This is a genomic window from Clostridium sp. MSJ-8 (assembly GCF_018918325.1).
Classification (GTDB): domain Bacteria; phylum Bacillota; class Clostridia; order Clostridiales; family Clostridiaceae; genus Clostridium.
The window spans coordinates 1-57,671 of the sequence record NZ_JAHLQH010000050.1 but is presented as its reverse complement, the minus strand read 5'-3'; the positions used below and the strand labels follow the sequence as shown (position 1 = coordinate 57,671).

48 protein-coding genes (1 of these 48 running past the window's edge) are annotated in these 57,671 nt (G+C 30.4%); 36 read left to right on the top strand and 12 right to left on the bottom strand.

What is annotated here, in order from left to right:
* From KQI77_RS12000 to KQI77_RS11950, 11 genes are all read left to right on the top strand, one after another.
* Nucleotides 1-1,200: the 3' portion of a lipopolysaccharide assembly protein LapB gene (locus KQI77_RS12000; protein WP_216390678.1), read on the top strand. 315 nt of this gene lie to the left of the window's left edge; 1,200 of the gene's 1,515 nt are visible here — the last part of the coding sequence; its start codon lies beyond the left edge, outside the window; the stop codon is at nucleotides 1,198-1,200.
* The gene (locus tag KQI77_RS11995; RefSeq protein WP_216390677.1) at nucleotides 1,200-2,900 is read left to right on the top strand and encodes a molecular chaperone HscC; all 1,701 of its coding nucleotides are present in this window, start codon (nucleotides 1,200-1,202) and stop codon (nucleotides 2,898-2,900) included. The genes KQI77_RS12000 and KQI77_RS11995 overlap by 1 nt, the downstream gene beginning before the upstream one ends.
* Nucleotide 2,901: 1 nt before the next feature.
* Nucleotides 2,902-6,246, top strand: a complete 3,345-nt coding sequence (locus tag KQI77_RS11990; RefSeq protein ID WP_216390676.1) for a tetratricopeptide repeat protein — start codon at nucleotides 2,902-2,904, stop codon at nucleotides 6,244-6,246.
* A 17-nt stretch (nucleotides 6,247-6,263) separates the two neighbouring features.
* Complete coding sequence (gene cls, locus KQI77_RS11985) at nucleotides 6,264-7,694, top strand: cardiolipin synthase (protein WP_216390675.1); 1,431 nt, start codon at nucleotides 6,264-6,266, stop codon at nucleotides 7,692-7,694.
* Nucleotides 7,695-7,786: 92 nt separating this feature from the next.
* Nucleotides 7,787-9,085, top strand: a complete 1,299-nt coding sequence (aroA, locus tag KQI77_RS11980; RefSeq protein ID WP_216390674.1) for a 3-phosphoshikimate 1-carboxyvinyltransferase — start codon at nucleotides 7,787-7,789, stop codon at nucleotides 9,083-9,085.
* Nucleotides 9,063-10,142 carry a chorismate synthase gene (aroC, locus tag KQI77_RS11975; RefSeq protein ID WP_216390673.1) on the top strand — a complete coding sequence of 360 codons (1,080 nt, stop codon included), beginning with the start codon at nucleotides 9,063-9,065 and terminating at the stop codon, nucleotides 10,140-10,142. Before aroA ends, aroC begins: the two co-directional genes overlap by 23 nt.
* A gap of 7 nt (nucleotides 10,143-10,149) precedes the next feature.
* Entirely contained in the window at nucleotides 10,150-11,289 is a 1,140-nt protein-coding gene (pheA, locus tag KQI77_RS11970) for a prephenate dehydratase (protein WP_216390672.1), read from the top strand.
* A gap of 43 nt (nucleotides 11,290-11,332) precedes the next feature.
* Nucleotides 11,333-12,142, top strand: coding sequence for a shikimate dehydrogenase (gene aroE / locus KQI77_RS11965; protein WP_216390671.1), 810 nt, complete (start codon nucleotides 11,333-11,335; stop codon nucleotides 12,140-12,142).
* A 15-nt stretch (nucleotides 12,143-12,157) separates the two neighbouring features.
* A complete protein-coding gene (locus KQI77_RS11960) occupies nucleotides 12,158-12,673 on the top strand; it encodes a shikimate kinase (RefSeq protein ID WP_216390670.1) in 516 nt (171 codons plus the stop codon).
* A gap of 59 nt (nucleotides 12,674-12,732) precedes the next feature.
* Nucleotides 12,733-13,572, top strand: coding sequence for a prephenate dehydrogenase (locus KQI77_RS11955; RefSeq protein ID WP_216390669.1), 840 nt, complete (start codon nucleotides 12,733-12,735; stop codon nucleotides 13,570-13,572).
* A gap of 668 nt (nucleotides 13,573-14,240) precedes the next feature.
* On the top strand, nucleotides 14,241-15,620 hold the full coding sequence (locus tag KQI77_RS11950; protein WP_216390668.1) for an MATE family efflux transporter: 1,380 nt from the start codon (nucleotides 14,241-14,243) through the stop codon (nucleotides 15,618-15,620).
* Nucleotides 15,621-15,681: 61 nt separating this feature from the next.
* On the opposite strand, the gene KQI77_RS11945 is transcribed toward KQI77_RS11950, so the two are convergent.
* Entirely contained in the window at nucleotides 15,682-16,233 is a 552-nt protein-coding gene (locus tag KQI77_RS11945) for a class IV adenylate cyclase (protein WP_216390667.1), read from the bottom strand.
* A 168-nt stretch (nucleotides 16,234-16,401) separates the two neighbouring features.
* Between KQI77_RS11945 and deoD the strand changes: the two genes are divergently transcribed.
* Together deoD and srtB are read left to right on the top strand one after the other, a co-directional pair.
* Nucleotides 16,402-17,109, top strand: coding sequence for a purine-nucleoside phosphorylase (gene deoD / locus KQI77_RS11940; RefSeq protein WP_216390666.1), 708 nt, complete (start codon nucleotides 16,402-16,404; stop codon nucleotides 17,107-17,109).
* A 12-nt stretch (nucleotides 17,110-17,121) separates the two neighbouring features.
* Entirely contained in the window at nucleotides 17,122-17,904 is a 783-nt protein-coding gene (gene srtB, locus KQI77_RS11935) for a class B sortase (RefSeq protein ID WP_216390665.1), read from the top strand.
* Between the two features lie 34 nt (nucleotides 17,905-17,938).
* Here the strand turns inward: srtB and KQI77_RS11930 are convergent, their stop codons facing one another.
* Nucleotides 17,939-18,421: a hypothetical protein gene (locus tag KQI77_RS11930; RefSeq protein ID WP_216390664.1), complete on the bottom strand. Its 483-nt coding sequence runs from the start codon at nucleotides 18,419-18,421 to the stop codon at nucleotides 17,939-17,941.
* A 232-nt stretch (nucleotides 18,422-18,653) separates the two neighbouring features.
* Here KQI77_RS11930 and KQI77_RS11925 point away from each other — a divergent pair, with 232 nt between their 5' ends.
* The gene (locus KQI77_RS11925; protein WP_216390663.1) at nucleotides 18,654-22,283 is read left to right on the top strand and encodes an AMP-binding protein; all 3,630 of its coding nucleotides are present in this window, start codon (nucleotides 18,654-18,656) and stop codon (nucleotides 22,281-22,283) included.
* Between the two features lie 19 nt (nucleotides 22,284-22,302).
* Nucleotides 22,303-22,734 (top strand): MarR family winged helix-turn-helix transcriptional regulator, encoded by a 432-nt coding sequence (locus tag KQI77_RS11920; RefSeq protein WP_216390662.1) that lies wholly within the window; start codon nucleotides 22,303-22,305, stop codon nucleotides 22,732-22,734.
* A 71-nt stretch (nucleotides 22,735-22,805) separates the two neighbouring features.
* On the opposite strand, the gene fba is transcribed toward KQI77_RS11920, so the two are convergent.
* The 7 genes from fba to KQI77_RS11885 form a co-directional block, all read right to left on the bottom strand.
* Nucleotides 22,806-23,669, bottom strand: coding sequence for a class II fructose-1,6-bisphosphate aldolase (fba, locus tag KQI77_RS11915; protein ID WP_216390661.1), 864 nt, complete (start codon nucleotides 23,667-23,669; stop codon nucleotides 22,806-22,808).
* A 167-nt stretch (nucleotides 23,670-23,836) separates the two neighbouring features.
* Nucleotides 23,837-24,763: an ornithine carbamoyltransferase gene (gene argF / locus KQI77_RS11910; protein WP_216390660.1), complete on the bottom strand. Its 927-nt coding sequence runs from the start codon at nucleotides 24,761-24,763 to the stop codon at nucleotides 23,837-23,839.
* 13 nt (nucleotides 24,764-24,776) lie between these two features.
* Nucleotides 24,777-25,931: an aspartate aminotransferase family protein gene (locus KQI77_RS11905; protein ID WP_216390659.1), complete on the bottom strand. Its 1,155-nt coding sequence runs from the start codon at nucleotides 25,929-25,931 to the stop codon at nucleotides 24,777-24,779.
* Nucleotides 25,932-25,943: 12 nt separating this feature from the next.
* The gene (gene argB / locus KQI77_RS11900; protein ID WP_216390658.1) at nucleotides 25,944-26,798 is read right to left on the bottom strand and encodes an acetylglutamate kinase; all 855 of its coding nucleotides are present in this window, start codon (nucleotides 26,796-26,798) and stop codon (nucleotides 25,944-25,946) included.
* 20 nt (nucleotides 26,799-26,818) lie between these two features.
* Nucleotides 26,819-28,039 carry a bifunctional glutamate N-acetyltransferase/amino-acid acetyltransferase ArgJ gene (gene argJ, locus KQI77_RS11895; protein ID WP_216390657.1) on the bottom strand — a complete coding sequence of 407 codons (1,221 nt, stop codon included), beginning with the start codon at nucleotides 28,037-28,039 and terminating at the stop codon, nucleotides 26,819-26,821.
* Between the two features lie 140 nt (nucleotides 28,040-28,179).
* Nucleotides 28,180-29,568, bottom strand: a complete 1,389-nt coding sequence (gene argH, locus KQI77_RS11890) for an argininosuccinate lyase (protein ID WP_216390656.1) — start codon at nucleotides 29,566-29,568, stop codon at nucleotides 28,180-28,182.
* 1 nt (nucleotide 29,569) lies between these two features.
* Nucleotides 29,570-30,787 carry an argininosuccinate synthase gene (locus tag KQI77_RS11885; protein WP_216390655.1) on the bottom strand — a complete coding sequence of 406 codons (1,218 nt, stop codon included), beginning with the start codon at nucleotides 30,785-30,787 and terminating at the stop codon, nucleotides 29,570-29,572.
* Between the two features lie 310 nt (nucleotides 30,788-31,097).
* Here KQI77_RS11885 and KQI77_RS11880 point away from each other — a divergent pair, with 310 nt between their 5' ends.
* Nucleotides 31,098-31,418 (top strand): DUF1540 domain-containing protein, encoded by a 321-nt coding sequence (locus KQI77_RS11880; protein WP_216390654.1) that lies wholly within the window; start codon nucleotides 31,098-31,100, stop codon nucleotides 31,416-31,418.
* Between the two features lie 61 nt (nucleotides 31,419-31,479).
* On the opposite strand, the gene KQI77_RS11875 is transcribed toward KQI77_RS11880, so the two are convergent.
* Both KQI77_RS11875 and KQI77_RS11870 read right to left on the bottom strand, forming a co-directional pair.
* A complete protein-coding gene (locus KQI77_RS11875) occupies nucleotides 31,480-31,860 on the bottom strand; it encodes a DUF4363 family protein (protein WP_216390653.1) in 381 nt (126 codons plus the stop codon).
* A gap of 44 nt (nucleotides 31,861-31,904) precedes the next feature.
* A complete protein-coding gene (locus KQI77_RS11870; RefSeq protein WP_216390652.1) occupies nucleotides 31,905-32,552 on the bottom strand; it encodes a DUF421 domain-containing protein in 648 nt (215 codons plus the stop codon).
* Nucleotides 32,553-32,697: 145 nt separating this feature from the next.
* Here KQI77_RS11870 and KQI77_RS11865 point away from each other — a divergent pair, with 145 nt between their 5' ends.
* The 20 genes from KQI77_RS11865 (at nucleotide 32,698) to KQI77_RS11770 (ending at nucleotide 56,359) form a co-directional block, all read left to right on the top strand.
* Nucleotides 32,698-34,347 carry a nucleoside kinase gene (locus tag KQI77_RS11865; RefSeq protein ID WP_216390651.1) on the top strand — a complete coding sequence of 550 codons (1,650 nt, stop codon included), beginning with the start codon at nucleotides 32,698-32,700 and terminating at the stop codon, nucleotides 34,345-34,347.
* Between the two features lie 163 nt (nucleotides 34,348-34,510).
* Complete coding sequence (locus KQI77_RS11860) at nucleotides 34,511-35,365, top strand: hypothetical protein (protein WP_216390650.1); 855 nt, start codon at nucleotides 34,511-34,513, stop codon at nucleotides 35,363-35,365.
* A 237-nt stretch (nucleotides 35,366-35,602) separates the two neighbouring features.
* The gene (locus KQI77_RS11855; RefSeq protein ID WP_216390649.1) at nucleotides 35,603-36,958 is read left to right on the top strand and encodes a triacylglycerol lipase; all 1,356 of its coding nucleotides are present in this window, start codon (nucleotides 35,603-35,605) and stop codon (nucleotides 36,956-36,958) included.
* Between the two features lie 34 nt (nucleotides 36,959-36,992).
* On the top strand, nucleotides 36,993-37,589 hold the full coding sequence (locus KQI77_RS11850) for an HAD family phosphatase (protein WP_216390648.1): 597 nt from the start codon (nucleotides 36,993-36,995) through the stop codon (nucleotides 37,587-37,589).
* A gap of 464 nt (nucleotides 37,590-38,053) precedes the next feature.
* Nucleotides 38,054-38,689, top strand: a complete 636-nt coding sequence (locus KQI77_RS11845) for a redox-sensing transcriptional repressor Rex (protein ID WP_216390647.1) — start codon at nucleotides 38,054-38,056, stop codon at nucleotides 38,687-38,689.
* A 188-nt stretch (nucleotides 38,690-38,877) separates the two neighbouring features.
* Entirely contained in the window at nucleotides 38,878-39,663 is a 786-nt protein-coding gene (locus KQI77_RS11840) for a short-chain-enoyl-CoA hydratase (protein ID WP_216390646.1), read from the top strand.
* Nucleotides 39,664-39,698: 35 nt separating this feature from the next.
* Nucleotides 39,699-40,844 (top strand): acyl-CoA dehydrogenase, encoded by a 1,146-nt coding sequence (locus KQI77_RS11835; RefSeq protein ID WP_216390645.1) that lies wholly within the window; start codon nucleotides 39,699-39,701, stop codon nucleotides 40,842-40,844.
* A gap of 13 nt (nucleotides 40,845-40,857) precedes the next feature.
* Nucleotides 40,858-41,637, top strand: coding sequence for an electron transfer flavoprotein subunit beta/FixA family protein (locus KQI77_RS11830; RefSeq protein WP_216390644.1), 780 nt, complete (start codon nucleotides 40,858-40,860; stop codon nucleotides 41,635-41,637).
* 21 nt (nucleotides 41,638-41,658) lie between these two features.
* Nucleotides 41,659-42,666: an electron transfer flavoprotein subunit alpha/FixB family protein gene (locus tag KQI77_RS11825; protein WP_216390643.1), complete on the top strand. Its 1,008-nt coding sequence runs from the start codon at nucleotides 41,659-41,661 to the stop codon at nucleotides 42,664-42,666.
* Nucleotides 42,667-42,777: 111 nt separating this feature from the next.
* Nucleotides 42,778-43,626 carry a 3-hydroxybutyryl-CoA dehydrogenase gene (locus tag KQI77_RS11820; protein WP_216390642.1) on the top strand — a complete coding sequence of 283 codons (849 nt, stop codon included), beginning with the start codon at nucleotides 42,778-42,780 and terminating at the stop codon, nucleotides 43,624-43,626.
* Nucleotides 43,627-43,799: 173 nt separating this feature from the next.
* Nucleotides 43,800-44,690: a sulfide/dihydroorotate dehydrogenase-like FAD/NAD-binding protein gene (locus KQI77_RS11815; RefSeq protein ID WP_216390641.1), complete on the top strand. Its 891-nt coding sequence runs from the start codon at nucleotides 43,800-43,802 to the stop codon at nucleotides 44,688-44,690.
* Nucleotides 44,690-46,075, top strand: coding sequence for an NADPH-dependent glutamate synthase (gene gltA / locus KQI77_RS11810; protein ID WP_216390640.1), 1,386 nt, complete (start codon nucleotides 44,690-44,692; stop codon nucleotides 46,073-46,075). Before KQI77_RS11815 ends, gltA begins: the two co-directional genes overlap by 1 nt.
* Before the next feature lie 177 nt (nucleotides 46,076-46,252).
* On the top strand, nucleotides 46,253-47,131 hold the full coding sequence (locus tag KQI77_RS11805; protein WP_216390639.1) for a DNA-3-methyladenine glycosylase: 879 nt from the start codon (nucleotides 46,253-46,255) through the stop codon (nucleotides 47,129-47,131).
* 153 nt (nucleotides 47,132-47,284) lie between these two features.
* Nucleotides 47,285-48,772, top strand: a complete 1,488-nt coding sequence (locus KQI77_RS11800; protein WP_216390638.1) for a 4Fe-4S dicluster domain-containing protein — start codon at nucleotides 47,285-47,287, stop codon at nucleotides 48,770-48,772.
* 457 nt (nucleotides 48,773-49,229) lie between these two features.
* Nucleotides 49,230-49,514, top strand: a complete 285-nt coding sequence (gene groES / locus KQI77_RS11795; RefSeq protein ID WP_216390637.1) for a co-chaperone GroES — start codon at nucleotides 49,230-49,232, stop codon at nucleotides 49,512-49,514.
* A 17-nt stretch (nucleotides 49,515-49,531) separates the two neighbouring features.
* Nucleotides 49,532-51,154 carry a chaperonin GroEL gene (gene groL / locus KQI77_RS11790; RefSeq protein WP_216390636.1) on the top strand — a complete coding sequence of 541 codons (1,623 nt, stop codon included), beginning with the start codon at nucleotides 49,532-49,534 and terminating at the stop codon, nucleotides 51,152-51,154.
* A gap of 153 nt (nucleotides 51,155-51,307) precedes the next feature.
* Nucleotides 51,308-51,691 (top strand): type II secretion system protein, encoded by a 384-nt coding sequence (locus tag KQI77_RS11785; RefSeq protein ID WP_216390635.1) that lies wholly within the window; start codon nucleotides 51,308-51,310, stop codon nucleotides 51,689-51,691.
* Between the two features lie 318 nt (nucleotides 51,692-52,009).
* Nucleotides 52,010-53,464 (top strand): IMP dehydrogenase, encoded by a 1,455-nt coding sequence (guaB, locus tag KQI77_RS11780; protein ID WP_216390634.1) that lies wholly within the window; start codon nucleotides 52,010-52,012, stop codon nucleotides 53,462-53,464.
* A gap of 175 nt (nucleotides 53,465-53,639) precedes the next feature.
* On the top strand, nucleotides 53,640-55,181 hold the full coding sequence (guaA, locus tag KQI77_RS11775; protein ID WP_216390633.1) for a glutamine-hydrolyzing GMP synthase: 1,542 nt from the start codon (nucleotides 53,640-53,642) through the stop codon (nucleotides 55,179-55,181).
* 131 nt (nucleotides 55,182-55,312) lie between these two features.
* Nucleotides 55,313-56,359 carry an HAD-IA family hydrolase gene (locus KQI77_RS11770; RefSeq protein WP_216390632.1) on the top strand — a complete coding sequence of 349 codons (1,047 nt, stop codon included), beginning with the start codon at nucleotides 55,313-55,315 and terminating at the stop codon, nucleotides 56,357-56,359.
* Nucleotides 56,360-56,884: 525 nt separating this feature from the next.
* On the opposite strand, the gene KQI77_RS11765 is transcribed toward KQI77_RS11770, so the two are convergent.
* Complete coding sequence (locus KQI77_RS11765; RefSeq protein WP_253289452.1) at nucleotides 56,885-57,241, bottom strand: hypothetical protein; 357 nt, start codon at nucleotides 57,239-57,241, stop codon at nucleotides 56,885-56,887.
* Nucleotides 57,242-57,671: the final 430 nt, after the last annotated feature.

Below are 57,671 nucleotides of genomic sequence, written 5' to 3'. Positions count from 1 at the left end.
AGTTATGCACGTGCAGCTATAAGCAATGAGAAATATGAAGAAGCAGGTAAATTATATAGAGAAATATATAGATATGATAGATCGAATGAAGTTGTAGGATATATGAATTCGTGTAATAAGTATATTGTTGACATGTATGAGAAGAAGCTTGATCAATTAACTATAGATGATAAAGTTCAATTAGCTTTAGCAAAACTAAACTTAAATGAATCAGAAGCTGCAAAGGAAATATTAGAAGAAATAAATACAGATGCGAATAATGTAGAAGGACTTAGATTATATTCTAGTATATTAAGAGACGAGGGAAAAGAATTTGAAGCAGAACAATATATAGATAAGGCTCTAAAATTAGATTCTAACAATGCAAAGCTATATATAGCAAAAGGTATGTTAAGGGAAGCTGATGATGATATTGAAACAGCACTAAATATGTATAATAAGGCTTATGAAATTGATGACAATAATCTTAGTATACCAATACATTTAGCTATAACTTATCTTAAGTTAGGGGATATTGATAAAGCAAGTGAATATATAGAAGAACCTATAGAAAAGAATTATGATATAGAAGAATCGCTTAAGGTAAAAGCTAGAATTCTTATTAAAAAGGAAAAATATGAAGAAGCAATAAAGGTTATAAATGTAGCATTAGAGAAGGCTCCATGGTATGTGGATTTATATATAGTCAAGATATATATATATAAGAAGATGAAGAATTATAGAGAAGCCTTTGCAGTTGCAGAGGAAGCACTAGAAAGTGGTAATTATGATGAGAGAATAGGTATAGAGAAGGCTATTATATTAAGAGAGTCTGGAGAATTACAAGGTGCGACTGATTGGATAGAGTGGGCATTAGGATCTGATAATAATCATGATTTATCTAATTATGTTAAGTGTACTATTGAAGCTGATAAGGAATTATTTGATTCAGCAATAGATACGTATAATAAAATATCTAAAGATACAAAAGGATTAGTTAAGTATTGTGCATTGATGTATGTATATATGAAACAAGGAAACGATAAATCAATAATTAATTTAATTAATGAAGTAATAACTAGTAATTCTACAATAAATGATAAAGCAGATGTTTTTATAGATAAAGTTAATAAACAAAGTTCTATATTAAAAAATGATAATATTCATGAAAAGGTAGAAGCATATTTAATGGATATGAAGAAGAGGGGGATAATGCAGTAATGGCGATTGTTGGAATAGATTTAGGAACAACTAATAGTTTGATTTCATGCTATACAGATAATGGAGTAGTTGTTATAGATAATTCATTTGGAGAAAAGTTAACACCATCAGTAGTTAGTGTAGATGAAAATGGACAGATATTTGTAGGAAAAATAGCAAAGGAGAGACAAATAACTCATCCAAATGATTCAGTATCTTTATTTAAGAGAAATATGGGAAGTAAAAAAGAGTATAAATTAGGTGATAAGAATTATCTTCCAGAAGAATTGTCATCATTCATTATAAGAAGTTTAAAAGAAGATGCAGAGAAATTCTTAGGAGAAGAGGTAGAAGAAGCTGTAATAAGTGTACCGGCTTATTTTAACGATACTCAAAGAAGAGCAACTAAGAGAGCAGGGGAACTTGCAGGACTTAAAGTAGAGAGGCTTATTAATGAACCTACAGCAGCAGCTATTGCTTATGGACTTCATGAGAAGAATTCAAATACAAAATTCCTTGTATTTGACTTAGGTGGAGGAACATTTGATGTGTCTGTACTTGAAATATATAGAAATATAATGGAAGTAAGAGCTGTTGGAGGAGATAATTATTTAGGTGGAGAAGATTTTACTAAGGTATTGATTGAAATATTTGCTAGAGAAAATAATATAGAATTACCTGATGAGAGAAGTAAAGAATATAACATTATAAGAAAACAAGCAGAAATTGCAAAAAGAGCTTTTAGTACAGAGAGAGTAGTTCAGATGAAAGCTATCGTAGAGGAAAAGGAATATAGTCTTGAGATATCTATAAATGATTATGAGAAACAATGCGAGTTATTACTATCAAGGCTTAGAAAACCTATAGAGAGAGCATTAAGTGATGCTGCAATTAAGTTATCTGAAATAGATACTATAGTATTAGTAGGGGGAGGAACTAAATTACCTATAATAAGAACATTTGTTAGTAAGCTTTTTGGAAGATTACCAGCTACTAATATAGACCCTGATGAAGTTGTAGCAATGGGAGCAGGTATACAAGCTGCAATGAAAAAAAGAGATAAAACACTAAAAGAAATAGTTTTAACAGATGTGTGCCCATTTACATTAGGAACAAATACTTCTGTAGAAAAGCCAGGAGGATATTATGAAAGTGGACACTTCTTTCCTATAATTGAGAGAAATACAATAATTCCAGTAAGTAGAGTTGAGAGATTATATACAGTTAGAGATAATCAGAAGAAAATAACAGTAGAGATTCTTCAAGGTGAAAGTAGATTAGCTAAGGATAATATACTTTTAGGGGAATTATCAGTTGTTATACCACCTTCACCAAAAGGGGAACAAGCTATAGATGTTAGATATACTTATGATATAAATGGAATATTAGAAGTAGAGGTAACAGTTGTAGCAACAGGTGTTAAGAAGTCAGTGATAATAGAGAAGAATCCAGGATATATGTCAAAAGAAGAAGTAAAAGAAAGACTAGAAGAACTTCAATCAATTAAGATACATCCAAAAGATGAAGATGCTAACAGACACTTAATTGAAAGAGGAGAAAGATTGTATGAGGAAACTATAGGAGACTATAGAAGACTTATAGATGAAGGAATAAGAAAATTCGAAGAGGCACTAGATAAACAAGATAAGAGAATTATAGAGACTGAATATGAGAATCTTAAGAATCTATTGAATGATATAGAAGGGGAGATAGAATATTAATATGAATTGTTTTGATATATTAGGAATTAACCCTACTACAGATAAAAGTGTTATAAAAGATGCATATATGGATAAACTAAACGTATATCATCCAGAAGATGATCCTGAAGGATTTCAGAAATTAAGGGAAGCTTATGAGGAAGCTCTTAGATACGAGGAAGACACAGATAATGATGTAGAAGTAGAGAAGACAGAAGCTGATTTGTTTATTGATAAAGTTAGAGAATTATATGATAACTTTTTTTTGAGAATACAACCAGATAACTGGAGAGAACTATTACAAGAAGATATATGTTTTAGAATAGATACATCACAAGAGATAAGTAATAAATTATTAGAGTTTTTTATGGATAGATATTATATTCCAAATGAAGTATGGAATATGTTAGATGTTTTTTTTGATTGGAAGAGTAAGTATAATGAGTTATGTGAGAAGTTCCCTAAGGATTATATCAACTTCTTAATGGCTAACCTTAATGGTAAGTTTAATATAAGATATGATTTGTTTATACCAGAAGAAGGTGTAGATTATGATGAGTGTATAAGATGTTATTATGATGCAGATTATTATATATATACTACAGACTTCTATAATGTACAGACTAATATAGATAAAGCTCTATCTATAGCTCCGTATCATGAAGATCTAAGAATACTAAAAGCTAAATATCTATTGGTAGTGGATAAGGTTCAAGAGTCTAAAGAGCTTTTAGAAGAATTACTTAAAGAAAATTCAAGCAGTTCTGTTATTAATTCATTGTTAGGTCAGGTTAATTTTAGAGAAGGCAATATAGAGCACTCTTATGATTACTATAAAAGAGCAAGAGAATTAGATGAAGCTAATTTAGCTGCTATAAAAGGCATAGGAGATACAGCATTTGCATTAGAATATTATGAAGAAGCGAAGGAATGTTATGAGAGCATATGTTGTATGTATTCATATAATGAAGAGTATAAGCAAAAATTAATAACTATAAATAATTATTATATAGATGAGTTAGAACAAGGTGGAGCTTCATTAGCATTAGCTAAATGCTATACTGAAAATAATGAATTTGATAAAGCATTAGAAGTTGCTAGAGAACTAGAGAAGACAGATCCTAATAATGTTGAAGTGAATATATATATTGCTAATACATCATATAATTTAGGCAATCAAGAAGAAGCATTGAAATATTTACTTAAGGCGCTAGAATTAGATCCTGAGAATGCTGAGGTATTTAGTTGCTTAGCTAGTTTGTATCATGATATGGATAATTCGCAAGAAGCACTTAAATATTATGATAAGGCTATCGAAAAAGATTATGCAAAAGATATTATGTATAACAATAAAGGTAGTTTATTATGCAAGTTAGGTAGATTAGATGAAGCACTAGAGAATTGTGATAAAGCTATAGAGATAAATCCTAATATGGCTCATGCATATAAGAACAAGGGAAGAGTATTATGTGAAATGGGTAGATTCGAAGATGGATTAAAATCTTTAGATATAGCCATAAGAATAGATGAGAAGTTTTCAGATGCTTATGCAGTAAAGGCTATGATATATAATAAGATCAAGAGATATCAAAAGGTTTTAGATCTTATGGATAAAGTAGAAGATCTAGGAATAGTTAATGGAAATATCTTATGTGAAAAAGGTACAGCATTATATGAAATGAATAGATATGATGAAGCATTAGAAACTTATAAAGCAGCATTAGAATTAGAAAAGAAAAATAGTGAAATATATATAGGAATAGGACATATATATTATGTAAAGAAGGAATATGATACATCTTTAGAATATTATGATAAAGCTATAGAGTTAAAGGACAATGATCCGTCTTATTTCTTATATAGAGGAGATGTATATAAGCATTTAAGAGATGATAGGGAAATTTCTCAATATGATAAGTGTGTAAGTATGAGACCAGAGAATGGATATTATTACTTCGTTAGAGGAAAAGCTTACGCAAGTAAAAGAAAATTTGAGAATGCCTTGTCAGACTTTAATAAAGCTATAGAGTATTCACCAGAACAATCTCAAACCTACAATGAAATAGGAAGAGTATATATGGATCAAAAGGACTATAATAAGGCTTATGAATATTTCAATAAGGCAATAGAAATAGAACCTAATGAATATGAGTATTATTATGCAGATAGAGGAATTGCTCTTAGAAACTTGAACAAAATAGACGAAGCTATAGAGGAATATAAAAAGGCACTAGAGATGAATGATAGCTATCCTTTTGTGTTAGATGAATTAGGTGAAATTGCTTATGAGAGAGATGAACTTGATAAAGCAATACAATATTACAATAAAGCATTAGCAATAGATGATGAATATGCTTATTGTTATGTTAATAGAGGACTTGTATACAAGTTACAAGATAAATATAATGAAGCGTTATCAGACTTTAAAAAAGCAATAAGTATAACTCCTAATTATTATTTTGCGCTTAATCAGATAGGTTTAACATATATGTGTATTCAACAACCTAATGAAGCAATAGAATATTTTAATAAAGCCATAAACCTACAAGATACTATACCAGAGGCTTATGATAACTTAGGAGAAGTATATATAGACCTTAAAAATTATGATGAAGCTATGAAGGTATTTAATAAACAGATAGAAAATATACCAGACAGTAAATATGGATACTTTAATGTAGCAAGATTATCATCAATTATGGGTAATAGAGATGAAGCTATTAAATATTATAATAAAGTTTTAGAATTTGATTCTAATGATGCTATTGCACTTAATAATTTAGGTAGAATATATAGTGAATTAAAACAACGCGAAAATGCTATAGATTGTTATACAAAGGCTATAAATGCTTCAGATACTCCTAAGAGTATGTACTATAATAATAGAGGAATAGAATATGAAGAATTAAATAAGCTAGATGATGCACTAGAGGATTATAAAAACGCTATAGAAATTGATAACAATAACTTTTATGCATATGCAAATATTGGAGATGTTTATTTTAAGCAAGCTAAATATAAAGATGCAATTAAGTATTATAAAATGTCTATCAATATAAATGATGAACATGAATATAGCTATTATAGACTTGGATTAGCTTTCATGGAAATAAGAGATTATAATAATGCTATTTCAATATTTAGTGCAGTTATTAAATTAGATAGTGAAGTATATAATTATTATTATAGTAGAGGATTAGCATATAAAGAGATTGGAGATACTAAAAAAGCTAGAATAGATTTTCTTAAAGTATTAGAACTAAATGAGAACTATGAAAATGCAAAGATACAATTAGAAGCATTAGGAGAAAAAACAACAAAAACAGAAAAGAAAAAAGGATTTTTTTCAAGGTTATTCAAGAGATAAAAAATACGAGGTGAAAGATGTATTTTGCAATTTTAACATTTGTAATAATATTAATAATTAATAGTATATTGAGTTTTTCACTTATTTTTATTGAGAGAAAAGAACCACAGACTACTTGGGCATGGCTTTTGATAATGATTATATTACCTGGTTTAGGTTTTATAATATACTTATTATTAGGTCAGAATTTTAGTAGAGAGAGGTTGTTTAAAGAGAAAAAGAAGATAGATAAACGTAAACGACAAGAGATAATTAAAACTTGGGAAAATCACCAAAGTGAACATAGTGCCAATGAGTTTATAGATCTTATTAGAATGAACTTTAATACTAGTGATTCAAAATATACTATAGATAATGAAGTGAAATTATTTTTTAGTGGTAAAGATAAATTTGACCAACTAATTAAGGATTTAAATAACGCTAAAAAATATATTCATATGGAATATTATATAATGAGACGTGATAAACTAGGTAAAACTATCTTGGATATATTAAAGAAGAAGGCTGAAGAGGGTGTAGAGGTAAGACTATTAGTTGATAGTATGGGATCTTATACCTTAACTAAAAGATATCTTAGGGAGTTTACTAATAAGGGAGGAAAATTTGAAATATTCTTTCCAGGAATATTACCTCATATAAATACTCGTATAAACTACAGAAATCATAGAAAGATAGTAGTTATAGATGGTGAATATGGTTATACTGGTGGATTCAATGTTGGTAATGAATATATTGGTATGGATAAAAAAGTAGGTAATTGGAGAGATACCCATGTAAGAATAAAAGGAGAAGCTGTTAGAGACTTATCTGATAGATTTCTTTTAGATTGGTGCTATGCATCAGGTGAAGAGATAGAACATTTCTCTGATTATTACAATAAAGAAAAAAATCCAAATGGTGATATAGGAATACAAATATTAACTAGTGGGCCAGACCATAATGAAGAGTATATCAAGAATTCTTATGTTAAGATGATTAATAATGCTAAGAAGACTGTATATTTACAAACACCATATTTTGTACCAGATTTATCTATGCAAGAAGCTCTTAGATTATCAGCATTATCAGGGGTAGATGTTAGAATAATAATTCCTTATAAGCCTGATCATATATTTATGAAGTGGGCAGCAAGTGCTTATTGTGGGGAATTATTAGAAGCAGGAGTTAAGATATACAGATATACTAATGGATTTATACATTCAAAAACAATAGTGGTAGATGGAATGGTATCATCTGTTGGAAGTGCAAACTTCGATATGAGAAGTTTTTGCTTGAATTTTGAAGTTAATGCATTTATATATGATGATAGAATAGCAGAAGAGATGGAGAAACAATACTATAAAGACATACAAGAATCAAAGGAATTATTACTAGAAGAGTATAATAAAAGAAGTAGAAGACTTAGAATAAAGGAGTCGTTAATGAGATTAATTTCCCCTATTTTGTAATGTTACGTAAAATCATACTTGATAAAAATCTCCATAATAGTTATGATTAACATAATAAAGATGTTAAAAAAATTGAGGCGGTGAAAGTTAAGATGGGAAACTACAAAGTTACTCCAACAAAACTAAAAGGAGAAGTTAAAATTCCACCTTCAAAAAGTATGGCACATAGAGCGGTTATCTGTGCTGCACTTGGAGATGGAATAAGTAAGATAAGAAACATAGACTTTTCAGATGATATAATTGCAACAGTTAGTGCTATGAGAGCACTAGGAGCTGTTATAACTGAAATGGATGATTATCTAGAAGTAAAAGGAATTAATTATAAAGGAATAGATGTTGTAAGAGATTATGAAAGAGTAGTAGATTGTAATGAATCAGGTTCAACTTTAAGATTTTTAGTTCCAATAGCCCTAGTATTTGAAGGAGTTACTAGATTTGTTGGAAGAGGTAATCTAGGTAAGAGACCTTTAACTACTTATTATGATATATTTGATGTGCAAGGTATAAAATATACATACAAAAAAGACGTTTTAGACCTTGTAGTTGATGGAGTGTTAAAACCAGGAGAATTTAAAGTTAAAGGAAATATAAGTTCACAATTTATTACAGGACTTTTATTCTCATTACCATTATTAGATGGAGATTCTAAGATTATAATAACAACAGAGTTAGAATCTAAGGGATATTTAGACTTAACATTATCAGCATTAAAGGATTTTGGTATAGAAATAATAAATAATGATTATAAAGAATTTATTATAAAAGGTAATCAGATGTATCATAGCAAAGATTATACTGTAGAGGGAGATTATTCACAAGGTGCATTTTTCTTATGTGCAGATGCATTAGGATCTGAAGTTAATGTGCTAGATTTAAAACAAGATTCATTACAAGGCGATAGTGAAGTAATAGATATTTTGAGAAGAATGGGAGTTATCTTCAAAAGAGAAGGAAATGCTATTAGTGGAAAGGTTAGAAAGATTAATCCTACTATAATAGATGCATCACAATGCCCAGATATAATACCAGTAGTATCAGTGGTAGCAGCACTAGCAAAAGGAATAGTAGAAGTTAGAAATGCAGGAAGACTAAGAATAAAAGAGTGTGATAGACTACATGCAATTGCAGAAGAACTTAATAAGTTAGGTGCCAATATAGAAGAATTCGAAGATTCTCTAGTAATACGTGGAGTAGATTCATTTAAAGGTGGAGTAGAAGTATGGAGTCATAAAGATCATAGAATTGCTATGATGTTAGCTATAGCAGCTACTGCATGCAAAGAACCAATTGTAATTAAAGACTATGAATGTGTATCTAAGTCATACCCAGGGTTCTTTGAAGATTATAAGATGTTAGGAGGAAATATTAATGAGTGGCATATGGGGAAATAATCTTAAAGTAGCTATATTCGGAGAATCTCATGGAAATGCTATTGGAATAACAATAGATGGACTTCCATCTGGAGTAGAGATAGATATGGATAAAGTATTAGAAGAAATGGCTAGAAGAGCTCCAGGAAAGAGTAAATTATCAACAGCCAGAAATGAGAAAGATGCTCCAGAAATTTTAAGTGGTTTCTTTGAAGGAAGAACTACAGGAACTCCTTTATGTGGAATAATAAGAAATGGAGATACTAGATCAAAGGATTATGGTAAATTAAAAGATCTTATGAGACCAGGTCATGCGGATTACAGTGGAAACATAAGATATTCAGGTTTCAATGATTATAGAGGAGGAGGTCATTTCTCTGGTAGAATAACAGCACCATTAGTATTTGCAGGAGCTATATGCAAACAAGTTTTAGCAAAGCAAGGTATAACTATAGGAGCTCATGTTAAGAAAATTAAAGATATATCAGATGATTCATTTGATTATACTAATATATCAAGTGACTTATTATTAAGTTTAAACAAAGAAGAATTACCGCTTCTAGATAAATCAAAAGAAGAAACTATGAGAAATGTAATAATAGATGCTAAGTCACAAGGTGATTCAGTTGGAGGAGTAATAGAGTGTGCCATAACTGGGGTAAAAGCTGGATATGGAGATCCATTTTTTGATTCAGTAGAATCAAGATTATCCCATCTATTATTCTCAGTACCAGCAGTAAAGGGTGTAGAATTTGGATTAGGTTTTGATATAACTGAATTATATGGTTCAGAAGCAAATGATAGTTACTATTATGATGGAGATGTAGTTAAGACTAGAACTAATAATAATGGTGGAATATTAGGAGGAATTACTAATGGAATGCCAGTAGTGTTTAAAGTAGGAATTAAACCAACACCATCTATAAGTAAGAAACAGCATACTATAAATATACAAACAAAAACCAATGAAGATTTAGTTATAGAAGGAAGACACGATCCGTGTATAGTTCAGAGAGCTGTACCTGTTATAGAAGCTGTAGCAGCAATAGGAATTCTTGATTTATTAAAGGAGAGATAGAGAATATATGTCCAAGTTAGATGAATATAGAGCAGAAATAGACCAGATAGATAAAGAGCTAGTAACTTTATTTGAGAAAAGAATGAATGTTGTATTAAATGTAGCAAGATACAAAAAAGAGAATAAGCTTAATGTATTGCAAAATGGAAGAGAAGAAGAAGTATTAAATAAGGCAGTAAATAATTTAGTTAATAAAGACTACAGTAATGAAGTTAGAGATTTTCTTAATGATATTATGGAAATAAGTAGAGGACTTCAAAATAGAAGAATAAATGAAGCAAATAATAAAGCTAAAGAAAGTGTACAAACAGTAGGCTTAGATTATAATGCTAAAGTTGGTTTCCAAGGGGTAAAAGGTGCTTTTTCTGAAGCTGCAACATTAGCAATATTCCAAGATAAATCTACTAATTCTTCTTATAAGACATTTGAGGATGTATTTAAGGCAATAGATAAAGGTGAGATAAAGTATGGTGTATTACCAATAGAAAATTCATCAACAGGATCTATAGCTGAGGTATTAGATTTACTTAATAAATATAACTTTTATATAGTTGGAGAACAATGTATAAGAGTTAAACAAAATCTGGTAGGAATAAAAGGAACTAAGATAGAAGAAATAAAAGAAGTATATTCTCATCCACAAGGATTAAGTCAGAGTAAAGAATTCTTAAATGAACATGATTGGAGTCTTATTCCTTATTCTAATACTGCTGCAAGTGCTAAGTTAATAAGTGAAACACATGATAAAACAAAAGTAGCTATAGCTAGTGAGAGAGCAGCAGAAATATATGGATTAGACATATTAGAAGAAGGAATTAATACTGCAGAAGACAACTATACTAGATTCGTTGTTATAAGTAAGGATATGACAGTAAGTGATGATGCAGATAAAGTTAGTCTTGTATTCTCATTAGAAGATAAAGCGGGAACTTTATATAAGTTATTAAGTTATTTCGCAGAAAATAATATAAATATGGTTAAGATAGAATCAAGACCTATGAAAAATAGTTCTTGGAAGTATTTCTTGTATGTTGATTTCCAAGGTAAAATAAATAGTGAAGATTCTAAAAAAGCATTAGAATATATAGAAAAAGAATCTTCATATTTTAAGATATTAGGTGCTTATAAGAATAAACTTAATTGTTAGGCAAGTATTGAATTAAATATATTAAAATAAAGAGGTGTTAAATATGGAGTTTTATGGGTTGATAGGGGAGAAATTAGGCCATAGTATATCACCTCAAATACATAATATGGCTTTTAATATGCTAGGCATAGAAGGTGCATATAAGTTATTTGAGATACCTAAGGATAGAATATCAAGCTTAGGAGAATCTATTAAGACATTGAGCATAAAAGGTGTTAATGTAACTATTCCCTACAAGCAAGAAGTTCAAGGACAGCTAGATTTTATATCAGATGAAGCTAAGAGCATAGGAGCAGTAAATACTATTGCATTAAAAGATGGAAAGTTATATGGATATAATACTGATTATTATGGTTTTGGAATGATGCTAGAACATAATAATATAGAAACTAAAGATAAAGTTGCAGTTGTTTTAGGTAATGGTGGAGCAGCTAAGGCTGTTAATGCGTATCTTTTAGATTCTGGAGTAAAGAATTTATATTTAGTATCTAGAAATAAGAATGTTAACAATGATAATTCTAAGATTAATTTAATAGATTATGATGACTTAAATAAATTAGATGGTGGAGACATATTGGTAAATACTACTCCTTTAGGAATGTATCCTAAGGTTGGTGTCTCAGCAGTTTCAGAAGACATTATAAACAAGTTTGATAGCATTGTAGATATAATATACAATCCAGAAGAAACAGAATTCATAAGATTAGGAAGAAAGCTAGATAAAGTAACATGTAGTGGTTTATATATGTTAGTTGGACAAGCTATAAAGTCAGAAGAAATATGGCAAGATAAAAAAATAGACAAGGATATCATAGATAAGATATTTGTGGAAATGTCAAAGTTATTTAAATAGGTAGGTAGAAGAAATATGGATGAAGTAAAAGATAAGGTAGTATTAATAGGTATGCCTGGGTGTGGAAAAACTACATTTGGAAAGCTTCTAGCAAAGGAATTGAATTATAAGTTCTATGATATGGATGATTATGTAGAAGAGATTTCAGGTAAAACTGTAAGTGAGCTATTTGAAGAAGGTGAAGATGTCTTTAGAGAATGGGAAACTAGAGCTTGTAGGGAATTAGTTACTAAGAAAAGAGCACTTATTTCTTCAGGTGGTGGAGTAATTAAAAAAGATATAAATGTTCAGATATTGAGAGAAAAAGCTATAATAGTGTTTATAGATAGACCAGTAGAGAACATAGCAGAAGATGTTGAAGTATCTACAAGGCCTTTATTAAAAGATGGAAAAGATAGATTATATACTTTATATAATGAGAGATGTGATAAATATAAAAGTGCTGCAGATATAACTATAGTAAATGATGGATTTATCAAAGATGCTATAGATATGTGCAAGAAAAAACTTAAAAATGTAATAACTAATTAAAGTTAAGAAGGGGGGAAGTTGATCAAGGTATAGAAATATATCGTGATAAACGACTTTTCATGAAAATAGTAATTGTTGGGCTAGGTGTTGTAGGTGGTTCTTTTGCAATGTGTTTAAAAGAAGCAGGCTATGATGATGTATATGGAATAGATACTAATGAAGATACTTTAGCTAAAGCTAAAAAACAAGGATTAATAAAAGAAGGATATAAAGATGGTAGTGTTATATTAAAATCTGCAGATTTAACTATAATGTCTATATATCCAAAGTTTGTAAAAGGATTTATTAAAGAAAATAAGGATTACTTTAAGAAAGGTTCTATTGTAACTGATGCAACTGGAATAAAAGAAATGATAATGAAGGATGTTATAGACATTATGCCAGATGATGTTGATTTTGTATTTGGACATCCTATGGCTGGAAGAGAGAAAAAAGGAATAGATTATGCAAGTGCTAAGGTATTCCATGGAGCTAATTATATAATAACTCCGATTTCGCGAAATAAACCTGAAAATGTTGATAAGATAGAAGAATTAGCTTATAATTTAGGATTCGGTAGAGTTAAGAGAATAACACCAGAGTATCATGATGAAATGATAGGATATACTTCTCAATTACCACATGCTATGGCTGTAGCACTTATAAATAGTGATGACGAAAATAGAGATACAGGAAGCTTTATAGGTGATAGTTATAGAGATTTAACAAGAATAGCTAACATAAATGAAGAGTTATGGAGCGATTTATTCTTAGGTAATAAAGACAACCTATTAAAATCTATAAGTAACTTTGAGAAGCAATTAGATATAATAAAAAATGCTATAAAAAATGATGATAAGGATACTTTAGTAGAGTGCTTTATTAAATCAACTAGTAGAAGAGAAAAACTAGATAATTAAAAATGTCTAACAAAAAATTATTGAAATATTTATTAGATAAACTATATATTTCAATGATTAATATCAAAATTATGTGTTCTAAGTAAATAATATAATGTGGATAAAATCCAATGTTATTTGGTTTGATTAATATTATGTTTATTATTAGTATCAATATTATATGTTTTCATAAATAGCATAATTTCATTAAGTATTTCTAACTATAAAAAAATTAAGGTAGCTAAATGTTGTAAACTCACTAAAGTTCAAACAGTACAACATTTTAAACGCTACCTTAATTTTTTTATAATAAGAAATTCTAAAATTCATTATGAAGATTTATTCAAAGCAATAATATTGATACAAAAAAGAAAATCATAATATTAACATTATCAAATAACATTGGATTTTTCATTATTAATATTTACTTAAATCAATAATTTGATATTAATTAACTGAAAAGATAAGTGATCAAAAATAAATATATTCAATAATTTTTTAAGTAAGAATTGCTGAAACTAATGCTAGTATATTTTAATTATGGACTTTAAGTATCATGCTTATAAATTATGATAAATAATTCATTATAAGTATTTGTAATAAAATAATGTCAAATATATAATTAAAATGGGAAAAATAATATAATAAGTGTTAAAACTATAATGATAAGGGATTTAGGTGATTAAGTTTTGAAGGAAAAAGCTAAAACAAAGAAGATGGATATGTTACATGGACCTATTTGGAGTAAACTACCTAGATACGCTATTCCAGTAGCAGCTACAGGAATTTTAGAACAGTTATTTAATGCAACAGATATAGCGGTGGTTGGTAACTTTACAGGCAAAAACAGTACAGTTTCAGTTGCAGCAGTAGGAGCCAATAGTCCTATTATAGGGCTTATTTTAAACCTTTTTATAGGTATTGCTTTGGGGGCTAATGTTGTAATAGCCAATACAGTAGGACGTAATGATAAGAAAACAATTCATAAAGCAGTTCAGACATCTATTATGATGGCTCTTATAGGTGGAATATTGGTTACTATAATAGGAGAATTAGGAATTGCTCAATTACTTAGAATGCTACATGTACCACAAGATGTATTTCCATATGCATTAAGTTACATTAGAATTTATTTAATTGGAATGCCAGCAATACTTTTATATAATTTTGAATCAGCAATTTTTAGAAGTATTGGAGATACAAAAGTACCTCTAGAAGCTCTTGCAATTTCAGGTGTATTAAATGTAGTACTTAACTTATTTTTTGTTATTGTCTTAAAAATGAATGTAAATGGTGTAGCAATAGCAACAGTTATTGCAAATGTAGTAAGTTCAATATTACTATTTATAAAATTACTTAAAACAGATAAGGTAATTCATATAGAGATGAATAATCTAAAAATAGACAAAGAGAGTTTTAAGAAAATTATTAAGATTGGTTTGCCAGCTGGAATTCAAAGTGCAGTTTTTGCTGCAGCTAATATAGTTATTCAATCTGCTATTAATAGTTTGGGAACTAATGTTATTGCAGCATCAAGTGCAGCTTTTAATATCGAAATACTTGCTTATTATGTATTGAATTCTTTTAGTCAAGCTTGTGCTACATTTGTTGGACAAAACTATGGTGCAGGATATATGAAGAGATGTAGAAAAACTTTAATTTTATGTTTAGTTGAAGATGCAATTGCATCTGCATCAGCTATAATTATTGTTCTTCTTGTAGGAAAGTCATTGTTGGCTCTTTTTAATAATAATCCTCAAGTTATTGAAATTGGATATACTAGATTAATAATGATATTTTCAGCATATACTTTTAGTATGCTATATGAACTTATGTCTGGATATTTAAGAGGATTTGGAATATCACTTGTGCCAGCAATTTTAACAATTATAGGAGTGTGTGGTGTTAGAATTGTATGGATATATACTGTATTTCCAATGAAAAGGACATTTAAGACAATTATGATGGCATATCCTATTAGTCTTTCTATAACTGCAGTGCTTATTTTTATAGCATTGCTTATATATAGGCCATCTCATAAACTTTCAGTTGATTTAGCAGAAAAATAAATATAGAATAAAATAAAGGCGTTAAGTGAAATAAATCACTATGACGCCTTTATTTTAATATTTATTCTTGTTGTTGACGTGAATTATATTCATCGATTAATTCGTATATGGTTTTTGAGGTAGTATCTTTCATGTTGTAGTGTAGTAAAGACACTATTCGTTCAAGATGTTCTGTTGAATCTGTTTCTATTTCAATGTATGGAAAAGGACAGAAGTTTTTATCATTTATATCTATTTCAACAAGCCCTATATCTAGCTTGTAGCTTTCTCTATATTTAGAGATAGATTGATATTGAATAAGTCCTAGAGAATTAAATATTCCTTCACCAGCTTTTTTGTCTAATATAATTGTTTCATTTTCTTCCATTACCTTGAAAGTGTCTTGTGATAATAGCTTTTTGGTTGTCATATAATAAGTTGTTGAATTATCCATAAGATTATGAACTGTTCTTATTCTTGCATAACCTTTCTGAGCTAAAAGACTCCTATCTTCAAAATCATAAATATCATTAACTTGATTCTCTTCTTTTATCTTCTCAGCTCCATTATCAATAAGAATTTTTCTAATAGATGCAACATCTATATCGATAATTCTTGTTTCTAGTTCTTTCAAAAGAAAAACCTCCTTCAAAATACAAAAATATCTACTATTATATAGTAGTATAAATGTAACTTTAATACAATGATAAAAATAAAATAACTCTTTCTTAATAACAATGTAGACAAAAATATTATATAATATATAATAACGTAAAAAAGATATTTATAGGAGGATTTTAATATGAAGCATTTACATATTATGGCTAATCAAAAAGAAGATATTGCAGATACAGTATTATTACCAGGGGATCCCCTAAGAGCTAAATTTATAGCAGATAATTATTTAAAAGATGTTATATGCTATAATGAAGTTAGAGGAATGTATGGTTTTACTGGTACTTACAAGGACAAGAGAGTATCAGTACAAGGTACAGGAATGGGTATGCCATCACATTCCATATATGTAAATGAATTAATTAATGAATATGATGCTAAGAGATTAATAAGAGTAGGTTCAGCTGGCTCAATAAGTGATAAAGTTAACGTAAGAGATATTGTTTTAGCACAGAGTGCTTGTACTAATTCGGCTATAAATAAAAGAAGATTTAAGGGCATGGATTATGCTCCTACAAGTGATTTTAATCTATTATATAATGCATATAATATAGCAACTGAGAGAGGTGCTATTGTGAAGGTCGGCAGTGTCTTGTCTTCAGATCTATTTTATGATGATACAGGTGTATCAGCACAGCTATGGGCTGATTATGGTGTTCTTGCTATAGATATGGAAACAGCAGAGTTATATACATTAGCAGCTAAAAATAATATACAAGCAATATCTATATTAACTATTTCAGATCATGTGTTTAAAGGAATAGAAACATCACCTAAAGAAAGAGAGCAGAGCTTTACAGATATGATGGAGATAGCATTAGAATTAGCATTATAATATGGGGGAAATATGAATAGAAGCGAAGAAAATAATAAGATAAAAAAAGAATCTAAAAATAAAAAAATAACTACAAGTAGAATAATTTTTATTATTGCATTAGTTGTATTTTTGATATCTGGATATAAGTTATATACAATATGGAAGGAATATCATGATAATAAACAAGTATATGATGAAGTAAAGGAATATAGACCTAAGAAGGTAGAGAATAAAGAAGATGAATATACATTCAGTAAAGAAGATTATGATAAATTAAAATCGATTAATAGTGATTTTATTGGATGGATATACATACCTAATACAAATGTGGATTATCCAATAGTACAAACAAAAGATAATGATTATTATTTAAACCATAATTTCTACAAGGAATATAATGGTGGAGGATGTATTTTTGTAGCATCTGAAATAGAAGAACCCTTTAAGAGTGCAAGAAATACTATAATTCATGGACATAATATGAAGGATGGAAGTATGTTTGGATCACTTGTGAACTTTAAAGATAAAGAATTCTTTGATAATAATAAAATTATATATATAGTAACTGAGGATGGAGTTCATAAATATGAGATATTTTCTGCATATTGGCAGAAGGTTAATAATGATCCGTATCAATATGGGTTTGAGTCAGATGAGAAGTATATAGAATATCTAAATGGATTAAAACAAAAATCAGCATATACTAGAGATACTGCTGAATTTACAGCTAATGATAAGATAATAACATTATCAACATGTTCTTATGAGGTTAATGATGGTAGATATCTAATTCATGCTAGATTGATAAATTAAAAAAACTCGGCTAACCTGTGTAAGCCGAGTTTTTTTAAAATAATTTTGCAGAAAAAGCAAGGAAGAATACAAGCAATATTAAATATAGGAATAAAGGATAATAGAATGTTATTCCACCTTTTTTAGTAATTGCAGTTAATGTATCTTCTTCAGAAGACATCATGTGATAATGTTTTATCTTTTTAATATCTTTTTCTGCTAAGATAAGGTATAAATTAACACCAAATAATCCTATAGCAACAAATATGACTAATAATATAGGAATTAAAAATTGAATTGGTACTACAGTAGCTAGTACAAAATAAATAAAAGCTAGCAATATAGAAGGTAATAAGGTTTTTCTATATGCAAACCAAAATATACTAAAGATACATGAAGACCAACACCAATTAGGTTTACTTGGATTCTTTAGATAATTATCTAAAGCTTTTTGATAAAAAGGTTTCTTGGAAGTTGGACCAATAAAAGCTTCTAACTCTTCTCTAGTTATTAAATCTTCATCTTCAAATGATGACATCGTATCTCCCCCTCAAACAGAAAATGTATAACAAAATTATAAATTATAGTATTATTTCAGTCAAATTAAGAACAATTTAATAATAAAAAGTAAATAAAAATAATATTTCGCATTGCGAACTAAAATGCTTTAATATATAATATATATGTAATTTTAAGGAAATAAGAAAAGTAATGTTTCGTATTGCGAAATAAAATTCTTAAAATTAGTGGTTATAAAAGGGGGAACAATTATGATTTTAGAAACAATGAAACAAGAGATGACATTAGAGAATACTAGAACAATTAATGATTTAATAGAAAATGCAGGAAGGTTATATGGTGACAATCCATTTTTACGTTACGAAAAAAATGAGATAATTTATGAAAAGTCATATGAAGATTTATTAATTGATAGTAGTGCTATAGCATCGTGGGTTAATAATAAGAACAAAGAGAAAAAGGATAAAGTTCATGTTGCAATACTAGGTAAATGTAGTTATGAATTTTTAGTATCATTTTTTGGAATAATTAGAACTGGTGCTGTTGCAATTCCATTAGATGTTAATCTTCCAAAGGAGACACTTGTAGATTATATTAATCGTTCAGATGTTGATGTAATATTTTATGATTGGGAACATAATTCTCATATAGACATTATAAAAGAGAGATGTCCTAGAATAGATGAATATATATGTATGCAAGATGTTAATCATATAGAGTGCGTAGAAAATATTTTAGATAGATATAGAGGATATGAATATGTATCAGATGTTCAGGAAGAAGAATGTGCAATAATCATATTTACTTCAGGAACTACAGGAAGAGGAAAAGGAGTTATGTTATCTCATAGGAATCTTATAGATAATGCTTTTTGTAGTAATGAAAAAGAGAAGCCAGGAACTCAAGTATTTCTTAATGTATTACCTATTCATCATATTTTCTGTATAAATGGCGATGTTCTTATGGTTGTAAGATATGGAAATATATTGTGCATAAATAATGAATTATCTAAGATGCTATATTCTATCAAGCTATTTGCACCAACAGCAATTCGAGTAGTTCCTATGATGGCAAAGGTTTTATACAATAAGATAGCAATTACATTAGAACAAAATCCCTTTATGACAAAAGAAGAAGCTAAAGAAGAGGTTCTGGGAGCTAATTTGCACAAAATAATAAGTGGTGGTGGATATCTATCAGAAGAACTAGCAAGGAATTATGCAGATTTAGGAATAGTTATAGGTCAGGGATATGGAATGTCAGAGTGTTCTCCTAAGATTTCAGTACCTGATTATAGTAGATTAGATAAGCTTTCATCAGTTGGGAGAATAGTAGATAGGTGTAGTGTTAGAGTAGTTGATGGAGAAATTCAAGTTAAAAGTCCATCTGTAATGATGGGGTATTATAAAGAGCCTGATAAAACAGCAGAGGTTATAACAGAAGATGGATATTTGAGAACTGGGGATTTAGGATTTGTTGATGAGGAAAATTTCTTGCATTTGACAGGACGTAAGAAGAATTTGATTATTCTTAGTAATGGAGAGAATGTTTCTCCAGAAGCTATTGAGAATATATTTGATGGAGAATTACTTATATCAGAAATCTTAGTATATGGAGCTGAAGATGTTATTGCAGCAGAAATATATCCTAATTATAAATATGCATCAGTATCTAATGTTGATGATATAGAGGATGAATTAAGGCAAATAATCAATAAACATAATAAGGAATTACCTTCATATCAAAAGATATCACAATTCACTATTAGAACAGAGCCATTTGAAAAAACTTCATCTAAGAAAATAATTCGTCAGAAATTTTTTGATAAAAAGATATCAGATAAAAAGAAATTACAAAGCATTCGTAAGCCTGAAACAGAATTACAACAAAAGTTATATGACATAATAAGAGGGCTAGTTGGTAATAAATTATTTGGAATAGATGAGAATATATATGATTTTGGATTGGACTCATTAGGCAGTGTATTATTAATAGAAGAAATTCATAATAAACTTAATAAAGTTATAACCTTCAATGATTTACTAGAAAATAATACTATATTAAAGATAGAAAATTATTTAAATAGTCAAAGAGAAAAATATGATTTAGATTTGAGTAAAAGAGAAGTATATCCTCTTACTGGTATGCAAAAATACTTTGCCTATATAATAAAAGGAAATACTACTGGCAACCTTCCTTTTACCTTTAAATTAAGTAATAGTGTTGACTTGAAGAGATTAAAAAGATCTATAGAGAAGACCATAGATATTCATCCAGGATTAAAGGCTATAATCAAGTTAGGTGAAAAAGGATATAGTGTATATAGAGATGATTCTAGGGTTATAGATATTCCTATAATTAATTTAACAGAAGCTGAATGGAAAGATAGATTAAAAGAGATATTAGTTCCTTATGCATATACAGAAGATGATAATTTATTTCATATATATTTGTTTAAAACAGAAGAAGCTAAGTATTTATTTTTTGATGTTGCTCATATTATGGGAGATGGTATAACTATGAATATCTTATTAGAAGATGTTAATAAGATATATTGTGGTGAGGCTGTAGAAAAGGAAAGCTATACCTTCTATGAATATATATTAGAAGAGCAGAATAGAGAAAAGATGGGTATTAGACCTAAGAATCTAGAGTACTTTGATAATTTACTAAAGGGTATAAAGTTAAATAGAAGTATCCTAAATAAGAAAAACAATGGAGAGTATTTAAAAGAAATAAATTCTGTAATTAATAAAAGATTTAATAATATTGTAAGAGAAGAGGTAATTAATTTCTGTAAGAAGAATGGAATATCTGAGAATGTAATATTCCTTACAGCTTTTAATTATTGTATAAGTTTATTTAGTGATGAAAAGGATGTGTTTAGCAACAGTATTCATAGTGGAAGAACTGATAGTAGATGGACTAGACTTGCAGGACCATTATTCCTTACTTATTATTGTCGTTATACACAAGTACCTCATGAGAGAGTAATAGAATTACTAAAGAAAACAAGTAAGCAAATAATGAACACTATGCAATGTTTTGTAGCAGCACCACGTGAAGGAGAAATGTTCTTTCAATTCCAAGGAGATATATTAAACATCAATAAAATAGGTGATGCAGAAGTAGAAAAAATTAAACTACAGTTAGATTCTCTACCATTTCATATGCAGGTTATGTATGATGATAAAGGATATTATACAGAATTGAGATATTATGAAAATAGGTTTGATAGAGAGCAGTTAGAGATATTTTTACAATGTTATGAAAATATATTAATTGGAATTATGCAAGAGAGATCTGTAAGGAGATTAAAGAATTATTTACCTCAAGAAGTATTTCCTAAACATTTCTATACAACTGTTTCAATTTTAAATAGGGAGTTAGGAGATAATCTAGTAGATAACAATTTAGATGAAGATTTACCTATAAAGGTATATGTTTTAGATGATGAATACAATAAGAAACCATATGGTGCTTATGGTAGATTATTTATAATGGATTATAAACCATTTTATTATGATGAAGAGATTCAGAATCCGTATGGAATTGGTACGCTATATAGAACTAATAAGATTGCAAGAATATTAAAGGATGGATCAGTTGACTTTTTAGAAAATAGTGGTAAAGTTGTATTAACAGATGGAATTCATGGACGTAAATATTATGATTTGAAGAGTTTAAATGATACATTACTAGAATATAATGGTATCGAATATGCAGATAGTTATTTATGTTATGATAAGAATATTAATGAAATGAGCTTAATAGCTGATATAAAGCTTATTCATGATATAGATATAGAAGCATTGAAGAACTATATAGAAGAGAAATGTTCAAAGATGTTAGTACCTTCAGTTATAAATAAAATTAATTAATATATTTATGGAGGAAGTTATGACAGAGGAAAACTTAGGAGAAGAATTATATAATTTATTAGCAGAGCTTTTAAATAGAAAGATAAACAGAACAGTTCAAGATAGTATAAGGGGAGAGTATGGAGTTCTTAGATATCTTGCATATGTTAAGAATAATGAAAGTGCAGGAGCATTAACAGAACAATTACATGTAGTTCCTGGAAGAATGACTGATATACTTAAGAGCTTAGAGGCTAAAGGTATGATAAGACGTTTTAGAGATGAGAATGATTTAAGAAGGGTTATTGTATCTATTACTGATAATGGACGAATAGAAGCAGAAGAGAAAAGAAAATATATAAGAAATGAATATCAAGGATTATTTAAGATTTTAGGTCAAGATGATACTAAAGAATTAATAAGATTATTAAAAGTAGTACTTTCTTATTCTGGAGATATTTCTCTACAATAAACAATATTATTTTCTATAAAGTAAAAAAAGAGGACTTGTTATGTTAACAAGTCCTCTTAAGTTTGCGGAAATTAAGCTCTGTTAATTGAACCGAATAATTCCATTTTTTCTTTAACTGTTTCTTTTATAGCTTCGAAACCAGGAGCAAGAAGTTTTCTAGGGTCGAATCCTTTTCCTTCTAAGTCCTTACCAGCTTCTATATATTTTCTTGTAGCAGCAGCGAAAGCTAATTGACATTCAGTGTTAACGTTGATCTTAGCAACTCCTAATGATATTGCTTTCTTGATCATATCTGCAGGGATACCAGTACCACCGTGAAGAACTAATGGCATATCTCCAACTTCTTTCTTGATGTTTTCAAGAGCTTCGAAGTCTAATCCCTTCCAGTTTGCAGGATATTTTCCGTGGATATTTCCGATTCCAGCAGCAAGCATAGTTACTCCTAAATCAGCTATTAATTTACATTCTTTAGGATCAGCAACTTCTCCAGCACCGATAACTCCATCTTCTTCTCCACCGATTGATCCAACTTCACATTCTACAGAGATTCCCTTTGCAGATGCATCAGCGATAATCTTAGTACTCTTTTCGATGTTTTCGTTTATTGGATAGTGAGAACCATCGAACATTACTGAAGAGAATCCAGCTTCGATACATTTGTAAGCTCCTTCATATGAGCCGTGATCTAAGTGTAGAGCAACTGGTACAGTGATGTTTAAGTCTTGCATTAATCCTTTAACCATACCAACTACAGCATGGTATCCACCCATGTACTTTCCAGCTCCTTCAGATACTCCTAAGATAACTGGTGAATTATTTTCTTGTGCTGTTAATAAAATAGCTTTTGTCCATTCTAAGTTGTTGATGTTAAATTGACCTACAGCGTATTTTCCTTCTCTAGCTTTGTTTAACATTTCTTTAGCTGAAACTAACATAAACTAAACCTCCAATTTATAATATATTTAGATACAAAATGTATCTGAGTTTATACAAAAGTATAAAAGTTTTATAGTGGGACATATATAGTCCACAAGGGATAATATAAGTTCCACTACTATTATAACTTTTATTTCTTAAATTGCAAAGAACTAATTAAAAAAACTTAATTGTTTTTCATAAGTTTTACAAGTACTGCTTTTTGAGCATGTAATCTATTTTCTGATTCGTCAAATATCTCATCAGCATGTTCTTCTAGAACTTCTGCAGATATTTCTTGGCCTCTATGAGCTGGAAGACAATGAAGTACCATTGCGTTAGATTTTGCATAAGATAATAATTTCTCATTAACTTGATATCCTTCAAAGGCTTTTATTTTATTATCTGCTTCATCTTCATGTCCCATACTAATCCAAGCATCTGTAATTACAACATCAGCGTCTTTTACAGCATCTATAGGAGAATCACATATAGCAAAAGTTGTATTCTCAATAGCTGCAAGCTCTTTTCCTCTAGTTATATATTCTTCTTTAGGTAGGTATGCCTTTGGACATGCTATAGATAAATTCATTCCTACTTTTAAGCATCCAATTATAAGAGAGTGGGCCATGTTATTACCATCACCTACATAAGCTACCTTTAATCCTTCAATTATGTTTTTGTATTCTCTTATAGTCATTAAATCAGCTAGAACTTGGCAAGGATGTTCCATGTCTGTCAAGCCATTAATAACTGGAACTGTAGCATATTTTGCTAATTTTTCAACTTCTTCTTGTGAATAAGTTCTTATCATAATTCCTTGAACGAATCTAGATAGAACTCTAGAAGTATCTTCAATAGGTTCTCCACGACCTATTTGAAGATCATGTATACTTAAGAAAGGTGCATTACCACCTAATTGATACATACCTGTTTCAAATGATACCCTAGTTCTAGTGGATCTTTTCTCAAATATCATTCCTAATGTTTTGCCTTTTAGTATCTCATGAGAAATTCCGTGTTTTAGTTCGTATTTTAGTTGGTCTGCTAGATTAAGAATCTCTGAAATCTCTTCCTTTGAGAGATCATCCATCTTTAATAAATCTCGTTTCATGAAAACCTCCTGATTACTTCAATAATTCAATAAGTGTTTCTATACCGAATTTAATTTCTTCTTCAGAAATTGTAAGAGGTGGTAATAGTCTAATTACATCTTTTCCGGCAGTTAATACTAAAACACCTTTTTCTACGGATTTTTTCTGAATATCTGAAGGGTTACATTTTACTTGGATACCTATCATTAATCCACGACCACGAACTTCAACAACTTGATCTAAGTTTGCATCTGTTATAAGTTTCTTGATAAGGTTACCTTTTTCTTCAACGCTCTTATAGAAGTTCTCGTTTCCGATAGTATCTAGAACTGCAATAGCAGCAGCACAAGAAACAGGATTACCCCCAAATGTAGAGCCATGATCTCCAGGCTTAAATGTATTAGATAATTTTTCATTACATAATACAGCACCTATTGGTAAACCACCTGCTAATCCCTTCGCAAGAGAGATTATATCAGCTTCTACATCATAATAATTATATCCATATAGTTTACCACTTCTAGCTAAACCACATTGTACTTCATCAAATATAAGTAATATATCTTTTTCTTTTGCTATAGAATAAGCAGCATTTACAAAATCATCTGATAATGGAGTAACTCCACTTTCTCCTTGAATTGCTTCCATCATAATAGCACATACATCATCTGTTATATTGTCCTTAAGATCTTGAACATTGTTAGCTTCAACATACTTAAAACCTTCAGTAAAAGGGAAGAAGTAGTTGTGGAACTTCTCTGGTTGACCTGTTGCCTTAAGAGTAGTAATAGTTCTACCATGGAAAGATTCCTTAAGAGTTATTATAGTGCTTCTTCCTTTGCCGTATTTGTCAAAACTATATTTTCTAGCTAGTTTAATAGCACCTTCGTTAGCTTCAGCACCTGAGTTCGCAAAGAATACCTTAGACATGTTAGATAGTTTAGTTATCTTGTTAGATAATTCTACAGTAGTTGGATTAAGAAATATGTTAGAGCAGTGTTGAACTTTATGTATTTGCTTCTCAACTGCATCAGTCCATTTTTTATTATTATAACCTAAACAATTAACTCCTATTCCACTAGTTAAATCTAAATATTTATTTCCTTCTGTATCGAATAAATATGTTCCTTCACCTTTTTCTATAATTGGTGCAAGTGGAGCATAAGTATTCATAAGAGAATTTTCCATTATATTTACCTCCTAATATATCATTGTACCTATACCTTCATTTGAGAATAATTCAAGTAGTAATGAATGTGGGACACGTCCATCTATTATATGAGCTCTTTCAACACCCATACGTATAGATTCAACACAACAATCAATCTTTGGAATCATACCACCTTTTATTACGCCTTCATAAGTTAGTTTTGGTACTTGATGTAATCTTAATACTGAAATAAGTGAATCAGGATCGTTAGGATCTCTCATAACACCTGAAACATCAGTAAGAAGAATTAATTTTTCAGCTTTTAGGGCAGAAGCAATCTTGGCAGCACATGTATCTGCGTTTATATTGTATAGATTATTATCATCTTCCCCTAGAGCAACACTACCGATAACTGGGATATAGTCTGAATTTAATGCCATATTTATTACATCAGTATTTACTTCAGTAACTTCACCAACATATCCTAAGTCAACAGGACCTTGTAATTTTTTTGCTTTTAATAGTGATCCATCCATTCCGCATAAACCAATAGATTTTCCACCAGCTTTTTCTATAAGAGCAACTAGGTCTTTATTAACTTTTCCACCAAGAACCATTTGGACAGTTTCTATTGTTTTCTCATCAGTGTATCTTAAACCATTTATGAATTTGCTTTCCTCACCTAATCTTTTTAAGAAAGAAGAGATATAAGGACCACCTCCATGTACAACTACTGGTTTAAAACCTACACATTTCATTAAAACTATATCGTTTATAACAGTTTCTCTAAGTTCCTCGCTTATCATTGCGTTTCCACCATATTTTACAACTATTATTTTACCGTTATACTTTTGTATATATGGTAATGATTGAACGAGTATATTAGCACGATCGGTAAGATTCATTTTACTTTCCCCCTAAAAAATTAACTTCTATAATCTCCGTTTATCTTTACATAATCATATGTTAAGTCGCAGCCCCAAGCTGTTACAGAACAATTTCCTGAATTCATTTCTATTCTTATTGTTATTTCTGATTTTAATAATATTTTTTTCGCAAAGTCTTCATCAAAATCTACAGAAGCACCATTTTTACATACAATAATAGATCCTTCTTCGTTCTCAAAGTAAACATCAACAGCTTCTTGATCAAAATCAATACCAGAATATCCTAAAGCACATAATATACGTCCCCAGTTAGCATCTGCACCGAACATTGCTGTTTTTACTAAGCTTGATGTTATAACACTTTTAGCAAGTACAACACCTTCTTGGTCATTTCTACATCCGTTTACTGTACATTCAATTAATTTTGTAGCACCTTCACCATCTTTTGCAAGCATCTTAGATATAGTAATAGTTACATATTTTAATGCTTCAACAAAAGAATTGTAGTCATTATTTTTTTCTGAAATTGTAGTGTTTTCAGCAAGACCATTAGCTAATATTAATACTGTATCATTAGTACTAGTGTCTCCATCTACACTTATTCTATTGTAGCTTACATTAACAACTTCCTTTAGAGCTTCTTTAAGCATATCAGCACTTATACTAGCATCTGTTGAAATAAATGAAAGCATTGTCCCCATATTTGGTTCGATCATTCCAGAACCTTTTGCAATAGCTCCTATAGTTACTGTTTTACCATCTAAAGTTAATGTGACTGCACATTCTTTTTTTACAGTATCAGTAGTCATAATAGCTTCTGCAGCATCAGAACCTACTTTAGATAATTTTTCCTTTAGTGTAGGGACACCTTTTTTTATGATTTCAGCATCTAGAGGAACTCCTATAACGCCAGTAGATGCAATTAGTACATCATTAACATCTAATTTTAAGTTTTCTGCTACACATTTAGCTATATCTTTTGCAGCATCTATACCTTGTTGTCCTGTACAACAATTAGCATTTCCGCTATTAACTATGATTGCCTGAGCCTTACTATTTTGTAAATGTTCCTTTGTAACATATATAGGAGCACATTTTACTTTATTATTTGTATACATACCAGCTCCAACGCAAGGAACTTCTGAATATATTAACGCTACATCTTTTTTAGTAGAGCCTTCTTTAACACCACAATTCATACCAGATGCTAAGAAGCCTTTAGCAGAAGCAACGTTTCCGTCTATAACTTTGTAGTTCATATATTTACCTCCTTATTTAAACAACAATTTGCTGAAAGAAAGTTTACTCTTTTTTTCATTGAAGCCAAAGATAATATTCAAAAAATGAATTATCACCTTTGGCTTGTACTAGAGTAGCACTTTATATAGATTTAAATATTTTATAGATTACCTTTAGTTTCTGTTATAAACTTATCTAGAGCATCTATTTGAATCTTTATGGAATCAGATGAAGGACCACCTAAAACTTTACGTTCTTCTACGCATGTTACTAGATCAATAGCCTTAAATACATCTTCTTCTATAATATCTGAGAAGTTCTTTAATTCTTCAATAGTTAAATCTTCTAGTGCTTTATTTTCTTTTATACAATATAGGACAGCTTCGCCTACAACACCATGAGCTGTTCTAAATGGCATTCCTTTTTTAACAAGATAATCTGCAAGGTCAGTTGCATTAGTGAATCCACCAGCAGCTCCCTTTCTCATATTGCTAACATTTACTCTCATTGTGTTTATCATTCCTGTAAATGTCTTAGTTGCTAATTCAACAGTATCTAGAGCATCAAATAATGCTTCTTTATCTTCTTGCATATCTTTGTTATATGCAAGTGGAATTCCTTTCATTACAGTAAGTAATGTCATAAGATCTCCATATACACGACCAGTCTTACCTCTTATTAATTCAGCAACATCTGGATTTTTCTTTTGTGGCATAATTGAGCTACCTGTACTATATTCATCATCTAATTCTATGAATTGGAATTCATTTGTACACCATAGAATTATTTCTTCTGAGAATCTTGATAAGTGCATCATAATCATAGATAGAGCAGATAGAGTTTCTATTACATAATCTCTATCAGATACTGAATCTAAGCTATTCATAGTAACTTTTGAGAAACCTAATTCTTTTGCTACAAATTCTCTATCTATAGGATATGTAGAAGTAGCAAGTGCTCCTGAACCTAAAGGCATTTCATCAGTTCTCTTATATGCATCTTGTAATCTTCCTATATCTCTTTTAAACATTTCAGCATATGCTAATAAATGATGAGCTAGAGTGATAGGTTGAGCTTTTTGCATATGAGTATAACCAGGCATTATTGTATCAACATTTTCTTTTGCCTTAGCAAGTAAAACTTCTTGAAGGGCAAGGATATTTTTTTGCATATCCTTGTTTGCCTTCTTTAAGTATAGTCTTAAATCTAAAGTTACTTGGTCATTTCTACTTCTTCCTGTATGAAGCATCTTACCACATTCACCAATATAATAAGTAAGAGTTCCTTCAGTAAAACTATGAATATCTTCAGAAGTAGGATCAATATCTATAACTCCATTTTCCATACGAGTTAATATTTCATTTAAACCATCTTCTATTTTTTTTGCTGCATCAGCAGGAATTATATTTTGTTTACCTAACATTTTTACATGAGCTAGGCTTCCTTCAATATCTTCTATGAACATTCTTGAATCAACATTTATAGAAGAATTGAAGTCATTAACTAATTCGTTTGTTCCTTTTTTAAAACGTCCGCCCCATAATTTCATATTATTTATCACCTTTTGCTGCTTTCATTTTTGCTTGTACAACTGTTGGAAGACCAAATAAGTTTATGAAACCAGCAGCATCCTTTTGGTCATAAACAGCATCTTCACCAAATGTAGCATATTCTTCACTATATAATGAATATGGAGAAGTAGTACCTGCGTTAACCATGTTTCCTTTGTATAATTTAAGTTTAACATCACCAGTTACAGTCTTTTGAGTTTCATCAACAAATGCTGATAATGCTTCTCTTAATGGAGAATACCATAAACCGTTGTATACTATATCAGCAAATTTTAATGCAACTTGTTGTTTGTAGTGGAAAGTTTCTTTGTCTAAACATAATTCTTCTAATGATCTATGTGCATAGTAAAGAATTGTTCCACCTGGAGTTTCATACACACCTCTTGACTTCATACCAACAAGTCTGTTTTCTACCATATCTATAATACCTATAGCATTTTCTCCACCTATTTTATTTAATTCTTCGATTAATTTAACTCCGTCCATTTTAACACCATTTAATGCTACTGGAATTCCTTTATCAAATGATAGAGTGATGTAAGTAGCTTTGTCTGGAGCAGCTTCTAATGTTTTAGATAATTCTAATATCTTTGCATAATCTGGTTCATTAGCTGGGTCTTCAAGATCTAAACCTTCATGACTTAAATGCCATAAATTCATATCTTTACTATAGTTTGTTTCATAGCTAATTTTTATTGGAACTTTTCTATCTAAAGCATATTTGATTTCTTCTTCTCTAGATTTAATTTCCCATTCTCTCCATGGTGCTATTATTTTCATTTCAGGTGCAAATGCTTTTATAGCTAATTCAAATCTTACTTGGTCATTTCCTTTTCCAGTACAACCATGACATATAGCATTAGCTCCTTCTTTTCTTGCTATTTCTACCATTCTCTTAGCAATAATTGGTCTAGCAAATGAAGTTCCTAATAAATATTTTCCTTCATATACTGCATCTGCTTTTAGTGTTGGGAATATATAATCATTAACGAATTCTTCAGTTAAATCTTCTATATATATTTTAGAAGCACCAGATTTTAAAGCTCTTTCTTCAAGACCTGCAAGTTCTGATTTTTGTCCAACGTTACCAGCAACTGCAATAACTTCACATCCATAATTTTCTTTTAACCAAGGGATTATAACTGAAGTATCTAATCCTCCTGAGTATGCTAAAACAACTTTATTAATTTTTTCCATAACAATAAGCTCCTCTCGTCACTACCTTAAATTTCTAACTGAATACAATTATACAACCAAGTGAATAATTATGCAACACTATGAATAAAAATCTGTGTAAAAAAATTATGTGATTTTATTTTGGCAATAAGTGGCTTAACAACAGGTAAGTATTTAATTTATAAATGAATTTGAGATTATAAAAATGTTATTTTTTTTATATACAATAAATGTTGCTAATTATTAATTATATAAATTTGAAATGAATAAAAAGTTCAGTTAGGGGAATAATAAAAAATGTAAGTTTTAATTATTTTGGAGGTGTTTTATTATGACACAATTGAATTGTGGTGTGGATAATTGTGCATATAACAAGAAGAATTTATGTTTCTTAGATAATATTCAAGTAGGTGGAGAAGAAGCTATTAGAAGTACAGGAACTTGCTGTAATAGCTTTATAGAACAAACAGAAGGAGCTTTTATTAATTCTAATTCTGAACCATCACTAGAATCAGAGATAGGATGCAATGCTGAGAATTGTACTTACAATGATAATTGTCATTGTCATGCTAGCAGTATACACATATGTGGAGATTGTGCTAGTGATAATAGAGATACTTGTTGTGATACCTTTAAGTGCAAGTGTGATTAATAATAATAGGTTGTAATGTTAGAATAGTAGCATTACAACCTATATTATTATATAAATATTTCTAAAATATGTTTTTGATATGTACGCTGTTTAGGTCGTTTATATCTTTTGTATATTTTTTTAGTAGATAAGCAGCTGTTAATGAATTAGACTTATCTTCAGAGGTTAAATAAGTTGAGAGTCTAAGAGCCTCTATATTAATAATATCATAGTCATTATGGTTTATATATACTGACGCAATAAGGTCAGAATTATCTAGTTGATTAATTACTTCTGTGGTTTGTGTATATGCTTCTGTGTAGTTGTCATCTTTAATGTATTCTATTATTTCATTACATTGTTTATCAATATTATTGCATAAATTATTGAATCTACAATCAGAATATATGATGAAACTTAATAAAATTAAGAATAATGAACAAGATGTTATAGTTGTTTTCATATTATAGCCTACTTTCTTATAATATAGTGAAGGAATGCTAGATTCTATTTATCATTTGTGAATAATTGATATTTAAATTCGCCCTTAGTGTTAAATAATCCAATCATAACATCACTAGGAGAGGATATGTTGTGATTATGTAATAAGGTATTAAGCCATTTAGTATCTTTATTCATATAATCTAGTTCTCTTGTAATAACTACACCATCTGAAATGATTATTCTAGGAAGTTTAACATGAGCATTAGAATTATCACGTGGTAATACAGAGATCTTGCCATTAGTTTCTAGTATGGCATATTCAATATTATCAATGTCAAAATAATCTAATAATCTAAGCTCTTCAAATAACTCATCTATATTGATCTGTTGATTCTTCAATGCGGCATAGTTTAGTTTTCCGTTATGTATAAGTATAGTTGGTTCTCCATCTATTATTCTGCGCAAGCAATGAAACTTAAGTTGAATCTTGGTAAGGAAGAGCTTAAGCATAAGCAATGTTACAATAGGAACAATACCTAATAATAGTGGAAATCTAGTATCCTGCATAGGTAGTGACGCTAAGTCTGATATCATCATAGTTATAACAAGTTCATAAGGTTCTAGTTCGCCTATCTGTCTCTTGCCCATAAGTCTCATTACAAATACAACCACTAAATAAAGTATAGCGGTCCTAATAAAAACAATTAACAAAAAAATCACCTCTTATTAATAGGATTTCCTGTTAATATGTTAAATATTCATTAATTATTAAATTGAGCTTTATCATATAGAGTAGATATTGTATATAATATTAGATAGTAGATAAAAATAGACTGACAAGAATGGAGAAGTTAATATGAACAAATTAAAGATATTTGTTGATAATACAGAGATTCTAGTGGAAAAAGGTACTTCATTTAAAGAAGTTTTAGATAATATAAGACATGATGATGAAGTTATATTGTGTAAATTTAATGGAGATACTTATGAATTAAGTGATAAAATTTTAGAAGAAGGAGAAATAACTAGAATATATGCAGAATCAGAATTAGGATGGAAAGTGTATTCTAGAACACTTCAATTTATATTTATAACAGCAGCTTTAGAGATTTTTCCTGATGCTAAGATAAAGATAGAACATTCTATATCGAAAGGTACATTTGGTGAAATTATTAAAGATAATTTTATTAATGATGCTGAAATAGCAAAAATTAAAAAGAAAATGCAAGAAATAATAGATAAGGACTTGCCTATAAAGAAGGTTGTTAAGAAGAAAGAAGAAGCAATAGAAATATTTAAAAATTATAATATGCAAGATAAGGTGGAATTGCTTGATCAAGTTGATTTAGATATAGTAAAGTTATATGAATTAGAAGGAAGATATGATTATTTCTATGGAAATATGGCATATTCAACAGGAATAATAAAAGCATTTGATTTGATAAGATATGCACATGGATTTGTACTAAGAAATCCTACAGAACAAGATATTCATGTACTTCCAGAGTTTAAAGAACAGAGAAGTTTAGCTAACATATTTTATGAAACAGAGGAATGGCTTAATATACTTGGTATTGGAGAAGTTGCAAGTTTAAATAAAAAAATCATAAACAATAAACAGAAGGAGATAATACTTATATCAGAAGCTTTGCATGAAAAAAAGATAGCTTATATAGCTGATGATATTGTAAGTAAGGAACAAGCAAAGGTTATATTAATAGCAGGACCTTCTTCATCTGGAAAAACTACATTTGCAAATAGACTTGGAATTCAACTTAGAGTTAATGGGTTAATACCTATAAGAATTTCATTAGATGATTATTTCTTAGAGAGAGACAAGACACCAAGAGATGAAAATGGTAATTATGATTTTGAAAGTATAGATGCCATTGACCTAGAAACATTTAATTATGATTTGAAGCAATTATTAAAAGGTGAAGAAGTGGAAATACCATCTTTTAATTTTAAGACAGGCAAAAGGGAAATGGTAGGTCATAAAGTTAAATTGCCTCAAAATGGAGTAGTTGTAATAGAAGGAATACATGGACTTAATCCAATATTAACATCAGAGATACCTAAGGAAAATAAATATAAAATATATATATCAGCATTAACTCAACTAAATCTAGATAATCATAATAGAATTGCAACTACAGATGTTAGAAAAATCAGAAGAATAGTGAGAGATTATTTGTCTAGAGGATATGGTGCAGAAGATACATTGAAGATGTGGCCATCTATAAAAAGAGGTGAAAAGAGGAATATATTTGTATTCCAAGAAGAAGCAGATGTTATGTTTAACTCTACATTAGTATATGAATTAAGTGTGCTTAAGCCTTATGCAGTAAAACAATTAGAAAAGATATCAAAGGATAGTTCTGTTTATGACGAAGCAATAAGACTTATATCATTTCTGAATTTTTTTAAAGAAATAAAAATGGAAGAGGTATTAGAAAATTCTATATTGAGGGAGTTTATAGGAGGAAGTTGTTTCTATAATTATTAAATTTTTTGATTATTAATAGTGAAGTAAAAGGATATTCATATTTTATGTATATAATGAAATATGAATATTACAACATTTGTAAAAAAATGTTGTGAGGATGTATAAATAGATATATAATTATTATGCATAATATGTAAGTAGATACTAAAAGGGGGCAAAAGACGTGCAAGCTAAAGAATATACCTGTAGAAAACATTTAAGAAAACCAATAATGACATTAGGTTATTGTTTTGCTTATATTACTTCAGCATTTTTGATATTTGGTGCAATAAGTAATTTGACATTAAAACATTCAGATAGAGTAGAGTTTAATGAAAATTATTGGATAATTGGTGTTTTATTTTTAGCCTGTATTGCACTTGTGGGTGTTATTTTATTTAAAACTATTTTTAAAAAGTGTAAACATATAAGGATATTAGTTGATGATGAAAAACTAACATACAAATCAATTGGTGTTGAAAAGACTATTAGATATAGAGATATAAATCAAGTAGAGTTTGTTAAGAGGGTTTTTGGGAACAGGTATATATATATAAAGTCGGATAAAGAAGAAATAAAAATTAAATCTAATATTGAGAATATTGCTGTTTTTACAAAAGATTTTATAGAAAAATTATCGGATTTAAATAAAAATTCTTGTTATGATGAAAAGAGTATGGATGATTTTTATAAAAATGTAAGTTATAAAGATGATAGTTTTGAGAGACTGTATGAATTGCTTAGATTTGTTATGCCAATACTTGGAGTAGATGTAGTATTTTCATTTATTTTTTCTTTTATGGTAGATAATCAAAATATGAGAGCTATAATACTTTTAATATTATATTTATTCCCTATTATTACATTAGTAATTCTTGAAAGTATATTAGGAATAAAACATAAATTAGAAGTAAGAGACGAAAAATATGTCATAAGGATGCGTGATTATCAATATGAACATAGAGTATATGACGCTATTACTATTGTTTTGGTTATAGTAATTTTAACAGTATTAATATATTTATCAATAAAGTATTAGTGAAAATTTAATTAGATAAGTAAAAAAACAATGTTACTAGTTTGCGTGAATTAATATATCAGCTATATTTAGTAACATTGTTTTTTATATATAAGAAAGTGTAAAATTTAAATCTAAGGTTTTATAGTTGCCTTGACTATTATAAGTTTATGTATAGGAAAGACGTAAATATTTCTGTATATACAAACAATATCCATGATATACTATATGTGTAAAAAATATCAGGGGGAAATCTTTATGAAAATAAAGCTGTGTAGAAATGTAGGAGAGAAATTACTGTATTTTGTATGGAATATTTTGTTGGTAGCATGTATAGAAGTTTTGTTTAATGAAATAGCCATAATAACGAGTTATGGACATACTGCTATATTTGTTATTGTAGGAATTGTTGAATATTTATTATTAGCGGTATTTCCTTGTAAATACGATAAGTCTAAAAAACTTAAAATATTATATAAAGGATATAGAGTCCTAGAATTAATTATATGGGCTATAACAATATCAATATTTATAGGAATATATCAAATATTTAACGTGAATTATAGTACTATTACTAAAGTTGCGATTATGGTGTATATGTGTGCAATAGCATTTTCGTTATTAGTAATTGCAACAATAAGAATTGTTATATCTTCAAGACAAGTTAGTGTGGTTGATAAATTTATAATTATATTTTTGTGGTGGGTGCCGCTATTGAATATAATTATGCTTAAAAAAATATGTAAAAAAGCAAAAAGAGAAATGATTGTAGAGAATGATAAGATATTACTTGATGAAGCAAGGGCTGAAAATGAGATATGTGCAACAAAATATCCTATAATATTAGTACATGGAGTATTCTTTAGAGATTGGCAATTAGTTAATTATTGGGGGAGAATTCCTGCTGAACTTATAAAAAATGGTGCAACTATATATTATGGAAAACAACAGTCAGCAAATTCTGTAGAAGATAGTGCAAAAGAATTAAAAGAAAATATACTTAAAATAATGGAAGAAAATAATTATGAAAAAGTTAATATAATTGCACACTCGAAGGGTGGATTAGATAGTCGTTATGCAATAAGTAAGCTAGGATTAGGAGATAAGGTGGCATCTTTAACTACAATAAACACACCACATAAAGGATGCAAGTGGGCTACAGCAATATTGAATAAAGTTTCAGATAATTTCGTTGAGTTTGTAGCTAAAAGGTATGAAAAGATCTTTACTGTATTAGGAGATACTAATCCTGATTTTAGAAAATCTGTTGAAGCACTTACTTATGAGGAATGTATTAAGAGAGACAAAGAAATGGAAGATTGTGAAGGAGTTTTATATCAATCTGTAATGTCTAAAATGAAGAAGGCAAGTAGCGCTTCTTTTCCATTAAATATACTATATTATGTGGTGAAAAAATATGATGGTGATAATGATGGACTAGTTGGTACATATTCAGCAGTACATGGCATTGATATGGGGATATTAGATAACAAACATAAGAGGGGAATCTCTCATGGAGATATGATTGACTTAAATAGAGAAAATATAGATGGATTTGATGTTAGAGAATTTTTTGTGAAGATAGTTAGTGAACTAAAGGAAAAGGGATTATAATATCATTAACACATTAGAAAAAATAGGAGGACATATGTTAAAAAATATTATATTTGATGTTGGAGATGTATTGTTAGAATATAGATGGAAAGACATGCTTTGTGATTATGGTCTTGAAGAGTCTGAAGCAGAGAGAGTTGGAAACCTTATGTTTAATGACGAGTTGTGGCATGTATTAGATCTTGGGATAAAGACAGATAGAGAAGTTATTGATGAGTATAAGAAGAAATATCCTAAAGATGCAGAAGTTATTGAGTGGTTTATTACTCATGGAGAATATATGCATGTACAAAGACCTGATGTTTGGTATAGAGTCCATTTGTTAAAGAAAAAAGGATATAAGATATATTTATTATCTAATTATTCTAAAAATTTATTTAACAAACATACTAGAGGAGCTACATTTTTAGATGAAATAGATGGTAAAGTAGTATCCTATGAAATAAATGTAGCCAAGCCTGATAAAGGTATATATATGTATTTACTTAATAAATATAGTCTTAATCCATCGGAATGTATCTTTTTTGATGATAGGTTAGAAAATATAAAAGCAGCAGAGGAATTAGGAATAAAATCTATACATGTTACATCAAAAGAAAAGCTTATAGAAGAGATTAATAAATTAATATAAAATAATTATTATGGTAAAAAAATAACTAGAAAAATAACCAAATATTATCCATTGACATTGAATATATGTCAAAGTATAATGAAAAAGCAAAAGTGCTTTCAGGCATTAAGATAGCATTAAATAGGTCTATTATGTAGACTTAAAATTATATTTTGGGCTTATGCATAACGTTAGGGTTGAGTTATGCATAAGTCTTTTTTTTTAACGTATAGGAAAGCACAAAATTCAAATTTGGAACAAAATCGCCAAGGTGACCATAGGACCTTAGGGCTTGACGATTATGATAGGTTCATAAACTTGTTTTGAGGTTTTGGTATGTCACTATTTTAATTTTTATTCCTTTTTTGGATAAAACTAATGGAACAATATATTAGTATTGTGGTAATATATATAATAGATTGTTTTCATGATTTTATGAAAGGAGGTAGTTCTCGAATCTATATTAAAGATTTGAAACTAGCATTATGGAAAAGAAAAAAAATATCTCAATGGCTGTAATTAAAAGACTTCCTAAATATCATAGATATTTAAGTGAATTGATGAAAAATGATGTAGATAGAATTTCATCAAAAGAATTAGGTGAGAAGATCGGTTTTACAGCATCTCAGATTAGACAAGATTTAAATTGTTTTGGGGATTTTGGACAACAGGGGTATGGATATAATGTAAGAGATTTATATTATCAGATAAGTACTATACTTGGAATAGATACAACTTATAACACAATTATAGTGGGAGCTGGAAATATAGGTCAAGCTATAGCAAATTATCGCTTTGATAGATTGGGAATAAATTTAACTGGAATCTTTGATTCTAATGAAGAACTTGAAGGAAAAGTTATAAAAGATGTTCCTATAAGAAAAATTAGCGAGATGGATAAACATATTAAAGAAACAGAAACAGATATAGCTATTATATGTGTGCCTAGAGGAAATGCTCAAAAGGTATGTGATAAAATGGTTGAGAATGGAATAAGAGCAATATGGAATTTTGCTCCTGTAGACTTAAATGTTCCAAGTAATGTAAAAGTAGAGAATGTTCATTTAAGTGAAAGTTTAATGACATTAATATATTTGTTACACACTGATAAAACTGAATAAAAAAAGTGTTTCTATTAACAGAAAATCTCATTTTGTGTTGCAAAAGGTGCTATAAAGCATTATAATCATATATAGAATGAATTATGGTAAAAGTTTATTTTTTTTATATGTCTTTGTTATATTATTAACAAATACCATATTCATTACTAAAAAATAAACCTTATATGTGAAAAGGGGGACGAAATTAAATGGAATTAAAGAATGTAATTCTTGAAAAAGAAGGTCATTTAGCTATTGTCACTATTAACAGACCTAAAGCATTAAATGCACTTAATTCAGAAACATTAAAAGACTTAAATGCAGTAGTTGATGATTTAGAGAAAGACAATAACATTTATGCAGTAATTTTAACTGGTGCTGGTGAAAAATCCTTTGTTGCAGGAGCAGATATTTCAGAAATGAAAGATCTAAATGAAGAACAAGGAAAAGAATTTGGTACTTTAGGTAATAAAGTATTCAGAAGAATAGAAACATTAAACAAACCAGTTATAGCAGCTGTTTCGGGATTTGCTCTAGGTGGAGGATGCGAGATTTCAATGGCATGTGACATAAGAATTGCATCAGATAAAGCAGTATTTGGACAACCAGAAGTAGGTTTAGGAATTACACCAGGATTTGGTGGAACTCAAAGATTAGCTAGAATAGTTGGTCTAGGAAAAGCTAAAGAAATGATCTACACAGCTCAAAATATAAAAGCTGATGAAGCTTATAGAATTGGATTAGTTAACAAAGTAGTTCCTTTAGAAGACTTAATGGATGAAGCTAAGAAGATGGCATCAAAGATAATAGCTAATGCTCCAGTAGCAGTTAGACTATGTAAAGATGCAATTGATAGAGGAATGCAAGTAAGTATAGATGAAGCTATCATGATAGAAGCTGAAGACTTCGGTAAATGCTTTGCAACTGAAGATCAAACAGAAGGAATGACAGCATTCTTAGAAAGAAGAAAAGAAAAGAACTTCCAAAACAAATAAAATTGTTTTTAATATATTAAGGAGGGAAATAATTAATGAATTTCGAATTAACTAGAGAACAACAATTAGTACAACAAATGGTTAGAGAATTCGCAGTAAATGAAGTTAAACCTCTTGCTGCTGAAATCGACGAGACAGAAAGATTTCCAATGGAAACAGTAGAAAAAATGGCTAAGCTAGGTATGATGGGAATACCTTTCTCATCTGAATATGGCGGATCTAACGGAGATGTGTTATCATACATAATCTCAGTTGAAGAATTATCAAAGGTATGTGCTACTACAGGAGTTATCCTTTCAGCTCATACATCATTATGTGCTTCAGTAATCAATGAACATGGTACTCCAGCACAAAAAGAAAAATATCTTCCAGATTTAGCTACAGGAAAGAAAATCGGTGCTTTCGGTTTAACTGAACCAGGTGCTGGTACAGATGCAGCTGGACAACAAACAACTGCAGTATTAGATGAAAGTGGAGAAAACTACATCTTAAATGGTTCAAAGATATTCATAACAAATGGTGGAGTTGCTGATACTTTCATAATATTTGCTATGACTGATAAGAGCCAAGGAACTAGAGGAATATCTGCATTTATAGTAGAAAAATCATTCCCTGGATTCTCAGTAGGAAACTTAGAAAACAAGATGGGTATTAGAGCATCTTCAACAACTGAATTAATAATGGAAGATTGCGTAGTTCCTAAGGAAAACTTAATTGGAAAATTAGGAAAAGGATTCCCAATAGCTATGAAGACTCTAGATGGAGGAAGAATAGGTATAGCTGCTCAAGCTTTAGGTATTGCTGAAGGTGCATTCGATGAATGTGTTCAATATATGAAAGAAAGAAAACAATTCGGTAGACCATTATCTGCATTCCAAGGATTACAATGGTACATTGCTGAAATGGACGTTAAGATCCAAGCTGCTAAACATTTAGTATACAAAGCTGCATGTTTAAAACAAGCTGGTAAGCCATACTCAGTAGATGCTGCTAGAGCTAAGTTATTTGCTGCAGAAGTTGCTATGGAAGTAACAACTAAGGCAGTACAAATCTTCGGTGGATATGGATACACTAAAGAATATCCAATGGAAAGAATGATGAGAGATGCTAAGATAACTGAAATCTACGAAGGAACTTCAGAAGTTCAAAAGATGGTTATCGCAGGAAGCATTTTAAGATAGGAGGACTTTATAGATGAATATAGTAGTTTGTGTAAAACAAGTTCCAGATACAACAGCTGTAAAAATAGACCCTAAAACTGGTACTCTAATAAGAGATGGTGTTCCATCAATAATGAACCCAGAAGATAAGCACGCATTAGAAGGTGCACTTCAATTAAAAGAACAAGTAGGCGGAAAAGTAACAGTAATCACAATGGGATTACCAATGGCTAAAGCTGTTTTAACTGAAGGATTATGTATGGGTGCTGATGAAGCTATATTATTAACAGATAGAGCATTAGGAGGAGCTGATACATTAGCAACTTCAAAAGCTTTAGCAGGAGTTATAGCTACATTAGATTATGATTTAGTATTTGCAGGAAGACAAGCTATCGATGGAGATACTGCACAAGTTGGACCAGAAATAGCAGAACATTTAGGAATTCCTCAAGTAACATATGTTCAAAATGTAAAAGTTGATGGAGATACATTAACTGTTAACAGAGCATTAGAAGATGGACATCAAGTAGTAGAAGTTAAGACTCCATGTCTATTAACTGCAATCGAAGAATTAAACGCACCAAGATATATGAGCGTTCCAAGAATATTCGCAACTAGCGATGATCAAATCAAAGTTATGAGTGCAGCTGATATAGATGTACCAGTAGAAGAATTAGGTCTTAAGGGATCTCCTACAAAGGTTAAGAAATCAATGACTAAAGAAGTTAAAGGTGCTGGCGAATTAGTTAAAGAAGGAGCTAAAGAATCAGTAGCTTACGTTTTAGGAAAATTAAAAGAGAAACACTACATCTAAGATAATAGGAGGTTTATAAGAATGAATATAGCAGATTACAAAGGCGTTTGGGTTTTTGCTGAACAAAGAGAAGGCGAATTACAAAAAGTATCTTTAGAACTACTTGGAGAAGGTAGAAAAGTTGCTGATAAATTAGGAGTAAAATTAACTGCTTTATTATTAGGTAATAATGTTGCAGGATTAGCAGATAAATTAGCTGCTCACGGAGCAGATGAAGTATTAGTTGCTGAAGATAAGAACTTAGAGCACTATACAACTGATGCATATGCAAAAGTTATTTGCGATTTAGCAAATGAAAAGAAACCAGGAATATTATTTATAGGAGCTACTTTCATTGGTAGAGATTTAGGACCAAGAGTTGCTGCTAGATTATCAACTGGTTTAACTGCTGACTGTACATCAATCGATGTTGAAGTAGAATCAGGAGATTTATTAGCTACTAGACCAGCATTTGGTGGTAACTTAATGGCAACAATAGCTTGTCCAGCTCATAGACCACAAATGGCTACAGTAAGACCAGGAGTATTTGCTGCAGTTGATACAGATGCATCTAAATGTAATATAGAAAAAGTAGCAGTTCAATTAGCTGATAGTGATGTAAGAACTAAAGTTGTTGAAACTGTAAAAACTAAAAAAGATATCATAGATATATCAGAAGCTAAAATAATAGTTGCAGGTGGTAGAGGAGTTGGATCTAAAGAAAACTTTGCTCTATTACAAGAATTAGCTGACGTTTTAGGCGGAGTTGTAGCTGGTTCAAGAGCTGCTGTAGAAAAAGGATGGATAGAAAATGCTTACCAAGTTGGACAAACTGGTAAAACTGTTAAACCATCTATCTATATAGCTGTTGGTATATCAGGAGCTATTCAACACGTAGCTGGTATGCAAGATTCAGATATGATAATAGCTGTTAACAAAGATGAAACAGCTCCAATCATGAAAGTTGCTGATTACGGTATAGTAGGTGACTTAAAGAAAGTTGTACCTGAATTAATAGCACAAGCTAAAGCAATGGTTACTGCTGAATAATAGTAGATTGACTTAATTAATCAGTGTTTCAATATAATATTGTATACTATGTTGAAACCTGATTTTTTCTATAATTTTATAAATTAAAAATAATAAAAGGTGGGATTTTTAATGGCAAAAGTATTCGTACTTGGAGCTGGAACAATGGGTGCTGGAATAGTTCAAGCATTCGCACAAGCTGGAAATGATGTTATAGTTAGAGATATCAAAGATGAATTCGTACAAAGAGGAATCTCTGGAATTCAAAAAGGATTAGAAAAAAGAGTTGCAAGAGGAAAGATGAGCGAAGAAGATAAAGACGCTATACTTTCAAGAATATCAGGAACTACTGATATGCAATTAGCTGCTGACTGTGACTTAGTTGTAGAAGCTGCAGTAGAAAACATGAAAATAAAGAAAGAAATATTTGCTGAATTAGATACAATCTGTAAACCAGATACTATCTTAGCTTCAAATACTTCTTCATTATCAATAACAGAAGTTGCTTCAGCTACAAAGAGAGCTGATAAGGTTATAGGAATGCACTTCTTTAACCCAGCACCAGTTATGAAACTAGTAGAAGTTATAAGAGGAGCTGCTACTTCTCAAGAAACTTTTGATGCTGTAAAAGCTATGTCAGAACAAATCGGAAAAACTCCAGTAGAAGTTGCTGAAGCTCCAGGATTTGTTGTTAATAGAATATTAATTCCAATGATTAATGAAGCTGCTTGTATCCTTCAAGAAGGTGTAGCAACTGCTCAAGATATCGACAATGCTATGATGTTAGGTGCTAATCACCCAATGGGACCTTTAGCATTAGGAGATTTAGTTGGATTAGACATCGTTGTTGCTATAATGGATGTATTATACAATGAAACAGGTGATAACAAGTATAGATGTTGTACACTATTAAGAAAATATGTTAGAGCTGGATGGTTAGGAAGAAAGACTGGAAAAGGATTCTACGATTATTCTAAATAGAAATTAACTTGTAATTTTGAGCCTTTCAAAAAATTATTTTTTGAAAGGTTCTTTTTTAGCATAATAACAATGATATTGATATAAAATGATTTGTCAACATTATATATTGTATTGTATAATAAAAAGTATGTTAATTAAAATTAATTAATATCAATTAATTGGGGGGAAGCAAAGTGTATAAAATTACTAAGAAGAAAATATTGTCTGATAATATTTACTTAATGGACGTAGAAGCACCTAGAGTTGCTAAGTCAGCTCATCCAGGTCAATTCGTAATAGTAAAGACAGACGATAAAGGAGAAAGAATTCCTTTAACAATATGTGATTATGATGCTGAAAAGGGAACTGTAACTATTGTTTTCCAAACAGTAGGAGCATCTACAACATTAATGGCTGATTTACAAGAAGGAGATTATTTTGAAGATTTTGTTGGTCCATTAGGTCAACCTTCAGAATTAGTTCATGAATCAGATGAAGACTTAAAGAAGAAGAATATTTTATTTGTAGCAGGTGGAGTTGGTGCTGCACCAGTATATCCACAAGTAAAATGGTTAGCATCAAAAGATGCAAAGGCAGATGTTATTGTTGGGGCAAGAAGTGAAAACATTGCAATATTAAAAGATGAAATGAAAGAAGTTGCTGCAAATTATTATTTAGCAACTGATGATGGATCATCTGGATACAAGGGATTAGTTACAGACAAGCTAAGAGATCTTGTAGAAAAAGAAGGAAAAAAATATGATTTAGTAGTAGCTATTGGACCGATGATAATGATGAAGTTTGTATGTTTACTTACTAAGGAATTAAATATACCTACTATTGTTAGTTTAAATCCAATAATGGTAGACGGTACAGGTATGTGTGGTGCATGTAGAGTTACTGTTGGAGATGAAGTGAAGTTCGCTTGTGTTGATGGACCTGAATTCGATGGACACAAAGTAGATTTTAACCAAGCAATGATAAGACAAACTATGTATAAGACTGAAGAAGGAAGAGCTAAGCTTAAATTAGAAGAAGGCGACACACATCATGGTGGATGCGGACATTGCGGAGGTGACAAATAATGGATAGAATGAAGAGAATTCCAGTACGTGAACAAGCTCCAAAGGTAAGAGCTACTAATTTTGAAGAAGTATGTTTAGGATATAATGAAGAAGAAGCTAAAGCAGAAGCTTCAAGATGTTTAAATTGTAAAAATCCTAGATGCGTATCAAAATGTCCAGTAAGTATATCTATTCCTGATTTTATAGCACAAGTAAAAGAAGGTAATTTTGCTGAAGCTGCAAAGATTATATCAAAATCTTCAGCACTACCAGCTGTTTGTGGTAGAGTATGTCCTCAAGAAAATCAATGTGAAGGACAATGTGTATTAGGAATAAAAGGTGAAGCAATAGCTATAGGTAAGTTGGAAAGATTTGTAGCAGATTGGGCTAGAGAAAACAAAGTTGACTTATCAGAAACTGCACCAAAGAATGGCAAGAAAGTTGCTGTTATAGGTAGTGGTCCTGCAGGTATTGCATGTGCTGGTGACTTGGCAAAGCTTGGATATGATGTTACAGTTTTTGAAGCATTACATGAAGCTGGTGGAGTTTTAGTTTATGGTATTCCAGAATTTAGATTACCAAAGGAAAAAGTTGTTAAGAGTGAAGTAGAAAACCTTAAGAAATTAGGCGTTAAAATAGAAACAAATGTAATTATAGGAAGAACTATAACAATAGATGAATTATTTGATGATGAAGGATTCCAAGCTGTATTCATAGGTTCTGGTGCTGGTCTTCCAAGATTTATGGGAATTCCAGGAGAAAGTGCAAATGGAGTATTCTCAGCAAATGAATTCTTAACTAGAAACAACTTAATGAAAGCATTTAAGGATGATTATGCTACACCAATTAGAGAAGGTAAAAAAGTTGCTGTAGTTGGTGGAGGAAACGTTGCAATGGATGCTGCTAGAACAGCTTTAAGATTAGGTGCAGAAGTGCATATAGTTTATAGAAGAGGTGAAGCAGAGCTTCCAGCAAGAGCAGAAGAAGTACATCATGCAAAAGAAGAAGGAATAATATTTGATGTATTAACTAATCCAACTGAAATTCTTCAAGATGATAAGGGATGGGTTTCAGGAATGAAATGCGTTAAGATGGAATTAGGTGAACCAGATGCATCAGGTAGAAGAAAACCTATTGAAGTAGAAGGTTCAGAATTTGTTTTAGATGTTGATACTGTAATAATGTCACTTGGTACATCACCAAATCCATTAATACATTCAACAACTAAGGGATTAGATATTAATAATAGAAAATGTATAATAGCATCAGAAGAAACTGGATTAACTTCTAGAGAAGGAGTATTTGCTGGTGGAGATGCTGTAACAGGAGCTGCTACAGTAATCCTAGCAATGGGAGCTGGTAAGAAAGCTGCAGCTGGTATACATGAATATTTAAGCAACAAATAAGAATAATTAGTTAAGCAGTTTAAAGGTACCTAGAAATAGATCTAGGTACTTTTTTGTTAAGAAATATATTAAAATGTGTATGGATAAAATGTTGATAATTGTACAAAATAAATGTAGAATGTGTCAAGGTATGATATATTAAATATAAATATGCAAAAGAAAATGAGAGGAGACATTATGGATTATAATAATGTAGAATTTTGTGATAATAAGGTTATTATAGAAGGAGTTAAGAATTTTGACATAAAACAAATATTAGAATGTGGTCAGTGTTTTAGATGGAAGAAAATATCTGATGTTAATTATATAATAGTTGCTTATAGGAAAGTATTAGAAGTTATGCAGGAAGGAGATACAGTAACCTTATATAACACTAATGAACAAGAATTTAAATCTATTTGGTGTGACTATTTTGATCTGAATACAGATTATGATGTTATTAAGGAAGAATTAATAAAAGATCCTATTCTTAGGGATAGTATAGAGTATGGATATGGAATAAGAAACTTAAACCAAGAGCGATTTGAGATATTATTAAGTTTTATCATATCTGCTAGAAATAATATACCATCTATTAAGAGAACTATAGAGAAGATAGCTTCAGGGTGGGGAGATAAAATAATATACAAAGGAGAAACCTATTATGCATTTCCTACTCCATTGCAAATGAAGGATGTTACTGAAGATGAACTTAGAGAAACAGGAGCTTCGTTTAGAAGTAAATATCTTGTTGATACCATAACAAGGGTTAATTTATATCCTGATAAATTAGATTATATAGCATCATTACCTGATGATGAGTGTCATATAGCACTTCAAGAATTTAAGGGAGTAGGAGCAAAAGTATCAGATTGTATTATGTTTTTCTCTATGAAGAAGACATCAGCATTTCCGGTAGATGTTTGGGTTAAGAGGGCAATGATACATTTCTATGGTGCTGAGGATGGTTCACTTAATAAGATAAGAATATTTGCAAGAGATAAGTTTGGAAAATATGCAGGATATGCTCAACAATATTTGTTCTATAATGCAAGGGAAAATAAAATAAATATATAACAATATTATGTATTTGTAATTAGGTTAAAAGTTATAATATTTCGTTAAATTCGTTAAAATTATATATTATTATAAAAAAGTATGTTATAATATTAACAAAGTTACTGATAATTATTTTTAAGTAGGAAGTATGGATAATTTGGGAGGTAAATAATGTTTAAATTTGATAATCCACTTGACGAATTAAAACATGAAGTGTTAAAAGAGGTTGCCATATTAGCAAGAGAAGATAATGTTACTAAAGAATCTATAGACAAGATCCCTTATAAAGTTGTACCTGGGGATGTTGCTAAGTATAGATGTTGTGTATATAAAGAAAGAGCAATAGTTCAAGAAAGAGCTAAGCTTGCAGCTGGTTTTTTAGCCAATGGACAAGAAGATGAAAATTTAGAAAGCATAGAAGAAGACGAACAAATAATATATGTGATAGATGCAGCTTGTGATAGTTGTCCTATTAATAGATTTGCAGTTACTGATTCGTGTAGAAATTGTGTAGCTCATAGATGTAGAGAAGCTTGTAACTTTGGAGCTATAAGTTATGTAAGTGGTAGAGCATATATTAATCAAGAGATATGTAAAGAATGTGGTATGTGTAAGAAGGCTTGTCCTTATGATGCAATTTCTGAAGTAATGAGACCTTGTAAAAAAGTATGTCCAACAAGCGCTTTACAGATTAATCAAGAAAATAAGAGATCAATGATTGATGAAGCAAAATGTGTAAATTGTGGTGCATGTATGGATGCATGTCCATTTGGAGCAATATCTGATAGAAGTTTAATAGTTCCAGTTGCAAGAGCGTTAGCAGCTAAGGAGAATATATATGCAATTGTTGCTCCAGCTATAGCAGGGCAATTCCCTCCAACAGTTCCTTACGGGAAAGTTAAACAAGCTATAATAGATTTAGGATTTGTAGATATGATAGAAGCAGCTTGTGGAGCAGATGCAGTTACAGTCCATGAAAGCAAAGAATTTGTAGAAAGAATGGAGAGAGGGGACAAGTATATGACTAATTCATGTTGTCCAGGTTTTCATTCGTATATAGAAAAGATATTCCCAGATCAAGTAGAGAGAATATCAGGTACTGTATCACCTATGGTTGCTACAGGTAGATATATCAAGAAAAAAGATCCAAGTGCAAAAGTAGTATTTATAGGACCATGTACTGCCAAGAAATCAGAGGCTGTTAAGAAGAATTTAAAAGACGCTGTTGATTATGTTTTAACATTTGAAGAATTAGGTGCTTTATTTGAAGCTTTTGAGATTAATCCAGCAGAATGTGAAGAAGTTGAAGTTAATGATGCATCTATATTTGGTAGAGGATTTGGAGCTTCAGGTGGATTAACAGCAGCTATTCAAAATTATATTTCAGAAAGTGGAGTAGAAGTAGAATTTAAACCTGTAAAAGTTTCTGGAGGAGCGGAAATAAAGAGAACAATGACAATGGCCAAGGTAGGCAAACTACAAGGAAACTTTATAGAAGGTATGATGTGTGAAGGTGGATGTATAAATGGTTCGGCAAAGATTATGCCATCATTAAAAGCTAAAGGAACATTCACTAGAAATAATGCTAAGGGTACAATTAAGAGTGTGTTATCAAATGAAGCATTAAATGATTATGAAGGTGTTAATCTAGAAAAATAGGATTAATATTAAATAAAGGGTTAAATACACAAGGTGGTATTTGATCCTTTTTTTATTTTTTAGAAAATTATATTTTGTTTGTAGTTGTGAATAGTATCTTAGATATAGTGTTTAAATAATGTTAGAGTATAATACCTAAAGAATAAAAAAGGCAAAATAGTGCCATGACATAATTTCGAAAAAATAAGCTTTGTAACCTATCATAAGAGCTAAAAAAAATATTATTAGAAATAAAAAGGTGAATAAATAAGGAAAATAAAGAAAATCAAAGAAAATTAAACCTAATCTACGATAAACTCAAAATTTGATGGTATAATAAAAAAAGCAATATTTGAATAAAGTAGAGTTAAAGGATATTATAATAATTGTATTAGCACTCTACTTGAGTGAGTGCTAACAATTAGGGATAAGAATAAATTTAACATATAGAATGTAAAATTGAAGGAGGAAACTAGATATGAATATTAAACCATTAGGCGAAAGAGTTGTAATTAAGAAATTAGAAGCAGAAGAAACTACTAAAAGTGGTATATTATTAACAGGTGCAGCTAAAGAAAGACCTCAAGAAGCTGAAGTAGTTGCAGTAGGACCTGGAGCTCTTGTAGATGGAAAAAGAGTAGAAATGGACGTTAAGGTTGGAGATAAAGTATTATATTCTAAATATGCTGGAACAGAAGTAAAATATGGCGGCGAAGAATACATGATATTAAAACAAGAAGATATATTAGCAATAGTTGAATAATTAGGAGGTATGTTAATATGGCTAAAATGTTAAAATTCGGAGAAGACGTTAGAAGATCAATGCAAGTAGGTGTTGATAAATTAGCAGATACAGTAAAGGTTACACTAGGACCTAAAGGAAGAAATGTAGTTTTAGATAAAAAGTTTGGTGCACCACTTATAACTAATGATGGTGTATCAATAGCTAGAGAAATAGAATTAGAAGATCCATATGAAAACATGGGTGCACAATTAGTAAAAGAAGTTGCTACAAAGACTAATGACGTTGCAGGAGATGGTACAACAACTGCTACACTATTAGCTCAAGCAATAATAAGAGAAGGATTAAAGAATGTAACAGCTGGAGCTAATCCAATGCTTATAAGAAACGGAATTAATCTAGCAGTAGAAAAAGCAGTAGAAGAAATCAAGAAAATATCTAAACCAGTAGAAGGAAAAGAAGACATTGCAAGAGTAGCTGCAATATCAGCAGCAGATCCTACAATAGGTAAGCTTATAGCAGATGCCATGGAGAAGGTTGGTAATGAAGGAGTTATTACTATAGAAGAATCTAAATCAATGGGAACTGAATTAGATGTAGTTGAAGGTATGCAATTCGATAGAGGATATGTTTCACCTTATATGTCAACAGATACAGAAAAAATGGTTGCTAACCTAGATAATCCATATATATTAATAACAGATAAGAAGATATCTAACATTCAAGAAATATTACCTATATTAGAGCAAATAGTTCAAGCAGGTAGAAAACTTTTAATCATAGCAGAAGATATAGAAGGCGAAGCTATGGCAACATTAGTTGTTAATAAGTTAAGAGGAACATTTACTTGTGTAGCTGTAAAAGCTCCAGGTTTCGGTGATAGAAGAAAAGAAATGTTACAAGATATAGCTATATTAACAGGTGGTCAAGTAATTTCAGAAGAATTAGGAAGAGACTTAAAAGAAGTTACATTAGATATGCTAGGACAATCAGAAAGTGTAAAGGTAACAAAGGAACATACTGTTATAGTTAATGGTAAAGGTAATTCAGATAGCATAAAGGCAAGAGTTAACCAAATAAGAATGCAAGTAGAAGAAACTTCTTCAGAATTTGATAAAGAAAAATTACAAGAAAGATTAGCTAAGCTTGCAGGTGGAGTTGCAGTAGTAAAAGTAGGTGCAGCTACAGAAACTGAATTGAAAGAAAGAAAATTAAGAATAGAAGATGCTCTAGCAGCTACAAAGGCAGCAGTTGAAGAAGGTATAGTTCCAGGTGGTGGAACAGCTTATGTTAATGTTATAAATGAAGTTGCTAAGTTAACTTCAGATGTACCAGATACACAAGTTGGTATAAATATAATAGTAAGAGCTCTAGAAGAACCAGTAAGACAAATAGCTACAAATGCTGGAGTTGAAGGTTCAGTAATTATAGATAAGGTAAGAAATAGTGAAGTTGGAGTAGGATATGATGCTTTAAATGGTGAATATAAGAATATGATTAAAGCAGGTATAGTTGACCCAACAAAGGTTACTAGATCAGCTCTTCAAAATGCATCATCAGTAGCAGCTACATTCTTGACAACTGAAGCAGCAGTTGCAGATATTCCAGCACCAGAACCACAAATGCCAGCAGCACCAGGTGGAATGGAAGGAATGTATTAATAGATAAACCACACACATTTAAAATATATTAAAACAGAAACTACCTATAAACATAGTGTTTATAGGTAGTTTTTTTTCGCTAGATGTATAAAAAACATATATTGTGCTAATAATTAAAGAAGTGAAGAACAAGGGAATGAAAGGAGGATTGAGATGAAGAAAAAGAGAAAAGGATTTACATTAACAGAACTAATAATAGTTATGGCTATTATAGTTGTTTTATCTGCTACACTTGCACCTAATATATTAGGATATATGAACGAAGCGAAGAAGACTGCTGCAGTAGAAGAAGCTAGACAGATTGTAACAGCAGTAGATTCGTATAACGCTACTAATTCATCTGATAAACAGATAGATGAAGATGCAGAATTTTCATCGTTTAAGTCTAAGATAGGATCTGTAGGATATTTAGAAGTGGATGATATAACTTATGTAGGTGATAGTTTAACTTATGAGAATTTATATAATATTGTAAGAGGGAAACAAGAATTCTCTATAGAGGAGAATTCTATAACGTTAGTGAAATCACAAGAATAAACTAACTAGTTGAGAATTATTGAGAGTAGAGGAATTAATTAAATTAGCCTTTATTCTCAAGAAAAAAATAATAAAAAATGAAATTAAAATTGCATTTCTATTGACTTTGAAATTTTCATACATTATAATTAATTTAATTTATAAAAATCTTATTTATACGTGAGTTCAATAAAATAAGACATACGTAGTCTTTGCATATTAATATCATTTAAGTAATTTAATGTGCTTTTTTTATACTCAAAAATGCAGCGAAAAATGAATTTTTACTTGCATATTTTACAATTGATGAATTAATTATTTCAAAAGGAGATGCATATAATGGGAAAAATAATTAAACAAGCTTATACTTTCGATGACGTGTTATTAATGCCAAATAAATCAGAGGTATTACCAAGAGAGGTATCACTACAAACTAATCTTACAAAGACTATCAAGTTAAATATACCATTAATAAGTGCTGGTATGGATACAGTTACTGAATCAAAGATGGCTATAGCTATGGCAAGAGAAGGTGGTATAGGTATTATACATAAAAACATGACTATAGAAGAGCAAGCAAGAGAAGTTGATAGAGTAAAGAGACAAGAAAATGGGGTAATATCAGATCCTATATATTTATCACCAGAACAAACTCTACAAGATGCTGAAGATTTAATGGCTCAATATAGAATCTCAGGAGTTCCTATAACAGTAGAAGGTAAGTTAGTTGGAATCTTAACAAATAGAGATACTACTTTTGAAACAGATTATTCAAAGAAAATAAAAGATGTAATGACTAAGGACAACTTAGTAACAGCTGCACCTAATACTACATTAGATGAAGCAAAAGAATTATTAAGAAAGCATAAAATAGAAAAATTACCTTTAGTAGATTCAGAAGGATACTTAAAAGGATTAATAACTATAAAGGATATCGAAAAAACTAAAGCATATCCAAATGCAGCAAAAGATGCAAAAGGAAGATTATTATGTGGAGCAGCTGTAGGAGTTACAGCTAATATGATGGAAAGAGTTAAGGCTCTAGTAGATGTTAATGTTGATGTTATAACATTAGATACTGCACATGGACATTCAAAGGGAGTTTTAGATGCAGTTAAGCAAATAAAACAAGCTTATCCAGACTTACAAATAATCGCAGGTAACGTAGCAACAGCAGAAGCTACAGAAGACTTAATAAAGGCTGGAGCTGATTGCGTTAAGGTAGGTATAGGACCTGGATCTATATGTACAACAAGAGTTGTTGCTGGTGTAGGTGTACCTCAATTAACAGCAGTTATGGATTGTGCAGAAGTAGGTAGAAAATATGGAGTACCAGTAATAGCAGATGGTGGTATAAAATACTCAGGAGACATAGTAAAAGCATTAGCAGCAGGAGCAGAAGTTGCAATGATGGGTTCATTACTTGCAGGTTGTGAAGAAGCTCCAGGAGAAATAGAAATATACCAAGGAAGAAGTTATAAGGTATATAGAGGAATGGGTTCTCTAGCAGCTATGGCTTGTGGATCAAAGGATAGATATTTCCAAGAAGGAAATAAGAAGTTAGTTCCAGAAGGAGTAGAAGGAAGAACTGCTTATAAAGGTTATGTAGCAGATACAATATTCCAATTAGTTGGTGGTATAAGATCTGGTATGGGATACTTAGGATCAAAAGATATTAATACATTATATGAAACAGCAAGATTTGTTGTTCAAACAGCTGCTGGATTAAGAGAAAGTCATCCACACGATATTAATATAACTAAAGAAGCTCCAAACTACAGTGTAAATCAATAATTTTAACTTAATTATTTATCTTATGGCGAGTATGTGATATTCTTATATATGGTATGTGAGTGTTAGAACATACAGATGCCATAAGTATTATAAGCTTAAGTCTGAGAAGAGGTTTATAACTCTGCTAGAATTGAGACTTAAGCTTAAAAAATAATTTTTTTGCGGAGGAAGTTTAATGAAAAAAGAACTAGTGCTAGTTGTTGACTTCGGTGGACAATATAATCAATTAATAGCAAGAAGAGTTAGAGAATGTGGAGTGTATTGTGAGATAGTACCTTACACATATTCATTAGATCAAATAAAAGAAAGAAATCCAAAGGGAATCATATTTACAGGTGGACCTAACAGTGTATATGCAGCAGATTCACCAGTATGTTCTAAGGAAATATTCAATATAGGAGTACCTATATTAGGCATATGCTATGGTTCTCAATTAATGGCTCATTTATTAGATGGATCAGTTAAAACTGCTCCAGTTAGTGAGTATGGTAAGACAGAAGTTAATGTTGATACAACATCTAAGATATTCCAAGGAGTATCAGATAAGACAATATGTTGGATGAGTCATACTGATTATATAGAGAAGGCTCCAGAAGGATTCAAGATAATTGGTAATACACCAGTATGTCCAGTAGCTGCAATGGAATGTGAAGATAAGAACTTATATGCAGTTCAATTCCACCCAGAAGTTATGCATACACAAGAAGGAACTAAGATGATATCTAACTTCGTATTTAATGTATGTAAATGTGCAGGAGATTGGAAGATGGATTCTTTTGTTGAGAATACAATAAAAGAAATCAGAGAAAAAGTTGGTAATGGTAAAGTATTATGTGCTCTATCAGGTGGAGTTGATTCATCAGTAGCAGCAGTATTATTATCAAAAGCTGTAGGTAAACAACTTACATGTGTATTCGTTGATCACGGCTTACTTCGTAAGAATGAAGGAGATGAAGTAGAAGCAGTATTTGGTCCAGATGGTCCATATGATTTAAACTTCATCAGAGTTAATGCTCAAGATAGATTCTATGAGAAGTTAAAGGGAGTAGAAGATCCTGAAACTAAGAGAAAGATAATCGGAGAAGAATTCATAAGAGTATTCGAAGAAGAAGCTAAAAAGATTGGCGCTGTAGACTTCTTAGTTCAAGGTACAATATATCCAGACGTTATAGAAAGTGGTCTAGGAAAATCTGCAGTAATAAAATCACATCATAATGTAGGAGGTCTTCCTGATTATGTTGATTTTAAAGAAATAGTAGAACCATTAAGACTATTATTTAAAGACGAAGTTCGTAAAGCAGGCTTAGAATTAGGAATTCCTGAATATTTAGTATTCAGACAACCATTCCCAGGTCCTGGTCTAGGAATTAGAATAATAGGAGAAGTTACTGCTGAAAAGGTAAGAATAGTTCAAGATGCAGATGCTATATATCGTGAAGAAATAGCTAATGCTGGTATAGATAAAGAAATAGGTCAATATTTCGCTGCATTAACTAATATGAGATCTGTAGGAGTTATGGGTGATGAGAGAACTTATGACTATGCTATAGCCCTTAGAGCAGTAAAAACAAGTGACTTTATGACTGCTGAGTCAGCAGATCTTCCATGGGAAGTATTAGGTAAAGTTACAAGTAGAATAGTAAATGAAGTTAAAGGTGTAAATAGAGTATTCTATGATTGCACTGGAAAACCACCAGCTACTATTGAGTTTGAATAACGGACTAAAATGCCGAAAGCCTGTATTTATGCGGGTTTCCGGCATTTGTTTTATCAAATGGCTCTGGTTTGGCTCTATTTGTGAGAGCAATAATGGCAAGAAAATAGATGAAATCTAATAAGGAGCATTATATGACGAAAGTGAATTTTTATGATAGTATTAATGATTCAATGCTGAAGTTTGCAGTTATTATTGCCAGACATAATGGTAAATGGGTATTTTGCAAGCACAAGGAAAGAAATACATGGGAGGCACCGGGGGGGCATAGAGAAGATGGTGAGGATATTCTTGAAACAGCCAAACGAGAACTATATGAAGAAACAGGAGCAATAACTTTTGATATTACTCCAATTTGTATATATTCTGTGACTGCACCAGATAATTTCGATGGAATGGAGACTTTTGGAAAATTATTCTTCTCAGATATACATACATTTGAAAAAGAGCTTCACAGTGAAATTGAAAAAATAGCAATTATGGATGAACTACCGATTAATTGGACTTACCCAGAAATTCAACCCAAACTGCTAGAAGAAGCAAGAAAAAGAGGATTTTGCCCCAAAAAGGACGAAATAAAATGGCTATTTTTTGATGTTGGATCGACATTGGTTGATGAAAGCAAAGTTTATGAAGACAGGATGAAAAGGATAGCGGATTTATCAGGTTTAACTTACGAGCAAATTTATAAATATGCCATGGCGTTTTATAAAGAAAACAAAAAAGGAGATTTAGAGGTAGCAAGGCAATTGGGGGTGAAATTACCTAAATGGGAATCGCAATACGAGAGGCTGTATACAGATACTAAAGATTGTTTGAAAAAGTTAAGTAGAATTTATAAAATTGGTGTAATTGCAAACCAATCATTAGGAACTTCTGAGAGATTAGAAAATCTTGGAGTACGAAAATATCTTGATTTGATTATCGCATCAGCAGAAGAAGGCGTTTCAAAACCAGATAGGCGCATATTTGAAATTGCATTGGAAAGAAGTAGTTGTAAGCCAGAGAATGCAGTCATGATTGGTGACCGTATTGATAATGATATTGTACCCGCAAAACAGTTGGGTATGAAAACTATATGGGTAAAACAGGGATTTGGAAGTTTATGGAATATAACGGATGAGAGTGAAAAAGCTGATATGGAAATTAATAACTTATCTGATGTATTAAAATATTTATAGAGGATGAGTCTATAAAATAAGATTCAAATTACAATTGTTCTTGCAGTGCACGTGATATAGATATATATGTTAGGATACTATCTAAGAAAAGTACCCATGACAGGGCGTTAAGCGTCCGGGGGACGCTTGTTTAGCGCCGACCGGAGCGTAGAGGTAGCCTCCCGAGTTTTATGATACCGGGCAACCGGAATACATAGGAAGGGGTGCTAGGTGCCAGTGGCACCTGTTTGGCACCGACCGAAACGGAGTGTAGACGTGGTGCCGATGACGGCTTATGAGATCATTTTGATTTTCATTGGGATATTAGCATTGCTGATGTCCTTTGGTAGCTTGATTGTAGCGTTGCTTGCCTTTCTCGATAAGAGAAACAAGCGAAAATAAAAATGCCTATCCTGTCTGCCAACAGGATAGGCGGTGTCCTTAAGGACATTCATTAACCTAAACTCGGAGCATCCACCTTTGAAGTGGGTGCTTTCTGTTTAATTAGATATTATCATCTTATGTTTGATAATTCAGGAGGTTTTACTAATTTGGATAATTTTTTACAGTAAGGCGGTCAGTGCCTTTTTTGACAACCATATTGTCATCAAGCAGGTGTTGCTTGATTTCTTCGATATTTTCATTGATATGCTGCAAACTGTCAGCATACTCTTCTTCTGAATATTCATCTTTAGCATTTAGCATATTTTCACGAATTTCCAAAGCTTTCATATAGGTACAGAGTTTTTTATTGATGAGTTTGTTCTTAAAGGACAGCTTAACAGTAGCAGGTTTGAAATTGCCCTCATCGTCCTTATCTGCCTCAAATTTCATATCAATCTGGTCATCCAGTTTAAACAGTAATGATAATACATCAGAAACTGTTTCTATATCAAAATCCATGAAAATGTTAATGCTGATGCCTAGCGCATTGGAAATCTTTAAAAGCTGCACAGATTCTTGGAGTATCAAGAGGATATGCTTGTTGAACATTAAATAATTTGATGTTCAACACTTGCTGAGATGAAGAAGATTTGCAATGGCTCTGTTGCTCATTCCATCAATGTGCGCAAGGATAATTCGTTGTTTTATGACCAAATCGATCACTCCTTTCCAACCTCCTTTATCTGTTGTTAGATAAAGGATATCATAATGGTCTTGGAGTGACCTAATTTTCAATGAGCCATGTGACCTAAATTTAGATTAGCATAAACCAGTAATAAAGAGTAAATAATTTTCGAGTTAATAATCTCCATAAATGTAATAAATTATGGTATAATTATATTAGGAAAAACCTTAATTTTACTATGTTTATGGAGATTTTATTATGATA

Coding starts and splice junctions, on each gene's coding strand:
- KQI77_RS11995 (WP_216390677.1), top strand. CDS start 1,200: ATGGCGATTGTTGGAATAGATTTAGGAACAACTAATAGTTTGATTTCA.
- KQI77_RS11990 (WP_216390676.1), top strand. CDS start 2,902: ATGAATTGTTTTGATATATTAGGAATTAACCCTACTACAGATAAAAGT.
- cls (WP_216390675.1), top strand. CDS start 6,264: ATGTATTTTGCAATTTTAACATTTGTAATAATATTAATAATTAATAGT.
- aroA (WP_216390674.1), top strand. CDS start 7,787: ATGGGAAACTACAAAGTTACTCCAACAAAACTAAAAGGAGAAGTTAAA.
- aroC (WP_216390673.1), top strand. CDS start 9,063: ATGAGTGGCATATGGGGAAATAATCTTAAAGTAGCTATATTCGGAGAA.
- pheA (WP_216390672.1), top strand. CDS start 10,150: ATGTCCAAGTTAGATGAATATAGAGCAGAAATAGACCAGATAGATAAA.
- aroE (WP_216390671.1), top strand. CDS start 11,333: ATGGAGTTTTATGGGTTGATAGGGGAGAAATTAGGCCATAGTATATCA.
- KQI77_RS11960 (WP_216390670.1), top strand. CDS start 12,158: ATGGATGAAGTAAAAGATAAGGTAGTATTAATAGGTATGCCTGGGTGT.
- KQI77_RS11955 (WP_216390669.1), top strand. CDS start 12,733: ATGAAAATAGTAATTGTTGGGCTAGGTGTTGTAGGTGGTTCTTTTGCA.
- deoD (WP_216390666.1), top strand. CDS start 16,402: ATGAAGCATTTACATATTATGGCTAATCAAAAAGAAGATATTGCAGAT.
- srtB (WP_216390665.1), top strand. CDS start 17,122: ATGAATAGAAGCGAAGAAAATAATAAGATAAAAAAAGAATCTAAAAAT.
- KQI77_RS11930 (WP_216390664.1), bottom strand. CDS start 18,421: ATGTCATCATTTGAAGATGAAGATTTAATAACTAGAGAAGAGTTAGAA.
- KQI77_RS11925 (WP_216390663.1), top strand. CDS start 18,654: ATGATTTTAGAAACAATGAAACAAGAGATGACATTAGAGAATACTAGA.
- KQI77_RS11920 (WP_216390662.1), top strand. CDS start 22,303: ATGACAGAGGAAAACTTAGGAGAAGAATTATATAATTTATTAGCAGAG.
- fba (WP_216390661.1), bottom strand. CDS start 23,669: ATGTTAGTTTCAGCTAAAGAAATGTTAAACAAAGCTAGAGAAGGAAAA.
- argF (WP_216390660.1), bottom strand. CDS start 24,763: ATGAAACGAGATTTATTAAAGATGGATGATCTCTCAAAGGAAGAGATT.
- KQI77_RS11905 (WP_216390659.1), bottom strand. CDS start 25,931: ATGGAAAATTCTCTTATGAATACTTATGCTCCACTTGCACCAATTATA.
- argB (WP_216390658.1), bottom strand. CDS start 26,798: ATGAATCTTACCGATCGTGCTAATATACTCGTTCAATCATTACCATAT.
- argJ (WP_216390657.1), bottom strand. CDS start 28,039: ATGAACTACAAAGTTATAGACGGAAACGTTGCTTCTGCTAAAGGCTTC.
- argH (WP_216390656.1), bottom strand. CDS start 29,568: ATGAAATTATGGGGCGGACGTTTTAAAAAAGGAACAAACGAATTAGTT.
- KQI77_RS11885 (WP_216390655.1), bottom strand. CDS start 30,787: ATGGAAAAAATTAATAAAGTTGTTTTAGCATACTCAGGAGGATTAGAT.
- KQI77_RS11880 (WP_216390654.1), top strand. CDS start 31,098: ATGACACAATTGAATTGTGGTGTGGATAATTGTGCATATAACAAGAAG.
- KQI77_RS11875 (WP_216390653.1), bottom strand. CDS start 31,860: ATGAAAACAACTATAACATCTTGTTCATTATTCTTAATTTTATTAAGT.
- KQI77_RS11865 (WP_216390651.1), top strand. CDS start 32,698: ATGAACAAATTAAAGATATTTGTTGATAATACAGAGATTCTAGTGGAA.
- KQI77_RS11855 (WP_216390649.1), top strand. CDS start 35,603: ATGAAAATAAAGCTGTGTAGAAATGTAGGAGAGAAATTACTGTATTTT.
- KQI77_RS11850 (WP_216390648.1), top strand. CDS start 36,993: ATGTTAAAAAATATTATATTTGATGTTGGAGATGTATTGTTAGAATAT.
- KQI77_RS11845 (WP_216390647.1), top strand. CDS start 38,054: ATGGAAAAGAAAAAAAATATCTCAATGGCTGTAATTAAAAGACTTCCT.
- KQI77_RS11840 (WP_216390646.1), top strand. CDS start 38,878: ATGGAATTAAAGAATGTAATTCTTGAAAAAGAAGGTCATTTAGCTATT.
- KQI77_RS11835 (WP_216390645.1), top strand. CDS start 39,699: ATGAATTTCGAATTAACTAGAGAACAACAATTAGTACAACAAATGGTT.
- KQI77_RS11830 (WP_216390644.1), top strand. CDS start 40,858: ATGAATATAGTAGTTTGTGTAAAACAAGTTCCAGATACAACAGCTGTA.
- KQI77_RS11825 (WP_216390643.1), top strand. CDS start 41,659: ATGAATATAGCAGATTACAAAGGCGTTTGGGTTTTTGCTGAACAAAGA.
- KQI77_RS11820 (WP_216390642.1), top strand. CDS start 42,778: ATGGCAAAAGTATTCGTACTTGGAGCTGGAACAATGGGTGCTGGAATA.
- gltA (WP_216390640.1), top strand. CDS start 44,690: ATGGATAGAATGAAGAGAATTCCAGTACGTGAACAAGCTCCAAAGGTA.
- KQI77_RS11805 (WP_216390639.1), top strand. CDS start 46,253: ATGGATTATAATAATGTAGAATTTTGTGATAATAAGGTTATTATAGAA.
- KQI77_RS11800 (WP_216390638.1), top strand. CDS start 47,285: ATGTTTAAATTTGATAATCCACTTGACGAATTAAAACATGAAGTGTTA.
- groES (WP_216390637.1), top strand. CDS start 49,230: ATGAATATTAAACCATTAGGCGAAAGAGTTGTAATTAAGAAATTAGAA.
- groL (WP_216390636.1), top strand. CDS start 49,532: ATGGCTAAAATGTTAAAATTCGGAGAAGACGTTAGAAGATCAATGCAA.
- KQI77_RS11785 (WP_216390635.1), top strand. CDS start 51,308: ATGAAGAAAAAGAGAAAAGGATTTACATTAACAGAACTAATAATAGTT.
- guaB (WP_216390634.1), top strand. CDS start 52,010: ATGGGAAAAATAATTAAACAAGCTTATACTTTCGATGACGTGTTATTA.
- guaA (WP_216390633.1), top strand. CDS start 53,640: ATGAAAAAAGAACTAGTGCTAGTTGTTGACTTCGGTGGACAATATAAT.
- KQI77_RS11770 (WP_216390632.1), top strand. CDS start 55,313: ATGACGAAAGTGAATTTTTATGATAGTATTAATGATTCAATGCTGAAG.
- KQI77_RS11765 (WP_253289452.1), bottom strand. CDS start 57,241: ATGGATTTTGATATAGAAACAGTTTCTGATGTATTATCATTACTGTTT.